This is a genomic window from Lysinibacillus sp. NPDC092081 (genome assembly GCF_044755845.1).
In the GTDB taxonomy this organism is placed as follows: domain Bacteria; phylum Bacillota; class Bacilli; order Bacillales_A; family Planococcaceae; genus Lysinibacillus.
Genome location: NZ_JBIVRU010000003.1, coordinates 1 through 57,671 on the forward strand (window position 1 = coordinate 1; position 57,671 = coordinate 57,671).

Consider the following 57,671-nt stretch of genomic DNA (forward strand, 5'->3'; position numbering starts at 1 on the left):
GCTTACCCTACTTCTGAATCAGTTAAAGAAGCAGGTGTAGAAGAGATCGCACAATTCATTGATACACATTGCAAAGCACGTTCGTTTAATTGGGCGCTTGAAAAATCGGAAAAATTGATCGGAGCCGCAGAACGCAATCCATTTCAATCAACTCTTTATCAAAGTCTTCTAGTCAGTTTGAATATGTATATTGATTTACTGCAAGTGTACCACCAACAACTTTCTACGTTGGAGCGTGAGATTGATGAGTTAGCGGCACAACTTGAAGAATATGAATTACTCCAATCAATTCCCGGTATTGGTGAAAAAATCGCTGCAACGATTATTTCAGAAATCGGAGAAATTGATCGGTTTAATCATCCGAAAAAGTTAGTAGCCTTTGCAGGACTAGATCCCAGTGTGTTTGAATCAGGTCGCTTTAAAGGCACGAAAAATCACATTACTAAACGTGGCTCGGCTAGGCTTCGCCACATGCTTTATACAGCTGTTCGTTGTTCTATTCGAGATAGTCGGAAAAAGAAAACAACACCTGAAACTATCGCACGAAATAAGCGATTACGAGCCTTCTACGATTTAAAACGTGAGGAAGGAAAGCCATATAAAGTAGCCATTATTGCTTGTGCAAATAAGCTTTTACATTGGATTTATGCGATTTTAAAAACGAAAACACCATTCCAAGAAACCATATAGTGACAGCATTTTCAAATACAACAAAAACCTTCCAAATTGAATTCGGAGGGTTATTTGGGTTGCGCTTTTTAGTATAGCATGAAGTGTTTTTTAATTTAAAAGATTTTTATTGACAATCTATTAGCTGGTTTAAATCAACATGGACTACCTCAATTTCATAACTTTCCATACCAAGAGAATCTAAAATGTCTCTAAAGTATTCCTCTGTTTGTTCATTGTATTGTGTTTTTCCAATTCTAACTGTAAGGACTTTTTCTTCTGGGCTTAATCCCATAGAGTGTACAGTAAATTTCGCTTGTGCAACATCGAAAATTTTACCAGAAAACATTTCTTCAATACTATTTGCAGTATCGTTCTCTTTAAATTCATCTTGTGCGATAAAGAGGATAAATCCAGTTACAACTATACATAGTCCAATAATAACCTTCTTCAAAAAAATCACCTCCAACTTCTCAATTACAGATTCCTTATTTGGTAATATATTCTATTGTAACAATTCGTCATTCACTTGAAAATGTCTTTCTTTAACTAATCTGCCCCGTTAGCTCAATAAAAAAATGTTGCCGCAGCAACATCTTGATTAACTCTTGCACCCGTTAGTTTAGTTCAATAGTAAAGTTCTATTCAAACAATGGAACTTTTGGGTCTATTCCATAACAATGAATAAGCATAGAGTGTAATTGCCCTCTGTGATGATAAATATGAGCTACAATCTCTAACAACCATTCATATCGTGAGTATGTAACACCCCAAAAAGAAGTAACTTCCTCTTGAAGTTCGACTTCTGTGAAATTCATAAATTTATCTTCTAAAAATTGATGATTTTTTATCAATGCTTCTTTAATCTCATTTAGACTTTTATATGAAACACTTGAATAAAATTTGTTCATCTTGTCTTGAGATGCCCCGTCCGAAATAAGCGAATCAGCTTCACAAATAATAGCAATATGTTCTAACAGCTCTCCTATGGACTGCTTATTAGGTGTTGGCCTTTTGTGCAAGTCATTTTCTGTTAACTTTTCTATCATTTCAACAATTGTCGTTACAGCGACTTTAATTTGATGTAATGCACTCTTACAATATATATTCATTTTATCCTCCTTTACATCAATCCTCTATTCAACTAACCTGCAACGTTAGTTTAAGTACATTTTTTCACAATCTTTACCATTACTTTAACATAAATATCCAATTAAAATCATCTAACCTCTAAGAAATATACAGAGGAGAGATGATTTTAATCAATCTTTATTACAAATTATCGATCTTTATTATAAATAATCAATCTTTATTACAAAGCTACAGTCGGCAGAAAACTTAACAATTAAATATCCTAATTTTAATTTTTATTCATAAATAAAAGCTGAACTAAATTGTTGAGTTAGTTCAGCTTAAAAATACCTTGTTATATTGTTACACATTTTATAAATGATATTGATGTATTAATGATATTACTTTAACTCTTGACTTTTAATAAAACAAAATGGACGTTTTCTTTTTTGGGTAGAATCCTTGTTTCCTTTCCGAAAAAAGTCGTCATATTCCTAAGCGCTACATATTATAGCGAGAAGGTGTTGAATATTTTGTAATTGTATCAATGTTTAAGGATGCTTCATTAAGACTAGGGAGGGGGCTGGGGAAATGAATAATGAGAACAAAGGAAACCATTTTCTATGTGAAGCGCTCTACGACATAAAAGCACTCCAGGATATGATAAAGGAATTTCATTCTAAATATTTTGGTCAGCTGCTTGTAAAAATAGTGGGAAGTGATACGATTCCCTTTTTTTTAATAACACACAACGGTACTCATTTAAGGTTAATGGATACGGTAAAACAATTTGAAACAGAGTTTTTTCGCATAGAGGCAATTGATAGAGAAAGTTGTCGAGGAACTGTTTCACTTTTGCGTGCATATGATTATGAAGGACAGGATACGAATATGATTGCAGAAGTTGTCCGTTTAGAGCGAACATCTACAGAAAAATCCATTGAATTAAGTGGTATATCTGCGATTCAGTTATTAAAGCCTGACATGTTAAAAGGGAAATTTATCATTGAGCCCAAATGGTGATGAAATTTTTAACGGACGCAATTATGCCGAGGAATAATTGAAACTATTTAAATAACATAATAATTAGAGCATTTGTCTAGGTGCACGTTGTATTCATTGAATTTATTAGAGAGAGAATCCTATGAAGGGAAGAGATTAATGAATGACAATTATCGGAATGCTGCATCATCGGTTAGATCCTAGAACTGTTCTTAAGTCATATGCATATGCGGCCGTTGCACAAGCAGAAGGGGCTCAATTTTTTTACTTTACACCAAAAAGCGTTGACTTTGATACACGTTCCATTAGAGGAAAGGTATATGAAAATGGTGATTGGCATGAAAAAATGATGCCTTTCCCAGATGTTATATATAATGCTGGAAGTCCAGAAAAATTATCGGTATCAAAGGACATTATTGAGAAATTGAAAAAAGAAATACCTGTTACAACTTATTCTATAGGGAATAAATGGAATGTTATGAAACGACTTAAAGAAGCAAAGGAATTTGATAAGTATTTAATTCCATCTGAGGTTGTGGAAAATGTTGATTTACTCCATAAATTTATGGCCTTTTATAAAAAAGTCGTATTTAAACCGATAGATGGCCGGAAGGGAAAAGGGATTTATTTTATTTCGAAAGTTGGAAGAACTAACTTTGAGGTAAAAAAAGATAGGGAAACTACTTTTTGTACACAGTCACAGCTAGATGAATTAATTAGAAGGCAACTTTCTACAGGCACCTTTATCGTGCAGCCCTATATTCAATCAAAAACAAAATCAGGTCAAATTTATGATTTTCGTCTTCATGTTCAAAAAAATGGCGAAGGTAAATGGGTTATAACGACGGTTTATCCTCGAATTGCACCAAATGGCTCGATTATACCGAATATTAACAATGGTGGTTTTACGAATTATTTAGATCCTTTTCTAGAGCAGGAATTTAAAGAAGATGCTTATGATATTCGGCGTATGTTAGAGCATTTTTCCTTGTCACTGGCTCGCCATTTAGATGAAATCCAGATGGAACAATTTGGAGAGGTTATTGATGAAATTGGCATTGATATAGGCTTAGATGAGCAAAGAAAAATTTGGATGTATGAAGTAAACTGGCGACCAGGTTGCCCTCCTGCTTTTTATTTAGAATTAGATGTGGTCATCAATACTATAAGGTATGCAATGTACCTTGCTAAGAACCAGAAGCAAATCAAAAGGGAAATTAGACAATATAGGAAAAATAAGGATTCATCCGAAGTGAAGGCTTTAGAAGAAACTTTAGAAGAGGTTTTAGTAGAAGAAAAAGCTTTACCAGAAGAAAAGATTTTAGCTGAAGAAAAGGCTTTACCGATTATCGCGATTACCGGCAGTGCTGGGAAAACGACATCAAAAGCATTCCTAGCCTCCATTTTATCGGAAAAATGGAATATCTTTGAGTCAAAAGATTATTGGAATACAACAGAGCATACGAAAAAACATAAAGAAGAAATTAATGCTTCGCATGAGGCTGTTGTGCTTGAGTACGGGATGGCTTATCCAGGTATCATTACAAATCACTGTAGCATTATCCAACCAAATATTAGTATTATCACCAATATTGGTTTAGCTCATGTGGGCAACTTTGATGGAGATATTAAAGGAGTGGCCAAGGCAAAGTCGGAATTAATACATGGAATGGACCAAACCGGTTTATTAATATTGAATAAGGACGATGATAATTCTAAGTATTTAGAGACACAGCAATTTAAAGGGAAAATTTTAACTGTTGGTATTCATAATACAGCGGACTATCAAGCTTATGATATTCAATATAAAGACATCGGTATGACCTTTAAAATAATCCTGCATGGACAGGAAATTGTAATGTATATCCCAATATTAGGAGAGCATCATGTTTTTAATGCGCTTAATGCCGTTGCGGTTGCAGATTATTTAGGGTTTAGTCCAGAAGATATTAAAGCAGGGCTAAATTTCAAAAAACCACCTAGAAGATTAACAATTTATAACTGTCGCGATGACATTACATTAATTGACGATACTGTTCACTCTCACCCTCAGGGCGTACGTGCTGCTATAGATGTTCTTACAAATATAGCGAAGAAACGTAAAGTTGCTATTATTGGTCAAATGCGAGAATTAGGGGATTTGAGGGAAGAGGAATATCGTAAAGTGGGCGAATACATTTACGAGCAAGATATAGATTTATTCATCACTTATGGTTTCAGAACAGAGGAAATGGGAGCAGCAGCGAAGGCAGAAGGAATGGATCCTTCTAAAATTTATCATTTCCTTGATAAGGAAAAATTGCATGAACTCTTAGAGAAAGTGATACAACCTCACGACACCATTTTAGTAAAGGGTGCTAGTAAAACGAATATGTTTGATACGGTTAAATTTTTAGATCAAAAATATCAAGAATAAATAAAAAAGCCCGAGTAATTGACCTTTTAAAGGAAACAATTATTCGGGATATTTTTTTTCAGAAAGTATTTTAAATCTAAGATACTTTTAGAATGAACTTTATTTCTTTTGCGGCGTTAATGGCTTTATTTTTAGCTTCCGCTAATGTTGTGCCTTCCGCAATTACATATGCATAACGATGTCCCATCGATAAAGGAGGGGTCAGCAATGTCCCTCTTTTCGGCTTCACATATACATCCACAACTCCTGGTGTATTAGTTGCTTTATTTCTTCCAATAACTTTTTCTAAAATACCCTTACTTTCAACAATGACGTATTTAGTATAGACAAACTTTCTATGCTTTGGATTGATATCGGGGCGTTCACCTAAAAATAATTTAAGTGTTTCTTCCACTAAATTAAATCCAAAAGCGGCGTGAAGCATAGTATTCATTGCTCCCCCTGAGATTCGTGGATTAATCTCAATAAGCTTCCAGCCATCCTTTGTTAAACGAAGCTCTAAATGCAGAGCACCATTTTCGATGTTAAATGCTTTAACAATAGATTGGAGAACTTCCTCAAGACCAGTTTGAATTTCTTTAGGAGCTTTAACGAGAACACCATAACCAGTAATGATAAAACGTTTACCTTGAGTAATTTCTTGTTCAATAATACCGATGACATGAGCTTGCCGTTTATAGACAAGTGCTTCTACTAAATATTGCGGACCTTCGATATATTCTTCAATCATTATTGTTTCACGAGGATTTTTGCTTCTCAGATGGCTCAGGTGTTTCTTCAGTTGGTCTGAGTCGTTTGCTAACAAAACATCTTTGGAGCCTGTTGATTTTGGAGATTTCACAATAAGTGGAAATGCCATGTTATTTGAGAAGGACTCATTTGGCTTGAGAAGAAAAAACTTAGGAGAATAAGGTTGGTTCTTTAAAAAGTTTCTAGTTTTTTCTTTATCCTCCATCATTTCAATAGCTGTTGAAGATGTATAGTTGTCACAAAATTCATCACATAAAATTGAGGCAATATGGACAAAAGGATCGACAAAACTAACAATAGATTTTATTTCTAACCCAGTTTTAGTTAAATTATAAATTTCATCTTTCATGTCTTCTATATTCGAAGTATCAATAAGAATCATTTTATGAATATCTGGGTAGGCTTTTCTCTGTTGTAACTGCTTTTCGTTGTTTGTAAAAAGGACTGTAAAATAACCTAATTTTTCTGCTGCTCTTGTTGCTTCACGACTTGACCCGGATTTGTTAGTGCCGATAAATATAATCGTTTTCAGGTATATCACTCCTTCTATTGTTACTTAGATGCTTAATCAACTATATATATATGCGAAGAAATAGTTTTCCTCTAGTTATGTATCTCGCATACATCCAAGCAACTTTTAAGAAGCTACATATACTAGAGTGGAAAGGAGGGAAAAATAATATGAAGCCTCTTACGGTGCAGAATTTAACAGTCATTACTGCAGGTCATTTAGTGCAAGGGTCGGAGGAAGTGTTAATTCAACATGGCGCTTATCGACTGAAGCAAGTGAAAAGACCAAATACCGCCCTTTTTACAAGTAAGCCTATTGTCAACTGGGAAATACTTGAGCCATTTTATCCTTTAGTGCTTGTAACGGATAGACTATATAGAAAAAATGAAATACCTGAGCAAATAATCATCATTAGAGTAGAAGATACAGATGAGGCCTATTGGAAGTTTATAAATTTTTATCGCAATCAATTTAATATCCCTGTCGTAGCCATTACTGGTACTTCTGGTAAATCGACGACGAAGGAAATGATCAAACATATACTTTCTGCAGAAAAAAAAGTAGCATCCACACCACTTAGTAGTAATTCTAGAACTGCTTCTTTGCAATATTTACTGAATATTGATGATCATACCGACGCAGCCGTTTTTGAAACTGCTGTTGGTTCACCGGGGGACATCCGACTTGCGGGGGAATATTTCAAGCCGACTATTGGGATTATTACAAATATAGGAGCACATCATTTAAATTATTGTAAAACTTTAGAGGGGTATATCCAAGCAAAGGGTGAAATGTTGGACATTATTAGTCCTACAGGCTCCTTAATCCTTAATGATGATGATATCAACACAAGTAAAATAGATTTATCGAAGTTTAAAGGACGCATTATTAAAGTAGGCAAGCATCCATCCTGTGATTTTAGAGCAAGTAATATTCGCTATCACGAAAATGGTATGCTGTTCAACGTTCATCACAAAAAGAAACTCTATGAAATTTTTGTGCCAGGTTTTGGCGAACACCAAGTGTATAATGCGCTTGCTGCGATAGCAGCTATTTATGAAATGGGATTGCCAATTTCTTTAGCAGCAGAACAACTGCAATCATACCGAAAATTGAATAAGCAGCTTCAGGTGTTTAAGGGTATTAATAATTCCATATTACTAGATGATACATGGAATATTACGACTACTTCTTTGGAAGCAGGATTAAAGGTTTTGAAAGCGCTCGGAGAAGGCAAGAAAACGATTGCCATTATTGGGACGATAACAGATTTAGGGTCTTGGGGATATATCATTCACGAGCAAGCGGGAGAATTAATTAGTCAAATTGGGGTCGATGTACTCATTACGATAGGGGAACATGCAAGCATTATGGCGCTTCATGCCATTGAGGAAGGGCTGAGTTCACCTGTGTATATTTTTAAAAATAGTACGCGCGTCTATAAATTGTTAGAAGAAATTGTAGATGAAAATACGATTCTTTTCATTAAAGGAGATATGTATAGTAAAGAAATTTCTAAGTTGGCAGATGATTTAAAAATAAAAAAATCATCTACTTCCGAATAGATTTCACCTAGATAATTGTTATTTTTCATCATTTACTAGAATGAGCATATCTATAGTCAATTGCTAGAAATGCATAAACTATGTTACTCATTTATTTAGAAATATACTTTATAGAAAGGGGGCGTAGTTAACTTGCAACATATAAGTGTGAGCGATATAAGAAAATTATTGCAAGGAGAATTATTAAGTGGTTCGGAACGCTGGTCTGTAAAACATGCAATTTACTATAACCGACATGAACTGACTCAAAATCATACACTTATGTTTGTTAGTAAAAGTGATAAAATCAACTGGCAAGAAATAGATCAAAAGGGACCATCTCTAGTCATTTCTGATAAATCATCAGAGGAATTGAAAAATGCGCTGAAGAATACGACCGTTATACGCGTCAAAAGTATTTTGCACGCCTATTGGAAATTTATGGGTTATTACAGAGATCTATTTCAAATACCAGTCGTTGCTTTGACTGGAACATGTGGTAAAACGACAACAAAAGAAATGATTAAACACATAGCTAGTAAGGAATGGAATGTTCAAGCATCTGTCAGCAGTAAAAATGAACCTCGACAATCCTTACCGTACTTGACTGGCATCGATCAGAAAACAAAAGCAGCTATCTTTGAATTAGGACTGGGGAATATAGGGAATATTAAACACCAATGTATGATCTATCAACCTACGATTGGTATTATTACGAATATTGGTGTCCATCATTTAGATGGATGCAATAATCTTGATGGCTATATCAAAGCAAAGGCTGAAATTGTAGAAGGCATTAGAAAAGATGGCACGTTAATCATTAATGGTGATGATGCAAACATTAAAAAAATCCCCCTAAATAAATTTAAAGGAAAAATTATTACCTTTGGCGTCAACGAAAAGGCAGATTATCAAGCTACGAATATACAATTCACAAAAGGCGGCATGAAATTTGTACTAAAAGTGTCAAATGACAAATACAATTTATTTGTTCCAGGATACGGAGAACACCAAGTATATAATGCATTAGCGGCTATAGCTGCGGTAAAGGAAATGGGACTTTCCATTGCTGTCGCAATTTCGCAATTAAAAACATTCAAAGCAATGGCAAGACACTTAGAATTTTCAACAGGCATCGGTGAATGTACTATAGTAGATGATACTTGGACAAATAACCCGACTTCTGTTGAAGCGGCACTAAAGGTTTTAGATACGATAGGAAAAGGGAAGAAAGTAATTCTTATTTTAGGTGACATTAAGAGGTTAGGAAATTTCGAAGAAAAATATCATCGAGAGATTGGCACAATGGTCGCGAAAAGAAATGTTGATACGCTTATTACTATTGGCAATAGAGCAGAAAATATTGCGAACCAAGCGTTGAAGGAAGGCACCAAGGCAGATGTTCATATGTTTAAAGATGTTACAGGCGTTTTAGATGTACTAAAGCATAAGCTAGATAGTGAAACCATTGTACTTATTAAAGGCCCGATGTCCAGTAAATCTATGATAGAATTTGCGAATCAATTAAAAAATAAAAAATAAGCTAGAAAAAGAAGTATTCCCAATAGAGGAATACTTCTTTTTTTTTATTATAAAACACGACGGGCTGTTACATAGTTTTGATTTGCCCATGTTGAAGTTAAGCTTTGTTTTACAACATTATTAGTTGTCATACTAATAAATTGATTATTACCAAGATAAATGCCTGTTTGTGTAATATCTTTTCCACCATTGTTAGTAGAGAAGAAAATAAGATCTCCTTTTTGTAACTGTGCTTTTTCCACTTTAGTCCCAACTAATGCTTGTCTGCTTGCTAATTTATCTTTTAAATCAATCCCTTGCTGTTTAAAAACATAGTAGGTAAATCCTGCGCTCGTAAACGTAAGTGAGCTTTCATCATACGAATAGCCAAACTTTGCTTTACTACTCAAATTTGAGGCAGCAGAGATGATTTTATCAGCAGTAGTAGAAGGCGTGCTAGGGCCTGGATTTGGAGCTGGAGCTGTAGTTGAGTTATCTGACGTAACACGTTTTGCAGTAATATAATGCTGATTATAATAGTCAACGAACAATACTCTTGTCGTAATACCACTTGAACTTGGAATCATTATACGTTGGTCCCCAGCATAAATGGCTACAAGTGAAGGTGTTTGAGAGCCTGCGACACTATTAAAGAAAATTAAATCACCTTTCTTTAAATTAGCACGTGAAACTGTCGTTCCTAGATTCATTTGTTCCTTTAAATTTGTAGTACCAAGGTTTACGCCACTTTTACGATAAACATACTCTACAAACCCAGGCCCTGTAAAACGTAGACTCTGTTCACTATTCGTTGTACCCATAGTTACTTTATCCTTATAGCTATAAGCGCTTTCAACGATTTTATCGCCTTTTGTTGCAGGATTAGCTGAAAGTAATGTAGGTAAAACTCTGCGGGCACCTACATAATTATCCGTATAATATGGCTTACTATTTAAATCTGAAATAACAATATTTTGTTGGGAATCAGCCATGTGAATCATTTTATTGTCCCCGATATACATACCAACATGGTCAGGGTCTGTCCCAGTTTTTTTACTCTTAAAGAATAGTAAATCACCTTTTTGTAATTGATTTCTGTTAACAGATGTTCCTTGCTGTAACATATAATCTTCATTATAGGTCGCAAGGTCTACACCATTTTTCTCGAAAATGTACATGAGAAATGAAGCACAAGAAAATTTATAAGGATATGTAGCCTTGTATTCGGAATTGCTGTATGTCGCCTTACCAATTAAGCTTTTTCCAGTTTGAATTAGTTGATCCGCTTTCGCATTAACTGCTTGTGCGTTATTCAGGGCATTTGTTGTTGCAGCTTCAACTTCTATAGGGTGAACAGTTGGCTGTACCATCCCTACTGTGCTAAAACCGATTGTCAATGCTAATGTTGTTGTTAAAAATCGTTTATTCATGTTGTTAATTTCCTCCTGAAGCTATTGTTAGGATTAATCCTGATTTGGTTTGTCACTGGAATTAATCGTAGCATGAAAAAGTAGGGCTTCTTTGAGGTAATTGTTACCACGGTGGATAGGAGTTGGCTGCAAACATCTGATATAAAAGGCTTCATCGCCTTAATTTACAGTTTTATTACAAATGTTTCAGTTGGGTGAAGTGTTTGTAGAAACGAAAGAAGGAGGATGTCGATAAAATTCAGAAGTTGGGTGATAATACGCGAAAGTTAATCGATAAAACTAAAAAGTTGGGCGAAAAAACATAAAAGTGTTCCGATAAAATTAAAAAGTTGGATGACATTTTGTTAAAACGTCAACTGTCATGTTTTTAATAGCATGTCAGTTGAATAGAAATTAACTTCTATTCAACTGTGTTCTTATCAATTATGCCTCGGCATAATTGCGTCCGGAGTCGGCTTTGTGCTTAGGCCTGCGTGATGCAGGTCAGTTAGCCGTTATCGCAAGGATGCGATGATTTTAGGCTAACATCCTATGTGAACTCCTTTCCGATTACGTGACATCCGCCGGAGGCTTTGGGCCAACGTGATGTTGGTCACTCAGTCTTTGCCGCAGGACGTGGCGTTCTTAGACTGAGTTCATCTATTTCAGCGGATGTTTGGACATTTGCTGAAAGGAGTTAGATTTCCTGAATCATCTCCACTCTATTACCGAATGGATCTCTAAATTCAAAGCGTTCAAAATGAGGAATAGGAACTGAATCGAAAATTTCTACATGTTGTTCGGTTAATACCTTCTTCCAATGTTCTATATTTTCTACTTGATAGGCAATATGAGCCTTTGTCGTTAATCTATCAAAGCCGTCCTCTGTCCCTACATGGACCTCTTTATTGCCGATCTGTAACCAAAATCCACCTCGTCCTTTCAGCGAATCAGGCTTTTCTATTTCTTTTAGTCCTAATACTTGACAGTAAAAATGTTTCCCTTTTTCTTCTTCACCTTTTGGAATTGTTATTTGAACGTGATGTAAGCCTATAACCATTTTTTCTCCTCCTATAATTCATATCGATATATACTTCTAGAATAATTTTGCTAAATCCTTTAATTTGACGAATGAATAGTATTTTCCTTCATGAATGGAGTCTTTATAAAACCAGTAAGAAGTATAAGGGAATAGGCCAATAGGAGCCATGAGGCGAAATAACGATCTAAATCAGGCGATATATTCGGAAAAACATTGTCGAAAACTAATAATACGACTGCATCGATGAGCATTCCAGGTAATGCGATGCAGATTGCAGCCAGTAGTCGCTGTGTACCTTTTATTTTTTTCATAGAATAAATAGGTATTGTCGATATCCAAATAAGCGGAATAACTAAAATATAAGCACCAATCATGAGGAAAGGTTCTTCAAGGGTAAAAAAGTAATGCCCTACTAATCGAAACGCAGCACTTGCTATAAACCAAATCCCAAAACCCCAGCATAAAAAGAATCGCATATTTTCCTCCTCTAATTATTTTCCTAGACGATGCAATGTCTGAAAGATTTTTGCTAATTGCTGATAGAATACATCTACATTGAAATCGTCCCGCATCATCACTTGTAAGGCTAAACCATCAATAAGGGCGTTGAAAAAAATGCTCCAAGTTTCCATCGACACGCCATCAATTGGTGATGTACCCCATAATTTAACTAAAACTTTGCATAAATGTTCATTTTCAGCCGCTAAAATTTGTCCAATTTGCTGTCTAATAGTCGGGTTAGTAAAGCCATAAACGATTAAAGTGAAAAATAATTTATGATAAAAGGCATCGTTTTCATATCGACTTTTTGCAGAGAGAAGTGCAGATTGAATCATTTCTTGATCAGTCATCAGAATCTCATTCCAAGAATTTCGACAGATGTCTTGAACAATTTCGAGAATGATTTGCTCTTTCGATTTGAAATGATAATAAATAGTTCCTTGTGTTACACTAGCTTGCTCAGCAACGGCCTTTAAGGTAAATTTTTCAATCCCTTTTTCTACTAAACTTTGCTTGGCAGCCATTAATAAATCTGACTTTTCGACACCAGTAGGTTTTGCCATTCATCTATACCTCCGTTATTATTAGTTAGTCGAATAACTAACTCTAAAATAACAGAATATTCCACTATTTACAAGTTTGTTTTAGTAACGGGGGATCATGCTGCTAGTCTTCGATGATTTCATATGTTCGGGATAGTAGCAGCATGAGGAATCGAATAAAGCTGAAAATAAATCTACTTTTCAGAAAAATATATGTTATAGTAAAACATAATTAAATATTGTGTAAGAGTTGGTGCCGAATGAAAGTTTGGCTTAAAAGGGAAGTCGGTGCAAATCCGACGCTGTCCCGCAACTGTAAATCGGAGCAAATCACAATTGCCACTGGGAAACTGGGAAGGCTGTGATGCGTGTTGATGAGAAGCCAGGAGACCTGCCAATATCTAGTACACACCAAATACCTACGTGGAAATAGGTGGTGAGATGTGACCGTATCGGCCCTGTGCGACAATGAATCATGCGATATTTCGAAAGAATTTCGTATTGTTTCTTGATAGCTAATTTTGATATGCAATGACAGCCATTTTCCGAAAGAGGAGAATGGCTTTTTTTTATTTTGAATGATAGGAGAGAATAACATGGCGTATACAAGTACTACAGTTGGTTATCCGTATATCGGAGAAGATCGTGAATGGAAAAAGGCTCTAGAGGCTTTTTGGAAAAATGAGCTTTCAGAAGATGAATTATTGCAGAACTTAAAGGATATTCGCCTAGCACGAATAAATAAGCAGCTCCGCCTCGGCATAGACATGATTACTGTTGGAGATTTCACACTCTATGACAGAATGTTGGATACAGCAATGATGTTTGGCTTAGTTCCAAAGCGCTTTGAGTGGCAAGGAGACAGAGTTGATTTACAAACATACTACGGGGTAGCTCGCGGTAGCCAAAAAGCCGTAGCCAGTGAAATGACGAAATGGTTTAATACAAACTATCATTATATTGTGCCAGAATATGAAGGACAATCTTTGCAATTAACAGAAAATAAAATATTGGCAGACTTTTTAGAGGCTAAAGAAGCGTTTGGTATCACAGCAAAGCCTACATTAATTGGCCCATATACTTTTTGTAAATTAACAAAAGGCTATGACAAACTATCGCAGGTTACATTTATTTTAGCATTACTACCACTTTATACGCAGGTCTTAAAGGAGCTAGTGGATGCTGGTGCAGAGTGGATTCAATTAGAGGAGCCTGTTCTTGTCACAACACTAGACGAAGCGGAGGTTAAACTTGTTCAAGAGATATATACACAATTAGCTGCATCAGTACCCGAGGCTAAAATTATGCTACAAACATATTTCGAATCATTATCGGCATACGAGTCAATTGTGGAACTTCCTGTTCAAGGAATTGGTTTAGACTTTGCACATGGCTATGGCAAAAATATGGAGGCATTACGTCAATTTGGCTTCCCACAAGATAAAGTATTAGCGGTTGGTATTATAAATGGACGAGATATTTGGCGCTCCAATCTAGCAGAGGTTAGCTCAACTATTAAAGCTATTGAACAGTTGAGTGGTGCTAAAGAAATATGGATTCAATCTTCGTGTAATTTACAGCATGTTCCAATTACAACTGCTCTTGAAACAAAGATCGATCCAGTTCTTAAGAATGCTCTTTCTTTTGCAGATGAAAAATTAGTTGAAATCTTTGAAGTAACAAAATATTTACAAGACACAGGCAGTCCTTCAAATCAGAAAATATCTGAAAGTATGAAGGCGATTGAAGCGTTGAAAAATCACCCAACTCGTCAAAATAGAGATGTTCAACAAGCGATTCGAACAGTGGCAGCACAAGATTTTGAACGCCAGAGTGATTTTAAAACACGTCAAAAGATTCAGCTACAAGCCTTACAATTACCGCTGTTTCCAACGACAACAATTGGGAGCTTTCCGCAATCAGACGAAGTTAAACGTACACGAAGTGCATGGCGAAAAAAACAACTTTCTAATGAGGATTATGCAGCGTTTGTAGAACAAGAGACAAAGCGTTGGATTACTATTCAAGAGGAATTAGATATCGACGTTTTTGTACACGGTGAATTTGAGCGCACAGATATGGTTGAATATTTCGGGGAAAAACTTACTGGTTTTGCATTTACGGAGAAAGCATGGGTTGCATCATATGGCTCTCGCTGTGTGAAGCCACCGATTATTTACGGTGACGTTGCATGGGAAGTACCGATGACTGTCAAAGAAACAGCCTATGCCCAAAGCCAAACGAATCGCTATGTAAAGGGGATGCTCACAGGCCCTGTGACAATTTTAAATTGGTCCTTTGTACGAGATGATATTTCACGAAAGGATGTATCATATCAGATTGCTTTGGCACTTCGAAAAGAGGTGGAAGCACTAGAAGCTGCGGATATTTCTATTATTCAGGTTGATGAACCAGCATTACGAGAGGGCTTGCCACTTCGTAAAAAAAATTGGGGATCTTACTTAGAGTGGACGGTGAATGCTTTTAAACTTGCTACATCTAGTGTAAAGGATGAAACACAAATTCATACACATATGTGCTATTGTGAATTTAATGATTTTATTGAGCCAATTAGTGCATTGGATGCTGATGTAATTTCAATCGAAACGTCACGTAGCCATGGCGAGCTGATTTCTTCTCTGCAAGTAAATCCGTATGAAAAAGGGATTGGGCTAGGCGTTTATGACATCCATAGTCCACGTGTACCGAGTGAAGAAGAAATGCTGAGTATAATGCAGGATAGCTTACAGGTTTTATCAAAAAATCAATTTTGGGTGAATCCTGACTGTGGTTTAAAAACAAGGAAGGAAACAGAAACAGTTGCAGCACTGGCGCATATGGTAGCTGCGGCAAAAACTCTCCGTCAACAAGTCCAACAATCCATACTTTAAGTAGAAACTTGACTTCTTAATAAGAGGTCAGGTTTTCTTTATATTCGGCAGAAATTTTTATAGTAAAAGTGAAGTGACAACTACAGAAGAAATTTTACCGAAGATAGCTACGTCGAGGCAGTGCAAAGACCAATCAAACAGACGGTTAGATGGTAGAAATACTCGATTATACCATTTTCTAGCTTAAGTATTGCTCAACACCGTCATAATCCATTAACTCACGATATTCACGTAATGTAAAAGCTTTACTATTCCGTTTTAACTTCTTTCAGCGGGTGTCCAAACACCCGCTGAAATAGAGGAACTCAGTCTAATAACGCCACGTCATGTGGCAACGACTGTGTGACAAACATCGTGTTAGCCAATGTCAAGGAATCGGAAAGGATTTAGTAAAGGATGTTAGCCTAAAATCATTGCATCCATGCGATAACGGCTAACTGACCTGCAACATGTTGTTGCCGCTGCCGCTTCGCTTTCGCACAGACAAAACACGTTGTTGCTGCCGCTTCGCTTTCGCACAGACAAAACATGTTGTTGCTGTCGCTTCGCTTTCGCACAGACAAAACACGTTGTTGCTGTCGCTTCGCTTTCGCACAGACAAAACATGTTGTTGCTGTCGCTTCGCTTTCGCGCAAATAATATCTGCAGGCTTAAGCGCAAAGCCGATTCCGGACGCAATTATGCCGAGACATAATTGATTTCATGCTCATTGTAACATTGGTTATAAAATAGAAAATGAGGATTGATTTTTTAAGTGGATGGTTAAAATAAAGATGAAGTGGATGGTTAATCACAATTGATATAATATTAAGATATAATCTTTTACCTGGAATAACACTGCTAAAAAAGCAAGATTTTAACCATGTTTGAAGGAAGTAATGAGGTGAGTATATATGGATTGGAAACCTGATAGAAAAGCGAAAAAAGCTATCTATAAACAACTTGCAGAATATATTGAAAAGGGAATTGCAGATGGTACATTTCCACCGGATAAACCATTGCCATCAGAGAGATATTTAGCTGGTGCTCTAAATTTAAACAGAAGTACTGTCGTTCATGCATATGACGAATTAGAATCGATTGGGCTGATTGAAAGAAATAGAGGAAGTGGTACGACCATTAGTAAAGATATATGGGGTATAACAAAAAAACGGATTCCTAGCTGGAATAGGTATATTGAGGCGGGTTCTTTTTTACCTAGTCAACCTGTAACGCAAAAAATAAGAAAAGAAGCTGTTGAACATAAATTAATAAATTTAGCTTCCGGTGAATTGTCAGAAGAACTTTTCCCAAAAAGATTTTTAAGCGAGATAACTTCAACACGTTCTTTTATTGGAAGCCTAGGATACGATCATCCACAAGGGAATGAAATCCTTAGAAATACCATTACAAAACACGTAAAAAAAGGTCGGGGAATCGAAACTAATCCTTCTTCAATACTGATAACATCAGGAGCGCAACAAGCATTACATTTAATTGTACAATGTTTGTTAAAGCCTGGAGATGCAATAGCAATAGAAGATCCTTCCTACAATTATAATCTTCCGATTTTCAAATCGGTAGGTATACAAATACATTATCTACCTGTCGATAAGGATGGAATAAACCCAGAAGATTTGCAGTCCTTATATAAAAAACACAGAATTAAAATGATTTTTTTAAATCCATATTTTCAAAATCCAACGGGTTCCTTATTGAATAAAAAGAAAAAAGAAGCGATTTTAGACATATCCTCAAAGCTTGGAATTCCAGTAGTAGAAGATGATCCTTATAGTTTAACAGCTTTTTCAGGAGATAAAATCGCTACCCTTAAATCAATGGATAGGAATGGAAACGTATTATACATTAGTTCTTTGTCCAAAATTGTTGCTTCAGGATTAAGAATAGGGTGGATTATTGGCCCAACATCGGTGATTGAAAGATTATCCGATGCGAAACAACAAATCGACTTCGGTCATTCTAGCTATACACAATGGATAGCGAATGATTTTTTAGAATCAGAAAATTTTCATATTCATATAAAAAGTTTAATTAAGGAATTAGAAAAAAGGAGAGATAAAATTATAAAAAGCCTGGATACTTATTTAAAAGATCTGGTGGAATATTCTATTCCTCAAGGTGGTATTCATATCTGGTGTAAAATACTTAAGAATTATAATGAAATCCAATTGCTTGAAGAATCCATTAAAAGAGGCGTCATGTATGTTCCTGGTTCTACACTGGGATCCAAAGATGGTTTTGTTCGTTTTACTTTCGCAAAGGAAGATGAAGATTCAATAGATGAAGGAATCAAAAGGTTTGCAGAAGCTCTTAATAGTTTATAGATAATTGGATGACTAAAAATGTGTTAATGTGTTAGATTGGATGGTTTAAAATATTTATATATTTATCCCTAAGATAAATGGATGGTCAAAAAAGCATTGAATTGGATGGTTATAAAAAATATAAATCCCTTATCATGGAGAGGTGGATGAAAAAACATCGATATAGCCTAATTACTAATTATTTTTTATGAGACAATGTGCAATGAAGATAATAATATAGTAATTGCTATTAAAATGATAAAATTTTTGAAAGAGTTGGTATGGTATGACATCAGGTTTGATTATTACGCTAGTGATTGGATCTATTATTAAATTGTTAATGAGCCCTCCCAGTGCAGCTGTGGCATGGGGATTAAGTAAAATTGAACTTCATAAAAAACTTGATGCAAAAGATGTTACGGTAACATTTAACGGAAAGAATTTAGATGAGGAAGAAAAAAATAGATTTACAGACAATTTTAATAAAGCTTCCTTTTTAAAAAAATATTATATATTTCCAGGCAATGAAAAATTATTTTTACAGCCAGAGACTAATGTTACTCCATATGTCATCAACGTAAAAAGAGGCAAAAAAGATGTTAATTTCTTTGTTTTTAGTTACGATAATCACGTTGATGTAGTCAAGAAGTGCAAGGAGAAAGTTATTTCATATAGTATTAGTTCTGAATATCTACAAAAATTTACTATTTCAACTACAACTGCAAATCATTGATAAAAGGGCTTCGAAAAATTAGGGATACGGTCAGGGCTTCGATCACTGATACAGAGTCCCTTTTTTAGTACCCTAAGAAATTACGTGAATAGCGTACCGAAATTATCTTCCAATTCAATTGAATGGAGGATTTTTTTTATGCCCAAAAAGACTGGATTATTTGATGTTGACTTCTCACACAGTCTTGTTGAACTTTGTAAAGCGTACAGAAATTACCTTTCTAATGGAAATAACAGAAGCTAGTAGAGTAGAGGAAGCATAACAAAAGGACTTGTGTGTAATTTTACGCACAAGCCTCTAGATTGATTTGTGATGGGTTATTGTTAAAAGGCTACTGATAGTTTCCTTATTGATGCCATTCATATTTATATAACTGAAGTAAATCGGCTTTATATAATAAGATAATGAAATCATCTCCATTATTGTGTTCATCATAGTAATAGTAGTCGCCAACCTCTGCTTCAACATCATATTGATTAAAAATATCAACAATCTCTTTAGAATTTTGACGAATATCAATTGTTCTTTTTTTGAATTGCGCTATTCTGTTATTTGCATCAGATATTTCATTGGAAGTAAGTTTTATAAAGCTTGTATTACTAAAATCAATCGGTTTTGAATAATCGAACAATGCAAACCATTCTCCATCACCGTGAAAATTAGCTTCTGTTGTTAGTAAATTTTTTTTCTCATCTGCTTTAGGTAAATAAATGTTCCAATTACTTTCGAGTACTTCATATTCATTTGGGAGTAGACTATTCATTAGTAAAGTACATCCTGAAATCAATAATATAATTGCTACAAATAACGCAATTAACCATTTTTTCACAAAATCACCTCGATTTAGAGACGAATGTCTTTTACTATGGTTGCATAGTGTCTATTTTTTTACTGACTGAAAATTTTTCTGTATAGAAATCATAATATGGCAAAGTATGAGTTGGTAGATAAATGGTAAGTGTGCAGCGGATGAGATTGACTGATATCCAAAACGACTCGACAAGGATAAATACCCAAGAAATCTATCCAACAATAAAGCGCAATTCTATGCAGAAAAATCCCTGTATAATGCTCAAATTGAATAACAAGCCAAATTGTAGTGGTATATAAGGATAAATGTTTTGTAAAAAAATAATAAAAAATGTATAACAAGTTTACTAAAATGGCTGAATTGACTTTAAAAATTGACTCCATTACAACAAATATTAGTAATCTATTAGGATAGTGTCAATGTACACAAACCACTATGGTATAATAATAAAAACGGAATAATAAGATAGAGGTACAAATCGGAATTTCGATTTGTTTAAAAGGGAAGATCGGTGCAAATCCGACGCTGTCCCGCAACTGTAAATGGGAGCACGTTTCAAAAGACCACTGTTACGCATTGTAATGGGAAGGTGAAAGGTGTGATGAACATAAGCCAGGAGACCTGCCTTTATCTAGTACAACCAAAAAACCTACGAGGATAGGGGGTGTTGAGTGTGACTAGAGAAATTCTCCTGCATGCTCATAGTACGATGATTGCTAAAAAGGTAGCTTCTATTACGAATAGACAGCTGTATTCGCCATATCAATCACCGTATTATGTCGTGTATTTGTCATAGTAGACATCTTTCTGATGAAGGAAAGATGTTTTTTTATGCTAAAATTGAAGGAGTGTTACACATGAATCCACAAGTAATCGAGTATTATGAAAGTCTGTTAAAATTTGAAATCATGGAAACGCAGTATACAAGTACTTCTCAAACATTAAGAGAACTAGTTGAACAGTATGTAGGGCAGGATGCTGTTCATAAAAATGATATTTTAAGAGCCTATACGAATGTAATGAAAGAACTAATTGGATAAAGTTAATCAGTGGGGACGCATTATCCCCACCGATTATTAGTCTTCACCAAAGTTAAAAGGCTACTTAATGTTCATCCTTTATGGGACATTAAGTAGCTTTTTTTAATGAAAACAATCTATTTTGTTTTCTATAATCTAATTATATCAATAGGAATACATATATTTGTCATAAAAAAACCTCTAGGACTTCATACTTATTTCACTTTTAAACTATATAATAATTTTGCGCTTATTATTATAGATTGGAGAATTAGACATGAAGAACACGCTTTATCAGAGCTTTTGGCGAACGCACTTTTATGCCGCATTATTTATTACTCCACTTCTTATTTCACTAACACTAAGTGGTATCGGTTATTTATTTTATACTGATGTTGAAAATCAGTTATATGATAAATACTTTTTTGGTGAAAGTGGAAAGACCGAGGTACAATCTATTGACGATGCTGTTAAACTTGCAGAAGAATCATATGCTGGCTATAAAACAAATAAAATTATCGAGTTAGAAGAGCCTTACAATACTCGTTTATCGATGAAGAATGCAGATGGCAAAGAGAAATATGTGTTCCTAGATGATCATAACCAAATTATCGGTGGTCAGGATGCTGATTACACATTTTCTAATATTATGAGAAATGCCCATAGTTCCTTATTTATTGGGGGGACTGTTGTCAATTATTTAGTAGAATTAGCTGCGTGCTGGGCCGTTTTTTTACTGCTTTCAGGCATTTACATGACGTTTAAAGCAAAAATACTAAAGAGAACAAAGCAGACAAACAAACGTCAAAAGAGTAGAAAATTCCATGCACTTATTGGAACAATAATAACGATTCCAATGCTTGTTATTATTTTCACAGGCTTACCATGGTCTGCGCTGATGGGGAAATATATTTACCAAGCTTCACAAGATCATCCTTCTTTCGGCACGCCATTATTGCAGCAGCAGCCACCTACATCTAATGTCAGTGAGATTCCTTGGGCTACTCGTCAAGAAACACCTCCAACATCAGATTCAGGACATGCAGCACATCATGGTATGGGAGCTAATATGGGCTATGTTGCTAACCCTAACCAACTAAGTGTGGAAAAGCTACAACATGAAATTGATGCAATGAATATTTCAAAACCTTATGCGATTATTTATCCTACTAGTGAAGACGGTGTCTATACAGTAGCAAAATCTAGTAACACAGGTGTAACAGGTCTTGATGTTAGTCCGTATGATGAAACGACAATGTATTTTGATCAATATAGCGGAAAATATATAGACAAGGTTGGATATGAGGACTATGGCATTCTTGCCAAATGGTTCACTTGGGGAATTCCTTTGCATGAAGGTCATTTGTTTGGCTGGCCAAATAAATTAATCAATTTACTAGTATGTCTAGCATTTTTAGTAGTTATTGTTTGGGGATTCAGAACATGGCTACTACGAAAGAAACAAGGTATGCTATCTGCACCACCTAAAATTTCTCAAAAGGTATCCATTCCTTTTATCATTTTCATGATTATTTTAGGTATACTGATGCCACTTTTTGGACTTTCCTTAATTGCTGTCGTACTCGTTGAATTAATTATAAATTTGGTGTCTAAAAATAAATTAGCAAAAAAAGAAGTTAATTAAAATCTTAAGCGATACTGCATCCTTTATAAATGAGGGATAAAGTATCGCTTTTCTTTTTCTAGAGCCATCCTTTATCACTGGCGACTTGAGCAGCTTGTTGTCTAGATTCGACATGGAGTTTTTGAATAGAGGTTGATAAATAGTTTCGAATAGTGCCTTTCGTTAAAAATAACTTTTTACTAATCTCATTTGTTGTGAGTCCTTCTTTTACAAGCTGTAGAACAGCAATTTCACGTTCATTTAGTGGATTCTGTTCTTTCATAAACAACGTAGCAGCTAAATCTCTACTAACTACTTTTTCACCATTCATCACTTTTCTTATTGTTTCAATTAAATAGTCGATCGGTTCATCTTTTAATAAATAACCATGTACCTCACAATCCATCGCCTTCTGTAAATAACCAGGACGTGCAAAAGTAGTGACAATCATCACCTTGCACGGTAAATTTGCCTCTCTAATTTTTTCAGCAAGTTCAAGACCAGTAAGATTCGGCATTTCGATGTCCAATACACAAACATCGGGTAGCTCTTGTTGAATATATTCCCACGCCGTTTGACCATCTGAAACTTCTGCAATCACTTCTATATCTGGCTCAAACGACAATAAGGAATTTAAGGCGCCACGTAACATTTGTTGATCCTCTGCTAATAGTACTCTTATCATGTAGTTGGCTCCTTTCTATAGTGTTGGATAGGCATTGTTAACGTCACAATCGTTCCGCCTGTCGGGAAATTGTCAATGGAAGCATTTCCTTGAAGGGCATTCATTCGTTCTTTCATCGATGATAGTCCATTTCCATGCCCTTGGTTATGTAAGCCGATACCATCGTCCACAACGTTTATCTTTAAAATTCCATTAATATAGTTGATATCTATTTGGCATTTTTTTGCTTGACTATGTTTAATAATATTAGTAGTTGTTTCACGAAGACATAAGGACAGCATAGTCTCCTCCACACTAGCTAGTAGCAGCTTTGGACAGTTATTTTTTACTTTTATGGAGATATCCGCTGTTTGTAAATGCTGCTTACAATGTATAAGCTCACTTTCTAACGAAATAAAATTCATATCGGAGACTAATTCTCTTACTTGCTTTAATGCTGTTCGTGTTGTTGCTAAAATATCATTTAGTTCATCTTTAACACGCATTGTATCTTTATCGACTAATTTTGTGGTTAGTTCGGTTTTTATTTTAATCATTGTCAATGTATGACCAAGCGTATCGTGGAGGTCTCTTGCAATACGCTGTCTTTCTTCTTGCTGAACAAGCTGGGTATTTACCTCCGTTAATTCCGATTGTAATTTTTTGGACTTTTCTACGTAGTAAATTAGCATTGGAAATAGTAGCTGAATGATCATAATGGGTATTAATGCTTGGAATTGTAATTTGTAAGATGTTTCTGATTCAAACCATATTACTATAAAAAACATAAAGGCAATGGCAATCATTCCTATAGCAATATGCCTTTTCTTTTTAGCTCTTCCAATTAAATCAGCAAATGTAAATCCAAATAGTAACATAGAAGATCCTTCATAAATACCCAGTATGATTATAAGCGTAAAGCCTAGTAAAGAAGCTAACAGTAAACGCCAATCTTTAAACCATAAAGCAATATAGAAGGCTACTAAAAATAACATAAGGATAATTATTTTGGGTATTAATGGTAATGTAGAATTCGAACTAAATACCATGGTAAATAAAAAAACTAGTGATACAACATCGATAATTAAATAGCGTTTTGCCTGATCTCTTGGATATATCTTTATAGTTCACACCAACCCTTGACGATTATTTCTGTGTGACACTTTGAATGGCGTGTTTTCGAATCCATTCCATTGGCCCAACATGAAAATGCTTGATACAAATATGTGCAATGCAAAGTTGTAGAAGGGAAAGGGTTACCCAAATGCTGATAACTTCAATACTATTCAATTTTCCACCTAAACCTAAGCCCCAACCATAGAAAATAATAGATGCAATAATATTTTGCAGTACATAGCAACTTAAAGACATTTTCCCAATCTCGCCAAATCTCTTCCATAACCAATCAAGCTTCTTATATTCTATCATTTTACCTAAAATACCAATATAACCAATAGATAGGATTGGTGCAAATAAATAACGAACAGGTAAATCAAATGTTCCACCAGGAATAAAGATAAGGAGGTTTAAAGGTATCCCAATAAAAATACCGATATTGAATAGCTTTCGACGCGCCTGACGTCCTTTGTCATCTTGTAAAAATACACCATTCCTCATCAACTTAACACCAAGTAAAAATAAAAAGATATTCATTGGGATAATAAAAATAGCTTCCGTTCTATAATAAAGAAAATGTGTTAAACGATATTGTATTTGCTCAAACCAAGTGCCATTCTCATAAAGATTAACAACAGGATCTATTCCAGCAAAGGAAGCGTTGGCACCCAACAATGCACTGACTAAAATTAGCAAAATCATTAGTGCATGAAAACTACCAAAAACGTATAACGCACGTTTAATCGCTTTATCACCAAATTTAACGATAAAGGCGACGATAACGGCTGTCACAGCATAGCTCATTAAAATATCGTATTCCATGACTAAAGTGAAGTGGATCATACCTTCCATAAATAAAAAGACTATCGTCCAAATATACATTCCTGGCCAAGCATTTCCTTTTCGCATGGCTTGCTGATATTTTAATTCCAGACCTACACCAAACATGATTGTTAATAAACCAAGGAGTTTACCGTTTACTAAAAATAGGACTGCCATTCGTAAAAAATCGTTCAATGACCACCAACCTGAATAACTACTCGTAGTGATATACGAAATATCTCCAAGATAAGCAAAAATCCATATATTCGTACCAAGTGTCCCTAATACAGCAAAGCCTCGTAACATATCGATTAGGGGTAATCTTTGTTGAACTTTCATCATGAAATCACTCTTTCTTTGTTTTCTTATAATAATGATAAGAAAACGAAAGGAAAAAACATATTCACACCAGTCAAAGGTTCTTTATGACAGGTGTCATTTTTTGGTGTTTCAAGAACTTAGGAAACAAAAAAACAGCTATGCTTTGGCTGTTGGTTTTGTATATTTATCTATTAAGACTATGTTATTTTGGCTAGGGAACATAGGAAGCAACGGCGTCATTGTTAGAACAACTTGTTCTTTTGTTTTCGGAATATCAATGGTATACGGCAACCATTTTCATAATCCGCAAGTTAGCAGGGAATTTTCCTTCCAAGGCACGAGAATTTTAGTCGAATTCTAAATATTTTTAATTTAAATATTGCGAAAACTAATTAAATTAGTTAAAATGGAAATATAATTAGTTTATAAAAGGGGATTTGATTTAGAATGAAAATTACGAAGATTGGTACTGTGTTTCAATTGTCATTTTTGCCAAGAATTTTCCCTGTTAATTGTTATTTTGTAGAAGAAGAAAGCGAGCTCACACTTATCGATGCAGCACTACCATATAGTGCAAAAAGTATAATAAAAGCGGCTGAAAGTATTGGTAAACCGATTACAAGAATCATCATTACTCACGCACATAATGATCATATAGGCGCATTAGACACTTTAAAAGAATTATTGCCAGATTGTCAGGTGAGCATTTCTTCAAGAGATGCCCTTTTATTGGAAGGAAATAGTAGCTTGCTGCCCAATGAAGAAAACACACCAATTCGGGGAGGTCTTCCAAAGAATATTAAAACCAAACCGGACTTATTACTTGAAGAAGGTGATCGTGTTGGTTCATTAGAGGTGATTGCAACTCCAGGTCATACACCTGGTTCCATTACTCTTTTTGACACGCGCAATAGAAGTTTAATCGCTGGTGATGCCCTCGTAACTAGAGGGAAACTAGTAGTATCGGGAATGATGAATCGCTTGTTCCCATTTCCTGCTCTAGCTACATGGGATAAAAGCACAGCTCTAAAAAGCGCAAAAAAATTAAGGGATTTAAATCCAAGCTTACTTGCAGTGGGGCACGGAAAGATGTTGAAGCATCCACAGGAACTTTTGGACATGGCATTAGCAGAAGCAGAAAAAAACTTTAGACAATCAAAATAGGAAGTGAAAAAAATGTCCCGTCGTATGAAATTAGATTTACCGATTATTTTACAAAAGGCAACAGAGATAGTTGATGAACAAGGATTGGACCAACTTTCAATTGGACTATTAGCCGAAAAATTGGAAGTACGTCCACCTTCCTTGTATAACCATTTTGATGGGTTAACTGAATTGAAGCAGAGGTTAGCCATTCAAGGAGTAAAGAAACTAAATGAATATATGCTTCATGCTGCGGTGGGCCGTTCAGGTGATGATGCCATTCGTGCAATTAGTCAAGCATATATTCAATTTGTGAGAGAGCATCCAGGTTTGTATGATGCTAGCACTCGCTTTCCAGATGCTAATGATCAAGAACTAAAGCAAGCCCAAGAAGCTGTAGTGCAACTTGTACTTCAAGTGCTAGATGCCTATAATTTGCAAGAAGAAATTGCGATTCATATAGTCAGAGGGTTACGAAGCATTTTACATGGATTCACTTCTATTGAACAGATGGGGGGCTTTGGGATGCCCCTTGACATCAATAAAAGCTTTTCAATCTTAATCAATACATTTATTGAGGGCATTCATACAGTTACGAACAATGAAGATAAATATATGCAAATGAAAGACTAAGGGAGTTTTTTCAGCTGGGTGTCTTAAAAATCTTGCTCCATTTATAAAAGGAATGCTCTGAATGGGGGCTAGAAAAAAAGAAAGAAGCGAGAAATGACACAGAGGATTAATTTCCCGCTATAAGTCGTTGAACAGAATTGATGTTGGAGTAGGAGATTTGTCGTTGAACGAGTCTGCTGCTCTTTTTCTTGTGCATAGCAGTTAAGAAGTATGCTTCAAGTTGAATAACATCCTTACACTATTTAGTACATGAATAAATTCTATAGTCTAAAATCCCTTCATACTTCACGTTCATATCAAAATGTTTATCCATTACCTCATAAAGTTCTGGTGCAATATCCTTCGAGTGTTGAAGTTCAGGAATTGAGAAGATCGATTTGTTTTTTTGTATACGAATATTTTTAAAACCAGCCTTGTTCAACAAAGCGACCCAATCCTTTTTCATTGAACAAGAATCAAATCCATAAAACTCTTTGATTTCCTTTTCAATTTTTTCTTCAAGTGGTTGATGAATAGTAAATTCAATGGCAATAAACCGACCGCCATTCTTTAATAAACGAAAGATTTCTTTAAGGGCATTCTGTTTATTGACAAAAGAAAGCACAGATTCAGAAATAATAAAATCAAATGTATGATCGGGTAACGGTACTTGTTCTATAGAGCATTGAATTATTTTTACGGGTAAACGAATTTTTTTCATTCTCATTTTAGCCTTTGCGACCATTTCAGGATTGATATCAATACCTGTTACTTTTGCTTCATATGTCTCCGCCAAATAGGCAGCGGTTTGGCCTGTACCACACCCTACATCCAAAATATAGGAATTTTTGCTAATACTCTCTGCCTTGAATATTTCCTTTGTTAGATTAATACCACCAGGATGCGCACCACCCACACCAAATTTGGACAGAAAATCTAGATATTTTGAATTTTGAATCGGAATCCCTTCTTTATTCGTATTTTTGTATAATATGAAATTAAAAATAGTATGGTTCCTGAGCTGTCATGACGAACCTTTACAGAAAGGACAGGGAGAATAATAAATAATTGGGCTTCAACATTTTTACAATACATATGTATATATTTTTTTAGCAACTTCTCCGATAGTCTAAACAATAAAAAAATACAGACGTATACTAGTAAAAAGATATTTGATAGGGGGTGAATTGATGCCATTTTATCCGCCTAATTCTAGAATGAGACCATTCCCACCAAGACATAGACAAGGTTTTGGCCCTCCTATTCAAGGTAGAAGGGAGCAACCTTTCTTTTACCCTAATCAACAGCCCCAACCTTCTAGATTTGGAAGATTACCACAGCATTTAAATACAATTATGGGCCACGCGGGAACAATCACAAACGGAGTGGGAATGCTAAGACAAATGGGAGCATTTTTAAATTTCTTTAGGTAGTTTATCTCGATGGAATGTACTAGGACTTTGTAAAGTTCGCCTTTATAAAAATTAACAAAAAAACTTGGGGAAATGTTAATGTTTGAGCTTAATTAAAATCCCTCTTAAGAGTAAATTCTTAAGAGGGTTTATTGTGATCATGACATTTAATGCTTATTTTGTATAAGGTGCTTTTCAATAATAGAGCGATTTTTCTCTTTAAACACTTCATTATGTGATGACACGACCCCATGGCGGTAGGCAGTAGGCTCTAAATACGTTTTAATAGAGTTCACGGCATTGGCTGCATCCTGGAAGGTCCCTAGAAGGAGATGAATTTTTCCTTCAAACGCTAAAATATCACCAGCTGCAAAAATACCAGGCTGCTCAGTTTCACCCGTTGCTTTCCCATCGAAATAGTAATCATCTTTTTTAGGAGGGGTGATACTTTGATCCAATTCTAATGATGCTTCGCGGTTATAGCCATGACTAACAATGACTTCATCGATTTGACGCGTATAGCTTTGCTTTGTTTTTGAATTCTCACATGTCACTAATTGGATGGCTGTTTTTTCAGCATTAGCAGTTAATTTTGTAATAGTTGTATTGCATTCAATCTTTACTCCGGCATCTAAAGCCTCTTGAATTGTTGCTTCATGGGCAGATAACTTATCTTTACGATAAACAACAGTTACATTTTTAGCGATAGGACTTAGTTCAACTGCCCAGTCAATTGCCGCATTTCCGCCTCCTGAAATAATAATTTCCTTGTCCACAAAATGTCGATAAGACTGCACGGTATAGTGTAAATTAGTCATTTCATATTTTTCTGCACCTTCTAGTGAAAGCTTTTGAGGGTTAATAATACCACCACCAACTGCTAAAAGAACGGTTTTAGAATAATGTTTATCTCCATGCGCAGTATGTAGAACAAAAATATCATCTTGGCGCTCGATGAAATCTACTTTTGTGCCTGTTAAAACGGTTGGTTCAAAAGTTTTTGCCTGTGTAATTAACTGTTTTACAAATTGTTCGCCTAATACAGGAGGGTGACCACCAATATCCCAAATTAGCTTTTCAGGATAAAGTAAAACTTTACCACCAAGCTGTGGTTGACTCTCAATTAACTTCGTCTTCAATCCTCGTAAACCACTATAAAAGGCACTATATAGACCTGCAGGGCCACCGCCAATAATTGTTACATCGTATATATGTTGCATTTATATCGCCACATCCTTAAAAAATTAATAAAAAAGTGTTTGACAAAACTTTATAGGAAAACTAGACTTACTTTAGTGATAATGATTATCATTATCGGTTAGTCGTTATCATAGCATGGAAAGAAGAAAAAGGAAAGAGAGGCTACGTTGTGCGTTTACAAGTTGAATCGATTCGTATCGGTTATGAGGATAAAACGATTGTGCATGATTTATCGCTACAAATTCCAGACGGTAAAATAACGACCATTATTGGTTCTAATGGCTGTGGTAAATCTACACTTTTAAAGGCTATTACAAGGATTTTGAAGCATAAGAGTGGGCAAGTCATATTAGACGGTCAAAATATTTCCGAGATGAATACAAAAGAATTGGCGAAAGAACTAGCCATATTGCCACAAAGTCCGGAAAGTGCACATGGTTTAACAGTGGAAGAGCTTGTATCCTACGGTCGATTTCCATATCAAAAGGGCTTCGGTAATTTATCGCAAAAGGATAAAGAAATGATTGACTGGGCCTTAAAGGTGACGAAAACGGATGACTTTCGTCAGGACACAGTTGATGCCTTATCAGGTGGACAGCGTCAACGAGTGTGGATTGCAATGGCGTTAGCGCAAGAGACCGATATTATTTTTTTAGATGAGCCAACAACTTATTTAGATATGGCCCATCAATTAGAAGTTTTAGAATTACTTTACAAGCTTAACGAAGAAGAAGGACGCACAATTGTCATGGTGCTACATGATTTAAATCAGGCAGCACGTTTTTCAGATTTTATTGTTGCGCTGTCAAAAGGAGAGCTTGTGAAATTTGGTACTGCGGAGGAAGTCATGGTACCTGAAGTATTAGAAAAAGTGTTTCATATTGATGCAGTCATTGGTAAGGATCCACGTACAGATAAGCCAATGTGCATTACATATAACTTACTAGAAACAGTAAAAAAGGAGATATATTCATGAAAAAGTGGTTATTACCTATGTTTATGATGGTCGTACTAGTGCTTGCAGCGTGCGGCAATAAAGAAGAGAAGACGGAAGAGGGCTCTAAAGATAAAGCATCTGCAGAAACGATTACGTATCAATCAGAATCAGGTCCTATTGAAGTACCGGCTCATCCAAAACGTGTAGTTGTGTTATCTTCATTTGTTGGAGATTTACTACAGCTTGGCGTTAATGTTGTAGGTGTTGATTCATGGGCTAAAGATAATCCAAACTTCCAAAATGATATTAAAAATGCAATAGTTGTTGAGAACACGGATATCGAAAAAATTATCGAGCTTGAGCCAGATTTGATTATTGGTTTAAATGGTATTGAAAATGCGGATAAATTAGCGGAAATCGCACCAACTGTTTTATTTACTTATGGTAAGGTTGATTATTTACAGCAATTTATCGAAATTGGTAAAGCGGTTAACAAAGAAAAAGAAGCAACTGAATGGGTAAAAGACTTTAAAGCGCGTGCTGCAGAAGCAGGAATGAAAATTAAAGAAAAAATCGGTGAGAATGCAACCGTTACTGTCGCAGAAATGTTCAATAAACAATTGTATGTTTATGGAGATAACTGGGGCCGTGGAACTGAAATTTTATATCAAGAAATGGGCTTAAAAATGCCTAAAAAAGTAAAGGAAGGTGCTTTAAAACCAGGCTATTTAGCAATTTCTCAAGAGGTATTAGGGGATTATGCGGGGGACTATGTGATTTTTAGTATGTTTAAAGGTCAAGATAGTTCCATTAAAAATGCAGCATGGTTTAAAGATTTAGAGGCTGAGAAAAATGGTCATTTATTTGAAGTGAATGCCAACGAATTTTACTTTAATGACCCAATCACTTTAGATTATCAATTAGATTTCTTTGAAAAGAAATTTTTACAATAATTTCAGTAGAGAGTAGCGGAGGCAAATGACAAAGTTTCGACATTTCCCATTTTGGCTTCAGGTGTTGCTTGCACTGATCTTATTAGCAGTGACAGTTACGATTTCGCTTTGTGTAGGAGCGGCAAATACGAGCATTCAAGATGTCTTTCAAGCAATTGTTGGACAAGACGGCGGTAAGCATTATGCTATTTTACGAGAAATTCGATTTCCTCGTATTATTGCCGCTATTTTTGTAGGTAGTGCACTCGCAGTTGCTGGGGCAATTATGCAAGGAGTGACAAGAAATCCATTAGCGGATCCTGGGCTTCTTGGTCTCACAGCAGGTGCGAATGCGGCACTTGCATTGACGATGGCATTTATCCCAAATACCTCGTATTATACGCTTATATTTGCATGTTTCGTAGGTGCAGGCGTAGGGATGATTGTTGTCTATGGTATTGGTGCTTCAACAAAAAATGGCTTTTCTCCATTAAAGTTAATCTTAGCTGGGGCAGCTGTATCTGCTTTATTACAAGCAATAGCAGATGGTACGGGAATATTATTTCAAATTTCAAAAGATGTTTCGATGTGGACGAGTGGTGGTTTAATAGGTACTACATGGCAAGCTTTAATGATTGCGCCTGTTATTGTGGTCGGATTAATTGTTGCGTTTGCATTTAGTCGTCAGCTAACCATTTTAAGTTTAAATGAAGAAGTAGCTGTTGGGTTAGGGCAAAATACAGCAGTCATTAAAGGAATTATGATGTTTGTCGTTGTAATTCTTGCAGGCTCCGCAGTTGCGCTAGTAGGTAATTTAGCATTTGTTGGGTTAATGGTGCCGCATATTGTCCGTGCAATTGTAGGGACAGACTATCGATTTGTTTTACCGATGAGTGCCCTTATCGGTGGATGGTTTATGGTGATAGCGGATTTTGCAGGTAGAATGATTAATGCTCCATATGAAACACCGGTAGTTGCAATTATTTCAATTATCGGCCTTCCGTTCTTCTTACTTCTTGTTCGGAAGGGAGGTCGTCAGATTGTTTAATGTCGGACGAAAAAAACAACGTAGATGGTTAATGTTTTGGATACTATTAACAGTAGTTATTTTTGTTATGGGTATTTCAATGGGCGCAGCATCGGTTTCGATTGATCGCATAATCCCGATTTTACTGGGAGACGGTAGCTTCAAAGAATCATTCGTCTTGTTCTCTGTTCGTTTGCCGAGGTTGTTTGTGCTGGCAGCAGCAGGGATGGCATTAGCATTAGCCGGTGCTGTTTTGCAGGGGGTGACACGCAATGATTTAGCGGACCCTGGTATTATTGGGATTAATGCAGGTGCAGGTGTTGGAATTACGCTTTTTTATCTCTTTGTCAAGGGAGATCTGCCTAATTTTGCGTATGTGTTACCACTTGTAGGATTTGGTAGCGCTTTATTAACGGCATTGTGCATTTACTTTTTCTCGTATAAGCGCCATGAGGGGGTGCAGCCTGTCCAACTGATTTTAGTCGGAGTAGGTGTAGCATCCGCCTTATCTGGTGTAATGATGATCTTAATTTCCTCAGCTGAGCGTAGTGATGTGCAATTTATCGCACAATGGCTTGCGGGCAATATTTGGGGGACAGATTGGCCATTTTTCTGGGCTTTATTGCCTTGGCTTGTGCTAGGCATTCCATTTATTTTGTATAAGGCAAATGTGTTAAATGTGCTTGCGATGACCGAACAAACGGCGGTTGGTTTAGGCTTGCATATCGGCCGAGAGCGTTTGCAATTATTAATTGTCTCTGTAGCATTAGCTGCGGCAGCTGTATCGGTCACAGGAGGCATTGCCTTTATCGGTCTCATGGCTCCACATATTGCAAAGCAGCTTGTCGGACCGCGCTTCCAGTTCTTTTTACCGCTCACACTGTTTATCGGTGCTAGTTTACTAATGCTAGCGGATACAATTGGCCGCGTAGCTATTTCAAGTGCGACAGTGCCAGCAGGTATTGTTGTAGCATGTATCGGCGCACCGTATTTTTTATATTTACTACGAAAAAACGACTGAATGGCTTTGGCTGTTCAGTCGTTTTTTTTATGTTGAAAGGCTCTTTGGAAAATTTGTTGAATATGCAATACTAATATAAATGGGGGGATGGTATGTGAGGAAATTATTAATTGTCTTATTCTGTTCCATAATTGCATTGTCAGCATGTAATTCACCATTATCAATTACTGAAGTAAAAACTGCACCAAAGGACCTGCAAAAAGTTTTAAATGTTCTTGGAATGGAAGATTATGTACAAATGTTCAATAATGGTGAAAAACGCTCATATATTGTGATTAATACAAAGGGGACTGTTGCGGTCAGTGCGAAAAGTAAGGACGATACGCTTGTAATAAACATTGATGAAGTTGAAAATCAAAACAACGAAGTTATTACGCAGCATATTTTTAAACTTACGAAAGATGTTAATTATGAATATATTTATTTATATAAAAATGGTGAACAGATTCCGTTTAATACAGTGGGGTCTTTTTAGTTGAAAGGAATCTGGGGGCTTATTAAATGCAACATCGACGGAAAGCCAGGCCCCACTGACGGATAGAAGTCTCAGAACGACGGAAAGAACCTCGGCAACGACGGATATCAATCCCAAGGCGACAGATAGAAATATCGGTGACGGAAAGTTAGGCCCCAACGACGGATAGAAGTCTCAGAACGACGGAAAGAACCACGGCAACGATGGATAGCGAGCAAAAAAATACAAGCAAGAGCTGAATCGTTGGAATATTTCCGTTCTTTCTATCTAAAGAAGTTGGTAAAAAATTTAATTTCAACTATATGTATTTCAAGTTTTTTGGAACCTCTTTTTATGAGGTTCTTTTTTAATACAATAGTTATAGGAGGTGAAGAAACAATGATTTTATTAGATCGTCAGGAATCGGAGCAACACAAAATTTTAGAAGCTTTAGTTCGAAGATTACCTAGTACACATACTGAATACATGTATTATTTTGAAAGGTTGAGGCGAATACATGCAGGCTTTGCTGGGGAGCAAAGAGTAGATGCCGAAAGGCTTGAAATTATTTTACCTCATTCGCATTATTTTCTTCATGATTTACAAATACTTAATCACTTTGGAACTACTCATCAAATAGACACTGTTTTACTATGTCCTCAATTTATATTGATTCTCGAAATTAAAAATGTAACAGGCTTTCTAGATTTCGATGAATCTTTTAATCAATTTACACGAACTACAGCAGAAGGCGATGTCGAGGGAATGACGAATCCACTTCATCAAAGTAGGCGACATATGGAGTGGATGAAGGGGATGTTACAAGCGTCACGGCTTGAGATTCCCGTTCATTGTGCAGTCGTTTTGGCAACGAAAAATGCAATTTTATCGAAGAGTTTAAGGGGACAACCAATTTTTCATGTTTCAGGTTTACGTTATTACGTGCGAGAATTGCTTCAACAGCATAAGGAGACAGTGATGGATGAGGAAAAGCTTTTTCAATTTGCTTCTAAATTATTGTCCATGCATAGGCCGATTAAAAGAGAAATAGAAGTGCCTGTCCGGGATTTAGTAAAAGGTGTGCTATGCGAAAGTTGTTTAAATGGACAACCTATGAATTATCGATACCCAAAATGGTACTGTCAACGCTGTGGAGCTGTTGATAACGAGGCTATTTTTAGGACACTTGAAGATTATCGATTGCTAGTAGGCGAAACGTTAACAAATAAAAGCTTTTGTGTTTTTTTAAAAATAGATTCGCCGAATATAGCTTATAAATTACTACAAAAGTTACCTTTGAAAGCTAAGGGAACAAAAAGAAACAGGAAGTATTGGATTGTTAATTAAAGAGCAAAAATTCAAGCGGTCTGAATTTTTGCTAGAAAGGATGTAGAAGGATAGAAGTCTCAAAGCGACGGAAGGAACCAAGACACCGACGGATAGAAACCTTAAGGTGACGGATAGAACTAGCATCGACGGAAAGAAGTCTCGAAGCGACGGAAGGAACCAAGACACCGACGGAAAGAAGCCTTAAGGTGACGGATAGAACTAGCATCGACGGAAAGCCCGCTCAAAATGCCGAACTCCCCGCTAATTTCCTACTAGACAAATAAAAAATTAAGGTATATAGTTAGCTAGGCTAACTAATTTAAAAGGAGTGGTATTTTTGACGATCGAACAAGAATTTTTTAATCAGTACCGCTTAATGTACAGACCGTTTATCAATCTAGTGAATATGCAGCTAGAGAAATATCAGTTGTTTAGCTCTCAATGGGCACTACTTCGGTTATTGATGGATAAAGGGCCACATACATTTGTTGATATTGCGAATTTTATGTTTATTGAAAAGCCGAGTGTGACAAGGCTTGTGCAAAAGCTTGTGGAGCTTGGCTACGTGGAAACGGTAGCGGGTAGGGATAAGCGTGAGAAGCTTGTACAATTAACGGCTAATGGTGAGGAGATTGTGCAGGAAATTAAGGTACAGTTAAAACCATTTTTTGAACAGGCACTCGCAGGGGTATCAGAGAAGGATATTGAAATTGCGACACAAGTGTTAGCGAACATTTGTGCAAACATCAATCGGTAGGAGAGAAGAAAGTGGAAGCAACTAGACATAAACTTTGGACGAAGGACTTTTTAATCGTCTCACTTATTAACTTTACCATTACATTAATTTTTTATTTATTAATGGTAACAATTGCAGGCTATGCGGTTGAGCATTTTGGGGCATCAACTAGTACGGCAGGGCTTGTATCGAGTATTTTTATTATTGGTACTTTATTTGGTCGTCTCGGGACAGGGCGTATCATTGGGGATTGGGGTAGCAAAAAAACATTATTTTATGGATTATTATTGTTTATGCTATCAACGATGTCTTATTTTATTGCGACGAATTTGCCGCTTCTAATGTTCAATCGTTTAGTACAAGGGATTGCACTTGGGATGGCTAGTACGGCGACAGGAACAATTATTGCACAAATTTTACCACCTGAGCGACGAGGGGAAGGTATTGGTTATTACAGCTTAAGTGCTATTTTAGCCACTGCTATCGGACCTTTTGTAGGTATTCTTTTAACGCAGCTGTTTGAAGATTATCGGATGATTTTTGCTGTCGATTCTGTATTAGCCGTTATTTGCTTTTTGATGTATTTTATCGTAACCGTTCCAGATGCACCGAAGAAGGTCAAAGAAATGGCTGAGAAAACAGGCTTTAAGCTATCCAATTTTATCGAAATGCGTGCTGTGCCAATTGCTTTTGTGGCGCTCGTTATTGGCTTTGCCTATTCAGGGGTTATGTCATTTATGACGTTTTATGCGAAAGAGCTTGATTTGGTAACAGCGGGAAGTTATTTCTTTATCATTTATGCAATTGTTATTTTAGCGACACGTCCATTTACAGGGAAATTGCTAGATACTAGAGGTGCGAACATTATTATTTATCCATGTCTAGTCATTTTTGCAGTCGGAATGTATGCCTTTAGTTCGGCAACAAGTGGTGTTGCATTTTTACTAGCTGCTGCTTGCATAGGGATTGGTTATGGCAATTTCAATTCAGTAGCGCAAGCAATAGCTATTAAAGTTACACCAAATGAGCGTTTAGGACTTGCGACATCGACATACTTTATATTATATGATTTAGGTTTAGGGGTTGGTCCTTATTTCTTAGGATTCTTCGTCCCTACGTCGGGATACAGTGCTATTTTCTTCGCGATGGTATTCGTTATTTTAGTGTCAATTGTCCTTTATTATTTCTTATATGGAAAATATGAGAATTTAAAACAAGCGTAAATTTAATAGTTTAGAATCTTTATAGAAAATACGTCATTTCCTAGTTGTCTGAACTAGAAAATGGCGTATTTTTCTTTAAATAAAAATACTTCTTGCAATCGAGGTTGATAATCATTATCATTCTCAATATAAACTATTTCGGAAGTAGGTACTTAGCATGAAAAAAACATCATTATTGTCAGTATTAGTTGCAGGGGGCATTCTTATGACTGGCTGTGGCAATACAGATGAAGCTAAAAAAGAAGATAAGCCTGCAACAGAGCAAGCAGAAAAAGCAACAAAAGTTGATTTATCTACTGAACTAGCAGCCTATCAACAATTTGCCTTAGAGCAAATGGATCAATTTTTAATAGCAACAGAAAAATTTGTGAACGAATTTAAAGCTGGTAACATCGAAGGAGCAAAAGCAGCCTATGCACCAGCACGTATGTATTTCGAGCGTTCGGAGCCAATTGCAGAGAGTTTTGGTGACCTTGACCCACGTATCGACGGTCGTTTAGCTGATATCCAAGAAGAAGGTAAGGGCGAGGAAGAATGGACGGGCTATCATAAACTTGAGCATGCGCTTTGGGTAGAAAATAAAACAGCAGGCTACGAGAAAGTAGCAGACCAGCTTTTAGCAGACGCAAAAGAATTACACGCTTTAGTTCAAACTGTAGAAGTAACACCAGATTTAATGATTACAGGTGCTGTTGATTTATTAAATGAAGTATCGACATCTAAAATCACTGGTGAAGAAGAAATCTATTCTCACACAGACCTTTATGACTTTAAAGCTAACATCGAAGGCGCAGAAAAAATCTTTGAAATCCTTCGTCCAAAATTAGAAGCGAAAGACAAAGACTTAGTAGCAACATTAGATGAAAAATTCAAAGCAGTAGATGATTTATTGGCACAGCATGCAAAAGCTGATGGTGGGTATGTTTCTTACAAAGAGTTAACGGAAGAAAATACAAAAGCACTTGCAGCAGCAGTTAATCAACTTGGAGAACCATTAAGTCAAATGGGTATTATTTTGGAGTGATAATGAATGACAGCGTCAAATGATGAAAAATGGATGAATAAAAAAATATCTAGACGTGACATGTTAAAGCTATCAGGTATCGGAGTAGCTGGTGTTGCTATCGGTGCTTCTGGCTTAGGTGGTATTATGAAAGTAATGGGCTATGATGTGTTTGAGCCTGTTGCAGACAGCACGACTGCACGTAATAAAGTTGATTTCTATGGAAAACATCAATCTGGCATTATTACACCAGTTCAGACCAATATTTATTTTGCTGCTTTAGATGTTTTATTTACATCAAAGAAAGAGTTACAAGAGTTGTTCAAACAATGGACACCTCTTGTTGTACGCTTAATGAACGGTGAATTAATGGTAGATTTAACAACAAATACTAGGGTTCCTACAGGAGATACGGGCGAAGCAGCAGGATTGGATGCATCAAACTTATCGATCACAATAGGTGTTGGACCATCTTTGTTTGAGAAGCTTGGTATCCAGCATTTGAAGCCTGAGGAATTAAAAGACTTACCTCATTTCCCAAAAGATCAGCTACAAAAAGAATTTACTGGTGGAGATCTTTGTATTCAAGCTTGTGCAGATGATCCACAGGTAGCATTCCACGCAGTGCGTAATTTAGTTCGAGCAGCTTCAGGCAAGGTAGAGATTAAATGGTCACAGGCAGGCTTCAACTCATTCCCAGCTGGTGGAGGAACACCTAGAAATTTATTTGCGTTCAAGGATGGTACTGGAAATCCATCGATTACTGATGACAAAGATTTAAATAAAGTGGTATGGGTCGATAAAGGATGGCTAAAAGGCGGCTCTTATTTAGTCGCGCGTAAAGTTCAAATGCATCTTGAAACATGGGATCGCACTTCTTATAAGGAGCAGGAGGCAACATTTGGTCGATATCGCGATAGTGGTGCACCTTTCGGTAAAAAGAAAGAGTTCGATGATTTCGATGTAGAGGCGAAGGATAGCAACGGTGAGTATATTATGCCAGATACTTCACATGTGCATTTGGCACGTAAATCTGGTGCGCATATTTTACGTCGCTCTTACTCTTATGCATCAGGTGTTATGACGAATACAGGAGCGCATGATGCGGGACTTATGTTTATTTCTTTTCAAAAAGACCCAGCCCAATTTATAACGATTCAAAATAGCTTAGGGCGTATAGATAAAATGAATGAGTATATTACCCATCGAGGCAGTGCAGTATTTGCTTGCTTCCCTGGAGTATCAAAGGGGAGTTATATAGGTGAAGCACTTTTTAACGCGCTGTAGTTTAGTACTTTGCTTGTTATTGGCACTTGCTGTACCAGTACAAGCAGCGCAATCATATAGTCACTTGTACATTTCTATCAGTGATGCGTTAATGAATACGAAGCAGGACAAAGAAGCTGAGGCAGAAAACGCCCTTGAACAGTTTGCCACAGACTGGGCGTCGGTCACATCTGAGCATAAGAAAGCAAAAGAAAAAGTGGATGAAATTCTTGCGCAAGCAGTTAAAGCTACTTCCAAGGATGAACGTTTAAAGGCACTATCTGACTTGTCAAATGCCTTACGTGCATTAGAAAAGCTTGAGAATCCTGTAGATGAAGCGGCGCAGCGAGCAGAATTTGGTACGAAATTTAAACCGATCATGAAAGCATTTGAAGATGCCTTAGCAAGTGGTGATTTAACTACAATCGACGCAGCGTATAAGGATTTTAATGCAAAATGGAAGAAAATTGAACGCCCTGTACGTGAGCAAAGCATTGCTATGTACGGCCAAATTGAAACACAGATGGCCTTTATACGGATTTCAATTGCTTCCGAAAAGCCTGATATAGCCTCAATGCAATCACAATATGCAGAATTAAAACAAACAATCGAGGATTTTGTAGCAGGTAATGATACGGCGAAGGTTGTTGAAGGTGAGTATTCTTTAGCAACATTAGTCGCGTATATTGATGAGGCCAATGATTTTATCGATGCAGGTGACTACAAGGCTGCATCCGATAAAATTCGAGAGTTCATTAAAATATGGCCAAGTGTAGAGATAGATATTTCAACACGTAACGGTAGCCTTTATACAAAAATAGAAAGTGATATGCCAATCCTCGTTAGTGACTTATTAAAGTCTAACATCGATGTCAAAGCAATAAAAAGTAAGCTTCATACTTTCCGCACTGAAATTGAGCTGATTCAAGGTGATTCAGATTATTCGCTGTGGGATGCAGCATTAATCTTATTGCGAGAAGGCTTAGAGGCACTGCTTATTATTATGGCATTAGTATCGTTCTTAGAGAAATCGGGACAAAAAACAATGCGCAAATGGATATATGCTGGTGCATTTGTTGGGATCTTACTATCAGCGGTAGCGGCTATTTTAATGTCGACGATTTTCCAATCTGCGACAGTTGATACAAGTCGAGAGCTGATGGAAGGTTATATTGGTTTACTAGCTGCTGCAATGATGGTTGGAGTTGGTATTTGGCTCCATAGTAAATCGAGTGTAGTAAGCTGGAACCGCTATATTTCCAAACAAATGGGCAATGCCATCTCAACTGGCTCGGTGTTTGCAATGGCATCGATTAGCTTCTTATCAGTTTTTCGTGAAGGGGCAGAAACACTTGTCTTCTATGCAGGAATTGCTCCTAAAATGGAGACATCTCAATTTGTGCTAGGTATCATAGTAGCACTTATAGTATTAGCTATTTTTGCATTTGTGTTATTGAAAGCAAGTGGAAAAATTCCAATTCATAGATTTTTCGCAGTGGCAACGGTGTTAATCTATGTATTGGCATTTAAAATTATTGGTGTCAGTCTGCATACTTTGCAGCTAAGAGATACAGTTTCAACAACAATTGTAGATGGCTTGCCAGTTATCAGCATCATTGGTTTCTATCCAACAGTAGAAACAATGCTTGGACAAGCGATTTTACTTTTACTTGTTGTAGCTACGATTATTTATAAAAAGAGACAAAAATAAGTAGAGGGCGGATGAATATACTTTCATCTGCCTTTTTGCTTGTCGATAAAAAATGAATTTAAATTATGGTGAATCAATAAACAAAGGTTGAATTTCACTCCGAGATGGCGCTTTCCACGGACTTGGCCTTAGTTGTAGATTTCTTTAATAAGTAGAAATGGTGTATTATTGTATAGGGAGGTTGAATATAGTGAAAATTATAAAGAAAAATATACAATATTCGCTAATTTTTTTCATTCTATTTATTATATTTCAATGGTTATTTTATGATGACATTCAATTGGGGCGTATTATTGGAATTTCAATTTTAATTTTCCTTTTTAATATATTTTACGATTGGGCAAATATCCCCTATAAATGGAAGAAGGAATAAGCTTATTTTGAGTTATTATAGGCTTATTAATCTTAAAATTGCTACGGTAGCTAACTTAAAGTTGGATCTGTTTAGATCTCATCGTAAAGTTGCTTGTAACAGTTAGTCCCTCTATTACATATTTCCATTTCTCTACTCCCTATTTCTCTTCCGTGCTACAGTTGTTTTAACTTCTTTCAGCGGCTGTCCAAACATCCTCTGAAATAGAGGAACATAGTCTTAGAACACCATGCACTGTGGCAATTTATCTGTACGAAAGAAAAGCAACCAACCCATGACTGAGTGACCAACATCAAGTTTGCCAAAAGCCAATTCCAGACGCAATTATGCCGAGGTATAGTTGATTAGAAAGATTATTCGATTAGTTAAGAAAAAGGTAAGATGGGGGGATGAAGATGGATAGTGACAAAAACGGTTATGAAAGTAACGAAATCTACAGTTATAAAACCTACAATATTTTTGCGTATATTATCGGTATTCTATTTTCACCAGTATTAGGGGTGATTATGGGGATTGTAGGTGTAACACAGCGTAAGAAAAATGCTTGGAGTATTATTATCATTTCAATTCTTAGTTGGGTTCTGAATTTATTCGTAATTAATAATCTATAAATGTAACTTTACTGAAGAATTGTATAATCATTGGGTGCAATTTTCATAATAAATTTTTAAATAGAGTTTATCTACAGTCTGAAGGGCAGATGAATAATTATATTCATCTGCCCTTTTTTCAAATTATTCATCCCAATGAGACGGACGTTTCAGGTGAGAGGGTAATTTTGTTTGAAGATTGCCTTGTGCTGAATTAATTTGCATTTGGGTTAAAAACATACTTGTTGAAAGGTCTGCACCGCGTAAATTGGCATCACGTAGATCCGCGCCAATAAAATCAACACCTCTTAAATCAGCATTTTGTAGATTGGCGGCAATTAAATAAGATCCTCGAAGATCGGTTGCTCTTAAATCCTTACCCTTTAAATTTTTCCCCATCCAATCAACCCCTCGATTGTTATACTTTCGAGCGTTTTTTCCAATCTTTACGATAAGGCTTTGGCGAATTTGCTCACTTGTTTCTAACAGTAAAATATTCACTGGCAGTCGGAAATTAGGAATATCTATTGCTAGTAATGCATTAGCTTCTAGCTCTGTTGCACGCTGAAGTTGTTCTAATAGTATATGTAGTTTGTTATATAGGGATGAATCAACCTTATACGATAAAGCCTCTGCTATGTAGGCAATCATTTCATAAAGTTGTTCCATAATAGGAAAGACACGAAACATTTTCTCGGAAACTTCAGGGTATTGTCGCCAGTCTTGTCCTTGGAAGGTTGTTTGTGAAACCTTTTGACCAGCTCCTAAACAGTCAAAAACTGTACATCCTTTAAACCCTTGATCTCTAAGTTTACTATGAATTTGACAGCTAAAATTCGATTGTAGATTTGGGCAAGGTGTCCCAGCTGCTTTATGAATAGCAAAGTCGCTAGAAGCAGCAATATTTAAAGCCGTGCAGCATAGACCAAAACAACTTTGGCAATCTGCCTGTAAGCCTTCACGTATCTTTTTTCCAATTGTATAATCGATTTTTTTTACTTCAGACATTATTGTTTACCTCTCTCTAACACATAAACTTCTTACATTTAATTCTATCACTTATTATGATTAAAAGGATATTTTTGTATGGATGAATTCCACATACTGAGAAGACTTCATTAGTCGTTTATCGTTTACCTCTAGATGATTAGGAAAATAAATTGATATTTTTTACAAAATCGGAACTTCGTATTGACAATTTATTGTGAAATGCTATAATTTTTATAGACAGACAGTCGGTCTATTGAGGAGGAGTAAAAATGAGAAAAGAAGCGATAGAGCGCAGAAACGAAATACTTGATGCGGCTGATGAGCTTTTCGGTCAGAAGGGTTTTGATGGCACAAGTACTAACGAAATTTTAGAGAAGGTCGGAATAGCACGGGGAACGCTGTATTATCACTTCAAGTCGAAGGAGGATATTATGGACGCGCTAATTGAGCGGTATAATGCCCAAATTTTAGGTGCTGCAAAGGAAATTGCCTCAAATAAAAGCATACCCGTTCACGAGCGTATAATCCGTGTTGTAATGGCTATAAACATAAGTGGTGGAAATGGCAAGGAAATTATTGATCACATACATAAGCCTCAGAATGCGCTTATGCATCAGAAAATCCAAAAGGTTATTATGAACGGCCTTCCCCCAATACTGACGGAAATAATCCGTGAGGGTATTGAACAAGGACTATTCAATACGCCTTTTCCGTATGAATGTATGGAAATGATTGTGGCCTATACGAATACTGTTTTTGATGATGATATGGTTAATATGACAGATGAAGAACGTGCTGCACGAATACCAGCTTTTGTCTTCAACGTAGAAAGACTGCTCGGTGTCGAAAGTGGAAGCCTTATGTACATGATGAAGATGTTTAGCAATGGGGGTTAAGAAAATGGAAACAACGATGGTTGATTCCAAGGGTTTATTCAAAAAATTCCTTCTGCTTTGGTCAGGACAGCTAATTTCAGCAATAGGAAACGGGCTTACAGCGTTTGGGCTTGGGATTTATGTTTTCCAGCAGACGGGAAAGGCATCGGCAATGGCACTTGTAACCTTACTTGCATTTATGCCTTCACTTCTATTAAGTCCCGTGGCAGGAGTGCTTGCGGATCGTTATGACCGAAGACTTTTAATGGTGTTAGGCGACAGTCTTTCTGCGATTGGACTGGTATTTATTCTGATTTGTATGCTGAGCGGAGAAGCACAGCTATGGCAAATTTGTGTGGGAGTTACAATAAGCTCGGTGTTTTCATCGTTGCTTGATCCTGCATACAAGGCTACGGTTACAGATTTACTTACCGAGGAACAGTACACGAAGGCAAGCGGTTTTGTCCAGGTGGCGGGTTCTGCAAAATTTTTGATTTCTCCCATCATTGCGGGATTTTTGCTTACCGTTTCGGATATAAAGCTTTTGCTTGTCATCGACATCTGTACATTTTTTGTAACCGTTATATCGGCCCTTGCTGTACGTAGAGGTCTTGTTTCAAAGAAATACGAACAGACAAAATCATTTTTCCATGAATTAAAAGATGGTTGGCGTGCAGTTTCTGAAAACCGAGGTGTCCTCGTTCTTGTCATCGTGACATCGGTGCTGACATTTTATCTTGGAATTATTGAAACACTTTCCATACCGATGTTGCTTACTTTTACGAACAGCTCCGTAATAGGAACGGTGGAAAGTATTGTCGCTACAGGGATGCTCGTATCCAGCGTGATCATCGGATTTCTTCCAATCAAAAAAGGGTATGTGAAAATTCTTTCGTTTTCGCTGTTTTTTGAAGGAATATTTATGGCGGTATTCGGTCTTCGCGAAAATATAGTTCTTATCTGCTTATCAGGTTTTTTCTTTTTTGCAATGATGCCATTTGCAAACTCAACCTTGGATTTTCTTGTTCGTACTAACATTGATAATTCCGTTCAGGGCAGGGCATGGTCACTTATTGGGGTAATTTCACAGCTTGGATTTGTTGTCGCCTATGCGCTTTCAGGTATACTTGCAGATTATGTATTCACTCCTTTGCTAGTTGATGGCGGATTGCTTGCTGACACTGTAGGGAAAATTACCGGTACAGGTCAAGGCAGAGGAACGGGCTTCCTCATCGTAATCGCTGGAATTTTATTATGTGTTACTTCATTTATTCTGTTCAACTTGAAGTCAGTTAAAAAGCTTGAAAACAGAGGTGACGTATGTATTTCAGATTAATCCGTAATGACATTTCTAAAAGCAAACTGATAACGCTGACAACAACGCTATTTGTCGCTGCCGCGGCTATGCTCGTTTCTTTGTCGGCAATACTTATGGTTAATCTTTCTGGTGCGATCGATTCACTTATGAATCAGGCGAAAACGCCGCATTTTATGCAAATGCACTCTGGGGATATCAATACTGTCCGGCTTACAAATTTCGCGGAGCAAAACAGCAATGTCGATGAATTTCAAGTACTTGAGTTTCTCAACATGGATAACAGTCAAATTATTTTAGGTGATCGTTCACTTGCGAATAATGTGCAAGACAATGGTTTTAGCATACAGAGTGAAAAATTTGATTATCTTCTTGATCTTGACGGGAACATTATAAACGTATCCGATGGCGAGCTTTATGTTCCAATTAACTATATGAAGGACAACACCACAAGAGTTGGTGATACAGCAATAATAGGCGGAAAGGAATTTACTGTTGCGGGCTTCCTTCGCGATTCACAGATGAATTCTATGCTGTCTTCCTCAAAAAGATTTCTTGTCAGTCAAAATGATTATGCGGAAATAAAAAGCCATGGGAGTATGGAGTATTTGATAGAGTTTAGACTAAAGGATTTATCGGCGCTCGGTGAATTTGAAACTGCTTATGCTTCCGCAGGTCTTGAAGCGAACGGACCAACGATTACATATCCACTTTTCAAAACACTTAACGCACTTTCTGACGGGATGATGATAGGAGTTATACTTCTTATAAGCGTTCTTGTCGTTGCCATCGCATTTATGTGCATACGCTTTACACTCCTAGCGAAAATAGAGGACGATTACCGTGAAATTGGTGTTATGAAGGCGATAGGGCTGCGTCTTTCCGACATTAAGAAAATTTACCTTGCGAAATACACAGCAATTGCAGCAGGGGGGAGTATTCTAGGTTTTGTACTTTCGTTGATGTTCAAAGACATGCTACTTGAAAATATCCGGCTTTATATGGGGGAAAGCGAAGACGCTTCTTTTGCTGCGGCTTTAGGAATAATCGGGATTCTGCTTATATTCCTAGCAATAATTGCCTATGTAAGCGGAGTGCTGAGACGCTTTCGTAAAATATCTGCTGCAGAAGCAATACGCTTTGGCACTTCACAGGAAAAAAACGCAGGCGCAAAGCGTTTTTGCCTGAACAAAAATAAGCTGCTTAATACGAATATTTTCCTTGGTATTAAAGATGTTCTTGCAAGGAAAAGACTTTATGCCACAATGCTTGCAGTACTTGTCATTTCAGCATTTATCATTATTGTTCCACAAAACCTTTACAACACGATCTCCTCAACAAGTTTCATTAAATATATGGGTATTGGAAACTACGATATTCGTATTGATATTCAGCAAACTGATCATATTTCTAAAAAATCTGTCGAAGTTTTAAAATCTATGAACAGCGACAGTTCCATTTCAAAATACACCATCCTAACAACAAAGACATTTAAAACAAAAAAGGAAGACGGTTCGGAAGAAAATATTAAAATCGAACTTGGCGACCATTCAATATTCCCAATTGAGTACACCGAGGGCAGGGCACCCACCGTAGAAAACGAAATTGCACTTTCAGCTTTGAACGCTGATGAAATGAGCAAAAAGGTTGGCGATGTCATAACGGTCGTGATGAAGGGGAAGGAGATAAAGCTTACGGTAAGTGGCATTTATTCCGACATTACTAACGGCGGAAAAACGGCAAAGGCTGTTTTTACCGACAATTCGGAAGATATCATGTGGAGCGTTATCTGTGCGAAGCTTTCAGATAAATCTCATGTCAATGAAAAAATTTCAGAGTATGCGGACAAATATACTTTCGCTAAGATTTCCAATATAGATGAATTTGTGACTCAAACATTCGGCTCGACCATAAAATCGGTCGGAAAGGCATCCATTGCCGCAATAGCGATAGCGGTCTTAATAACGATACTAGTTACACTATTGTTTATGAAAATGCTTGTCACAAAGGATAGATATTCGATTGCTGTAATGAAAGCACTAGGTTTTACAAACTCCGATATGACAGTACAGTATGGTTCGCGAGCGGTATTCGTATCAATTATCGGTATTGTTCTTGGCACTTTACTGGCAAATACTCTTGGAGAGGTGCTTGCAGGCGCGGTTATCACCTCGTTCGGGGCGTCATCGTTTAGTTTTTCAATCAATCCACTTTCGGCGTATGTACTTTGTCCGTTATTGATGATTTGCTCGGTACTTATCACAACAATAATTGGCACATGGGGCGCGGGGAAAATAAAAATATCCGAAAATATAAAGGAGTAGCTTATGAAGAAGATTATTATCGGTGAACATATTGTAAAATCTTTCGGCGAGGGCGATGAAAACCGCAATGTTCTCGACGGAGCTTCGGTTGACATAAACGAGGGTGAGTTTGTTGCAATCATGGGACCCTCGGGCTCGGGAAAATCAACGCTCATGTTTGCACTAAGCGGCATGGACAGCGTTGATGGTGGAAGGGTTAATTTTGATGGTAGTGATTTATCGGCAGTTGGGGAGGTTGAGCTTTCAGATATACGTAGAACTAAAATGGGCTTTGTATTTCAGCAACCAACGATGCTCAAAAATCTAAATATTCTTGATAATATCATTCTACCATCAATGCGTGATAACAAAAAAAACGTTGCAAAAATTTTGGAGAAGGCAAGAGCACTTATGAAGAGGGTAGGCATCGAGGAGCTTGAAATGCGCGGCATTACACAAGTTTCGGGAGGTCAGCTTCAGAGAGCAGGAATATGTCGAGCGCTTTTGAACAGCCCGAAAATCATTTTCGGCGATGAGCCTACAGGTGCACTTAATTCAAAATCAGCACAAGAGATCATGGACATTTTTACCGAAATCAACGCTGGCGGTACTACGATTATGCTCGTCACTCACGATGCAAAGGTTGCGGCGCGGACGGAACGCATAATGTTTATGCTTGACGGAAAAATCGTCAGTGAGCTGAAGCTTCCGAAGTTTGACGGTACAGATATTGATGGCAGAATAGGGAAAGTAACGGAGAAAATGTGGGAAATAGGAATATAAGTTGTTGTGAATCTCATATTGAAAATGTAAGATTTCTACCGAGTTAAATGATTGTTTATAGAGAAAAGCAGGGGAATTGGTACAAACAAACCTCTAGGTGGAGGTAGTATTGTCCGAGTAAATAACGAGAAAATTACGGTTGGACCTGATGGCGTTGGCTACAAAATTGCTGAAGAAGCACTTGTTTTTGGAGGGAATACTCTTACGACAACAGACATTGCTGTTCGTCTTGGGTTAGCTGATGTTGGTGATCGTCGTTTAGTTTGTCGTTACTTCCTTTTCACTCTCCTAGTCGGAATGGAAATCAATCCCCTCATTATGCCTACGAATAAACGGAAGACGGATGTCGATAAAATTCAGAAGTTGGGTGATAAAACGCAAAAGTTAATCGATAAAACTAAAAAGTGTTCCGATAAAATAAAAAAGTTGGATGACATTTTGTTAAAATGTCAAAATCACCTTCAAATTGCCGAAGATACATTCTTTATTAACCTTAATTTCATTGCAAAATGAAGGAAGAAGCCTATATTTTAAAGGTTCTTCCTTTTTTTGCATTTAATACTTGCAAACTTAAAAGTCATAGTGTACTATTTGACTAGTACACTATAACACGAGGTGTTTATGTTGAAAAAATTTGCAGGGTTATTGAAAAAGGAATGGGTGCTTTATAGGGCATGGCTATTTGTTGGAATTTTTATAGGAATCATGCTGTCAATGGTAGCTCCATATTTAATCATGCGGTTTAGTGAAGAATTTACGATGGAAAAGCAGCTGCCATTTTTATTCTCGATATTAGTAGTTATGTTAGGTGGATTTTTTTCAGTATTACAATTCCTAGCTAGTATTCGTCATGACTTAAGGACCAAGGAGATCTGGCTGCATTCAACTAGTTCCATTGCACAGCTTGTAGGTGTGAAAATCGTATTTTCCTTAATAGGATACGCTATCTTCAATTTTATCTTTGTGAGTGTAGCTATTTACAATGTCAAAGATGAAATTATAGGCAACTTCGCTCAAATACTTTTATGGCTATTATTTTTTGTAGCAATTATTGTTATGTTCCAATTGATGATATTTGTGATAGTGATACTATTTTTGACATTTTATTTCCAAGTGAAATGCTTTATTGGTAGCTTTTCCATTGTTATCACTATGCTTGCCTTTTTCATCAGTATGGATTTATGGTTTAAATTTACAGATAGTAAATTATATGATAATATTTTCCATCATATAGGGATTCGTTTAACGGATTTGGAACGATTTTTCCCAAAGACACCAACAATGAAGCTCAGCTTGGGTACAATGTATGTTGTTGAAGAGGTAGCTACTATCATTTTGGTCGCCTTCCTATTTTTCATAGCGACTAAGTGGCTTGAAAAGGTGGTTTTACGATGACAATCGACTTTTCACGTGATAAGCCCATATATAGTCAGCTCGTAGATCGGATATGTGGAGACATTTTGAAAGGGAATCTAGTGCTTGGGGATCGACTTCCTTCAGTTCGAGAATATGCAGTGGAAATAGGTGTCAATGTAAATACTGTGCAGCGGGTGTATAAGGAGTTAGAAGCAATGAATATAACGGAAACCAAACGAGGTCAAGGTACATTTATTACAACCGATGAAGGGCGAATTGCTCTTTTACGGGAAGATATGAAAAATCAACTGGCAGATCATTTTTTAACTTCCATTGAAGCACTTGGATTTTCAAAGGAAGAGATGCTCGTTGTTTTACAAAATAAATCGTGAGGTGAAATAAATGCTACAGCTATCAAACGTTTCTTTTCGTTATATGAAAAAGCCTATTCTACAAGATGTGTCTTTTTCCTTTCCTGTTGGACAAATCATAGGGCTTGTTGGTGAAAATGGTAGTGGCAAGTCGACACTATTAAAAGTGTTGGCAGGCTTATTACGTCCATCAAGTGGTGAGGTATTGCTAAATGGAACGCCTGTTACACGCAGAAGTGCTGATAAAATTGCTTATTTACCAGATATTGATTTATTTTTTGACTTTTACACAGGTGAGCAGCTTTTTCAGCACTATGCCTCTCAATTCGAAGATTTTTCATATGATAAGGCATGTATTGTTGCGGAGTTTTTACAGGTTGATCAAACTATAAAGCTTCGGCAATTATCAAAAGGGAACCGTGGTCGAATGAAAATGGCCGCAACTCTTGGGCGAGAAGTACCCTTTTATCTAATGGATGAGCCATTTTCTGGCCTTGATCCAATTGTTCGCGAGCAGCTCATTAAAGGGTTAATTCAATTTACAGATATTGAACACCAAACAATATTATTATCAACGCATGAGTTATATGAGGTAGAGCCTATTTTAGATCAAATCATTTTATTGCAAAATGGTTCGATCATTGCACATGAGGAAGTAGAGACGATTCGAGATGTGTCGAACAAGGATGCTGTGCAATGGATGAAGGCTTATTATAAGAAAGGGTGAAATTAATGACAACACAACCAATTGTTCAATTGCAAAATATATCAAAAACCATTGGTGGTAAGCAATTGATTCAGAAATTGAATATCGATTTATATCCAGGTCAAATCACTGGATTTTTAGGACCGAATGGCGCAGGGAAAACGACGACAATTCGTATGATGACAGGGCTTATGCGTCCAACTGAGGGGAAAGTCATTATTGATGGTCTTTCCTTACAGGACAATTATGAGGAAGCGATTAGTAAGGTCGGCGTAATTGTAGAAAATCCGGAAATGTATAAATATATGACGGGCTATAAAAACTTACTGCACTTTGCGCGTATGCATAAAAACGTTACAAAAGAACGTATTGAAGAGGTCGTTAAACAAGTTGGTCTTGAGAAACGCATTCATGAAAAGGTATCAACTTATTCGTTAGGGATGCGTCAGCGTTTAGGACTCGCACAGGCACTACTTCATCGACCAAAATTTTTAATTTTAGATGAACCAACAAATGGTTTAGATCCAGCAGGTATCCGCGAGTTTCGTATGTATTTGCGTAAAATTGCGGCGGAGGATGGGGTATCTGTTTTTGTCTCCAGTCATTTATTATCCGAAATTGAGTTAATGTGTGATCGAGTGGCTGTCATACAAAATGGCAAACTCATCGATATTCGTGATATCAACGTTGAAACTTCTTCGTTTTATTATATTGAAGCTACACCAAGTAATCAGGCTGCAGATCTTCTACAAAAGCTCGATTACAACTATGTGGTGGAAAATAACGGTTATGTGGTGGAAATAAAGAAAGAGGATATACCGAAACTCATTACGCAATTTGTTAATGAAGGAATTCAAATATTTGCCGTTCAACCGCATCACAAAACGTTAGAGGATCAATTCCTAGAAATGACAGGAGGTGGCCAAATTGCTGAAGCTAATTCAAAATGAATGGATGAAATTATGGCATAAAAAAGGAACTTGGGTAATGGTTACGCTATTAATCCTCTTTATTATTGGTCCTGGTATTATGATGAAATACTATGAAACAAAAACGACAGAGGATATAACGTGGCAGGAAAGTGAACAGAAGGCTATTAATAATAATAAAGAGATGATGAAAGAAGACGGATTATCGGCAGAGGATAAAAAACGCTTCGAGGAGCAAATTGCTATTTCTGAGTATCGATTAGCAAAAGATGTGCCGTCTCAAGAAGATCTAAGCGTAGCAAGCTTTATGTCATTTTCAGGTGGCATGCTGACTTTAATTACATTATTTACGGTTATTACTGCAGCAAGTATTGTATCTAGTGAATTCTCTACTGGTACGATTAAAATGCTATTAACGCGTCCGGTTTCGCGAGCAAAAATATTAACCTCAAAATTACTGACAACTTTCATATTTGGGCTCTTGTTATTTGTTGTCAATGTAGTAGTAAGTGCTCTTGTTGGACTGATACTATTTGGTGGTACAACAGGTGTTGAGCTAGAAATGGTCAATGGTCAGGTTGTTGAAAAAGCAGTATGGAATGATTTAGCATACCACTATTTACTTTCTGGCGGAAACTTTGTCATGTCAATATTGTTTGCTTTCTTAGTGGGCTCCGTTTTCCGTTCAAGCTCTTTAGCGATTGGCTTAACGATGTTCTTATCCTTTACAGGTGGAATGATTGTGATGTTCTTAAGCAGATTTAAAATTGTTAAATATATTTGGCTAACACATTCAGATTTAACACAGTATGAACATAATCAATTTATAATAGATGGTATGACAATGCCATTCTCACTCACAATCCTTGCGATTTATGCTGTTCTTTTCCTTGTAATCAGCTATATGTCCTTTATGAAACGCGATGTCACAGCATAAATAAAAAAATTATGAACTGCAGCCCAATTGGTTAAAGAGAAGCTTCCAATTGGGCTGCAGTTTGTTACAATGCTTAGACTAGTTACATCTTTGTAAATAAGATCATGTTTTTTGCCTTGCGATGGCTTCATGGAATTTATAATATTAAGGACCTTCATTTCAAAAATAGTGTTTATTTTTTGTACGAGTGGTAATATAATTGATAGCAACAACTTAATGAAAACGCTTTTTTTTCAATTAAGTGGTCTAGACAACTATACCAAAGGGGGAGAATAAATGTTAGCTTTCTTACAAAAAATCGGTAAATCGTTAATGTTTCCAATCGCTACATTACCAGCAGCCGCAATATTGTTACGCTTAGGGTCTGATGACATGCTTGGTGCAGTGTCAAATGACGTTATTCATTATATTGCAAGTATTATGGCAGCATCTGGTGATGCGATTTTGGGTAATTTACCTATTATATTTGCGATTGGTATTGCGATGGGCCTAGCACATGATAATAGTGGTGGTGCAGCATTAGCGGGCGCCATTGCGCAGCTAGTGTTAGTCGCAGTGTTAAAATCTGTAAATCCAGAACTGAATATGGGTGTATTTGGTGGTATTCTTTCAGGTATTACAGCAGGCTTACTTTATAACAAGTTTTATAATGTGAAATTTCCAGAATGGCTATCGTTCTTTGGAGGACGACGTTTTGTACCCATTATAACGTCCCTTACTATGACGATTTTAGCTGGTACTATTTTAGCTGTTGTGTGGGGACCTATCCAAGGTGGAATCGATGCGGTAGGGAACTGGTTAATCGATGCAGGAGCACTTGGTGTTGGAATGTATGGTTTCTTAAATCGGCTATTAATTCCAGTCGGTCTACATCATGTTATTAATACAATCATTTGGTTTGACTTTGGTGAATTTACAAATGCTGCAGGCGAGCTTGTTAAAGGAGATATTCATCGATTTTTAGCAGGAGACCCAACAGCAGGACATTTCCAAGCAGGTTTCTTCCCAATTATGATGTTTGGATTACCAGCAGCGTGTCTTGCGATGTACTTTGCAGCGAAAAAGAAAAATCGTGCAGTAGTCGGTGGTATGTTCGTCTCCATCGGCTTGACAGCATTTTTAACAGGTGTAACAGAGCCTATTGAATTTACATTTATGTTCTTATCTCCAGTACTTTATGGGATCCATGCAGTCTTAACAGGTATTTCGCTTGCCGTTGCCTATTTGATTGGATTCCGTGATGGTTTCGCTTTTTCCGCAGGTTTAATTGACTATCTTTTAAACTTTGGTTTAGCAGATAGTCCATGGCTATTACTTCCTTTGGGATTAGGTTTCGGAGCTATTTACTTTGTCGTTTTCTATTTCTTAATCAAGAAGTTAGATTTAAAAACACCTGGTCGTGAAGATGAAGATGAAGAAGGTGTAGATGTTGCTTCAGCTGTTTCTGATGATTTAGATGTACGTGCTTTCCATACAATTGAAGCATTAGGTGGACAAGAAAATATTAAGCAAATTGATTACTGTACAACACGTCTTCGTATGACTGTTGGTGATGCGGATCAGGTGGATGAAAAAACATTAAAACAAACGGGCGCACGTGGTGTTATGCGTCTAAGTAAGACAAATGTGCAAGTAATTATCGGTACATCTGTAGAGTTTTTGGCAGAAGCTATGAAGGATCGCCTGAAAAAGGGGAATCCAGCACCTTCAAATGTAGATGTACAAAAAGAAGCGCCTGTTGAAGAGGCAACAACAGCAGAAGGAACAAATCCTTCCAATGATTTTGAAATGCCTATTACAGGAGATCTAATACCGTTATCTGACGTGCCAGATGAAGTGTTCTCGTCAGGTTTAATGGGGCCAGGTTTTGGTATTAGTCCAAAGGATGGTACAGTTCATGCGCCATTTGATGGTCAAGTAGTAATGCTTTTCCCAACGAAGCATGCGATCGGCTTAAAATCTAATACAGGTGTAGAAATATTAATTCATGTCGGTTTAGATACGGTCACTCTAAATGGTGAAGGTTTTGAAGCGATGGTTACAGAAGGTCAAGTAATTCAACGTGGCGATACATTATTAAAAGTTGATTTTGAAAGTATTAAAGACAAAGTACCGTCTATCGTTACACCAGTTGTTTTCACAAGTTTAATGGGGCAAGAAATTACACTTGAAAAAACTGGTTTCCAACGATCGGGTTCTCGTAACATTATTTCGATGAAGAAGTAACAAACACAAGATGCTTTCTAAAAAGGTCCATCTAATAAAATGAACATGCACTAATCGTAAATCCGCTTTATTTTCTGTGGGAAAGCATAGTCCCACAGAAATCTATGCGGGTCGTAGCGCTAAGTCAAAATATTAGCATTGATAGAATCGCTTCAAACATACTATTTTAGGACAGTATCTTCTATCAATCCTAGGAGATGTTTTTAATGAATTTATTAATCCGTAACATCACAGTCGTCAATGCAATAGGACGAAAAGAATGTGTTGATGTTTTCATGAAGGATGGAAAAATTGCACAAATTGCGCAACGAATTAACACAGATCACGTGCAACTAATAGATGGTACAGGGAAGTTTTTATTCCCTGGTTATATCGATATGCATATTCATGGTTCTGCTCAAATGGACACGATGGATGCATCGAATGAAGGTCTTCATACGATGGCGAAATCACTTGCAAAAGAAGGTACAATAGGCTTTTTAGCAACGACGATGACACAAAGCTTTCAAAACATTGAACGTGCCCTTGAAAATATTGCGCAGTTTACTTCAAATCCAGATGAGGCAGAACTTCTAGGTGTTCATGTAGAAGGTCCTTTTATATCAAAAAAGCGTGTGGGTGCACAGCCGCTTGAATATGTTGTACCACCAGATTTCGCTGTTTTTACAAAGTGGCAAAATATAAGCGCCAATAAAATTAAAGAAATTACAATGGCGCCAGAAGAACCAAATGGATTTGAGGTAGTTCAAGCAATTGCAGAAAGCGGTGTGGTCGTATCAATTGGTCATTCTGATGCAACATTTGAACAAATGAAAGAAGCGGTTCGTCATGGTGCAACACAAGGCACACATTTATACAACCAAATGCGCCCATTCCATCATCGAGATCCAGGTGTTGTCGGTGGCGTATTATTATTAGAGGAAATGAAGGCAGAAATCATTGTTGATTTTATCCATATGCACAAGGATGCCGTGACTATGGCTTATCGTTTAAAAGGAGCAGACGGTATTATTTTAATTACCGATGCAATGCGAGCAAAAGGAATGCCATATGGAGATTATGACTTAGGTGGTCAAATGGTTCACGTCTCCGAAAGTGGAGCTCATTTATCGAATGGTGCTCTTGCTGGTAGTGTATTAAAAATGGACCAAGCTGTACGTAATATGCGACTCATCACGAACTGCTCGTTAGAAGAACTTGTTAAAATGTCGAGTTACAATGCAGCAAAACAACTAAAATTGGTTAACAAAGGACAAATCGAACAAGGATTTGATGCCGATGTTGTGATTTTGGATGAACAGTTAATGTTGCAACAAACGATTAAGGCTGGCAAGGTAATCTACGAAGCCTAAGTGGCCGCTTCCTAGTCATTTAGTTTAAAAAATAAATAAGGGGGAATAGGAAATTGAGATTGGAACGCTTTGCTTCAAAAGAAGATTTATACGCTCGTGCAGTAGACATTATCGTGAATACTAAAAATGAGGGCGCTACAACGTTCGGTCTAGCTACAGGTGGTACAATGGAACCGTTATACAGTAAAATTTGTGAGACTGATATCGATTTTACGAATTGTATTAGCTTTAATCTAGATGAATACGTTGGACTAAGTGCTAAACATGAACAAAGTTACGCATATTATATGAACAAACATTTATTTCACAACAAACCATTTAAAGAATCATATTTACCAAATGGTTTAACTGATCATCCAACAGCGGAAACGGCAAACTATGAATCATTATTACAGCAGCATCCATTAGATTTTCAATTGCTTGGTATCGGACAAAACGGTCATATCGGTTTCAATGAACCAGGCACGTCATTTGATTCGTTGACACATCTTGTAACGCTTGAAGAATCAACACGTCAAGCGAATGCACGTTTCTTTGATTCGATTGATGACGTTCCAACCCAAGCATTTACGATGGGCATTCAATCGATCATGCGCGCTAAATGCATTTTGTTAATCGCTATTGGAGAAACAAAACGTGATGTAGTAGAACGTGTGCTTGCGTCTGAATATACAGAAGATGTCCCGGCAAGTGTATTAACAAAACATCCTAATGTCATTATATTAACAGATTTACAAAAAGAGGAGAATGAACAATGAAAACAAAACAATTTACAGTAATAGACCCATTAGGTATTCACGCACGTCCAGCTAGCCAGTTAGTAGCAGCAGCAACACCATTTGCTTCTTCTGTCGAGTTACAGACAGAACAAAGAACAGCCAATTTAAAATCAATTTTAGGCGTTATGGGATTAGCCCTAAAACAAGGTTCAATATTTACATTAAACATAGAGGGGGAGGATGAAGAACAAGCGTTTACTGCATTAACAAAATTAATTACAGAAACGGGGCTAGCACAATGATCCAACTCAAAGGTATTGCCGCATCTGACGGCATTGCCATTGCAAAAGCATATTGTTTAGTACAACCGGACTTATCGTTTGCGAAAACAACTATTCAGGATATTGATGCAGAGCAGCAACGTTTAGCGGCCGCGCTTGATAAAACAGCAGAAGAGTTAGCTGCTATTCAGCAGCTAACACATGAAAAGCTAGGTACAGAAGAAGCAGCCATTTTTGGTGCACATCTACTTGTCGTAAAAGATCCAGAATTAATTGG

The 57,671-nt window shown here is 36.7% G+C and carries 54 protein-coding genes and 2 riboswitches (1 of these 56 running past the window's edge); of the genes, 40 read left to right on the plus strand and 14 right to left on the minus strand.

Annotation, left to right across the window (positions count from 1 at the left end; all coding sequences use genetic code 11):
• A partial coding sequence (locus ACIQLB_RS07405; RefSeq protein WP_400723144.1) for an IS110 family RNA-guided transposase occupies nt 1-690 on the plus strand: 690 nt, incomplete at its 5' end.
• A 106-nt stretch (nt 691-796) separates the two neighbouring features.
• Here the strand turns inward: ACIQLB_RS07405 and ACIQLB_RS07410 are convergent.
• The gene (locus ACIQLB_RS07410; protein WP_400723147.1) at nt 797-1,123 is read right to left on the minus strand and encodes a YolC/YozM family protein; all 327 of its coding nucleotides are present in this window, start codon (nt 1,121-1,123) and stop codon (nt 797-799) included.
• Between the two features lie 187 nt (nt 1,124-1,310).
• A complete protein-coding gene (locus ACIQLB_RS07415; protein WP_400723150.1) occupies nt 1,311-1,781 on the minus strand; it encodes a DinB family protein in 471 nt (156 codons plus the stop codon).
• Between the two features lie 550 nt (nt 1,782-2,331).
• On the opposite strand from ACIQLB_RS07415, the gene ACIQLB_RS07420 reads away from it, so the two are divergent.
• Complete coding sequence (locus ACIQLB_RS07420; RefSeq protein ID WP_400723153.1) at nt 2,332-2,763, plus strand: hypothetical protein; 432 nt, start codon at nt 2,332-2,334, stop codon at nt 2,761-2,763.
• Between the two features lie 142 nt (nt 2,764-2,905).
• Nucleotides 2,906-5,158, plus strand: a complete 2,253-nt coding sequence (locus ACIQLB_RS07425; protein ID WP_400723156.1) for a YheC/YheD family protein — start codon at nt 2,906-2,908, stop codon at nt 5,156-5,158.
• 76 nt (nt 5,159-5,234) lie between these two features.
• Here ACIQLB_RS07425 and ACIQLB_RS07430 read toward each other — a convergent pair whose 3' ends face one another.
• Nucleotides 5,235-6,440, minus strand: a complete 1,206-nt coding sequence (locus ACIQLB_RS07430; RefSeq protein ID WP_400724035.1) for an ATP-grasp domain-containing protein — start codon at nt 6,438-6,440, stop codon at nt 5,235-5,237.
• 149 nt (nt 6,441-6,589) lie between these two features.
• Here ACIQLB_RS07430 and ACIQLB_RS07435 point away from each other — a divergent pair, with 149 nt between their 5' ends.
• On the plus strand, nt 6,590-7,984 hold the full coding sequence (locus ACIQLB_RS07435) for a UDP-N-acetylmuramoyl-tripeptide--D-alanyl-D-alanine ligase (protein WP_400723159.1): 1,395 nt from the start codon (nt 6,590-6,592) through the stop codon (nt 7,982-7,984).
• 132 nt (nt 7,985-8,116) lie between these two features.
• Complete coding sequence (locus tag ACIQLB_RS07440; RefSeq protein WP_400723162.1) at nt 8,117-9,505, plus strand: UDP-N-acetylmuramoyl-tripeptide--D-alanyl-D-alanine ligase; 1,389 nt, start codon at nt 8,117-8,119, stop codon at nt 9,503-9,505.
• A gap of 47 nt (nt 9,506-9,552) precedes the next feature.
• On the opposite strand, the gene ACIQLB_RS07445 is transcribed toward ACIQLB_RS07440, so the two are convergent.
• The 4 genes from ACIQLB_RS07445 to ACIQLB_RS07460 all read right to left on the minus strand — a co-directional run bounded on the left by ACIQLB_RS07445 (nt 9,553) and on the right by ACIQLB_RS07460 (nt 12,999).
• The gene (locus ACIQLB_RS07445) at nt 9,553-10,914 is read right to left on the minus strand and encodes a C40 family peptidase (RefSeq protein WP_400723165.1); all 1,362 of its coding nucleotides are present in this window, start codon (nt 10,912-10,914) and stop codon (nt 9,553-9,555) included.
• Between the two features lie 676 nt (nt 10,915-11,590).
• Nucleotides 11,591-11,953: a VOC family protein gene (locus ACIQLB_RS07450; protein WP_400723168.1), complete on the minus strand. Its 363-nt coding sequence runs from the start codon at nt 11,951-11,953 to the stop codon at nt 11,591-11,593.
• Nucleotides 11,954-12,012: 59 nt separating this feature from the next.
• Entirely contained in the window at nt 12,013-12,411 is a 399-nt protein-coding gene (locus ACIQLB_RS07455) for a DUF5367 domain-containing protein (protein WP_400723171.1), read from the minus strand.
• 15 nt (nt 12,412-12,426) lie between these two features.
• A complete protein-coding gene (locus ACIQLB_RS07460) occupies nt 12,427-12,999 on the minus strand; it encodes a TetR/AcrR family transcriptional regulator (protein WP_400723174.1) in 573 nt (190 codons plus the stop codon).
• Nucleotides 13,000-13,212: 213 nt separating this feature from the next.
• Nucleotides 13,213-13,391, plus strand: a riboswitch (cobalamin riboswitch).
• A 183-nt stretch (nt 13,392-13,574) separates the two neighbouring features.
• Here ACIQLB_RS07460 and metE point away from each other — a divergent pair.
• From metE to ACIQLB_RS07475, 3 genes are all read left to right on the plus strand, one after another.
• A complete protein-coding gene (metE, locus tag ACIQLB_RS07465) occupies nt 13,575-15,869 on the plus strand; it encodes a 5-methyltetrahydropteroyltriglutamate--homocysteine S-methyltransferase (RefSeq protein WP_400723176.1) in 2,295 nt (764 codons plus the stop codon).
• A gap of 893 nt (nt 15,870-16,762) precedes the next feature.
• The gene (gene pdxR, locus ACIQLB_RS07470) at nt 16,763-18,193 is read left to right on the plus strand and encodes a MocR-like pyridoxine biosynthesis transcription factor PdxR (protein ID WP_400723179.1); all 1,431 of its coding nucleotides are present in this window, start codon (nt 16,763-16,765) and stop codon (nt 18,191-18,193) included.
• A gap of 265 nt (nt 18,194-18,458) precedes the next feature.
• Entirely contained in the window at nt 18,459-18,905 is a 447-nt protein-coding gene (locus ACIQLB_RS07475) for a YfmQ family protein (RefSeq protein WP_400723182.1), read from the plus strand.
• Between the two features lie 346 nt (nt 18,906-19,251).
• On the opposite strand, the gene ACIQLB_RS07480 is transcribed toward ACIQLB_RS07475, so the two are convergent.
• Entirely contained in the window at nt 19,252-19,668 is a 417-nt protein-coding gene (locus ACIQLB_RS07480) for a hypothetical protein (protein ID WP_400723185.1), read from the minus strand.
• Between the two features lie 500 nt (nt 19,669-20,168).
• Nucleotides 20,169-20,359, plus strand: a riboswitch (cobalamin riboswitch).
• A 30-nt stretch (nt 20,360-20,389) separates the two neighbouring features.
• Here ACIQLB_RS07480 and ACIQLB_RS07485 point away from each other — a divergent pair.
• The 3 genes from ACIQLB_RS07485 (at nt 20,390) to ACIQLB_RS07495 (ending at nt 22,380) form a co-directional block, all read left to right on the plus strand.
• On the plus strand, nt 20,390-20,512 hold the full coding sequence (locus ACIQLB_RS07485; protein ID WP_400723188.1) for a hypothetical protein: 123 nt from the start codon (nt 20,390-20,392) through the stop codon (nt 20,510-20,512).
• 61 nt (nt 20,513-20,573) lie between these two features.
• Nucleotides 20,574-20,756 (plus strand): hypothetical protein, encoded by a 183-nt coding sequence (locus tag ACIQLB_RS07490; RefSeq protein WP_400723190.1) that lies wholly within the window; start codon nt 20,574-20,576, stop codon nt 20,754-20,756.
• 256 nt (nt 20,757-21,012) lie between these two features.
• Nucleotides 21,013-22,380 (plus strand): PepSY-associated TM helix domain-containing protein, encoded by a 1,368-nt coding sequence (locus tag ACIQLB_RS07495; protein WP_400723193.1) that lies wholly within the window; start codon nt 21,013-21,015, stop codon nt 22,378-22,380.
• Between the two features lie 58 nt (nt 22,381-22,438).
• Here the strand turns inward: ACIQLB_RS07495 and ACIQLB_RS07500 are convergent, their stop codons facing one another.
• The 3 genes from ACIQLB_RS07500 to ACIQLB_RS07510 form a co-directional block, all read right to left on the minus strand.
• The gene (locus ACIQLB_RS07500) at nt 22,439-23,044 is read right to left on the minus strand and encodes a response regulator transcription factor (protein WP_400723196.1); all 606 of its coding nucleotides are present in this window, start codon (nt 23,042-23,044) and stop codon (nt 22,439-22,441) included.
• Nucleotides 23,041-24,018: a sensor histidine kinase gene (locus ACIQLB_RS07505; RefSeq protein ID WP_400723199.1), complete on the minus strand. Its 978-nt coding sequence runs from the start codon at nt 24,016-24,018 to the stop codon at nt 23,041-23,043. The genes ACIQLB_RS07500 and ACIQLB_RS07505 overlap by 4 nt, the downstream gene beginning before the upstream one ends.
• 151 nt (nt 24,019-24,169) lie before the next feature.
• Complete coding sequence (locus ACIQLB_RS07510; RefSeq protein ID WP_400724038.1) at nt 24,170-25,300, minus strand: DUF418 domain-containing protein; 1,131 nt, start codon at nt 25,298-25,300, stop codon at nt 24,170-24,172.
• Nucleotides 25,301-25,729: 429 nt separating this feature from the next.
• Here ACIQLB_RS07510 and ACIQLB_RS07515 point away from each other — a divergent pair, with 429 nt between their 5' ends.
• A complete protein-coding gene (locus tag ACIQLB_RS07515) occupies nt 25,730-26,446 on the plus strand; it encodes an MBL fold metallo-hydrolase (RefSeq protein WP_400723202.1) in 717 nt (238 codons plus the stop codon).
• 12 nt (nt 26,447-26,458) lie between these two features.
• Nucleotides 26,459-27,058: a TetR/AcrR family transcriptional regulator gene (locus tag ACIQLB_RS07520; protein WP_400723204.1), complete on the plus strand. Its 600-nt coding sequence runs from the start codon at nt 26,459-26,461 to the stop codon at nt 27,056-27,058.
• 238 nt (nt 27,059-27,296) lie between these two features.
• Here ACIQLB_RS07520 and ACIQLB_RS07525 read toward each other — a convergent pair whose 3' ends face one another.
• Both ACIQLB_RS07525 and ACIQLB_RS07530 read right to left on the minus strand, forming a co-directional pair.
• Complete coding sequence (locus ACIQLB_RS07525; protein ID WP_400723207.1) at nt 27,297-27,953, minus strand: class I SAM-dependent methyltransferase; 657 nt, start codon at nt 27,951-27,953, stop codon at nt 27,297-27,299.
• A gap of 663 nt (nt 27,954-28,616) precedes the next feature.
• Nucleotides 28,617-29,669, minus strand: coding sequence for an NAD(P)/FAD-dependent oxidoreductase (locus ACIQLB_RS07530; RefSeq protein ID WP_400723210.1), 1,053 nt, complete (start codon nt 29,667-29,669; stop codon nt 28,617-28,619).
• Between the two features lie 149 nt (nt 29,670-29,818).
• Between ACIQLB_RS07530 and ACIQLB_RS07535 the strand changes: the two genes are divergently transcribed.
• From ACIQLB_RS07535 to ACIQLB_RS07590, 12 genes are all read left to right on the plus strand, one after another.
• Nucleotides 29,819-30,625, plus strand: a complete 807-nt coding sequence (locus ACIQLB_RS07535; RefSeq protein ID WP_400723213.1) for an ABC transporter ATP-binding protein — start codon at nt 29,819-29,821, stop codon at nt 30,623-30,625.
• Complete coding sequence (locus tag ACIQLB_RS07540) at nt 30,622-31,539, plus strand: iron-hydroxamate ABC transporter substrate-binding protein (RefSeq protein WP_400723216.1); 918 nt, start codon at nt 30,622-30,624, stop codon at nt 31,537-31,539. The genes ACIQLB_RS07535 and ACIQLB_RS07540 overlap by 4 nt, the downstream gene beginning before the upstream one ends.
• Before the next feature lie 25 nt (nt 31,540-31,564).
• A complete protein-coding gene (locus tag ACIQLB_RS07545; protein WP_400723219.1) occupies nt 31,565-32,566 on the plus strand; it encodes a FecCD family ABC transporter permease in 1,002 nt (333 codons plus the stop codon).
• Nucleotides 32,559-33,566, plus strand: coding sequence for a FecCD family ABC transporter permease (locus ACIQLB_RS07550; protein WP_400723222.1), 1,008 nt, complete (start codon nt 32,559-32,561; stop codon nt 33,564-33,566). Before ACIQLB_RS07545 ends, ACIQLB_RS07550 begins: the two co-directional genes overlap by 8 nt.
• Before the next feature lie 94 nt (nt 33,567-33,660).
• Nucleotides 33,661-34,041, plus strand: a complete 381-nt coding sequence (locus ACIQLB_RS07555; RefSeq protein WP_400723225.1) for a hypothetical protein — start codon at nt 33,661-33,663, stop codon at nt 34,039-34,041.
• Nucleotides 34,042-34,419: 378 nt separating this feature from the next.
• Complete coding sequence (locus tag ACIQLB_RS07560) at nt 34,420-35,367, plus strand: nuclease-related domain-containing protein (RefSeq protein WP_400723228.1); 948 nt, start codon at nt 34,420-34,422, stop codon at nt 35,365-35,367.
• A 310-nt stretch (nt 35,368-35,677) separates the two neighbouring features.
• The gene (locus ACIQLB_RS07565; RefSeq protein WP_400723231.1) at nt 35,678-36,106 is read left to right on the plus strand and encodes a MarR family winged helix-turn-helix transcriptional regulator; all 429 of its coding nucleotides are present in this window, start codon (nt 35,678-35,680) and stop codon (nt 36,104-36,106) included.
• A gap of 11 nt (nt 36,107-36,117) precedes the next feature.
• The gene (locus ACIQLB_RS07570) at nt 36,118-37,308 is read left to right on the plus strand and encodes an MFS transporter (RefSeq protein WP_400723234.1); all 1,191 of its coding nucleotides are present in this window, start codon (nt 36,118-36,120) and stop codon (nt 37,306-37,308) included.
• Nucleotides 37,309-37,465: 157 nt separating this feature from the next.
• A complete protein-coding gene (gene efeO / locus ACIQLB_RS07575; RefSeq protein WP_400723237.1) occupies nt 37,466-38,332 on the plus strand; it encodes an iron uptake system protein EfeO in 867 nt (288 codons plus the stop codon).
• A gap of 6 nt (nt 38,333-38,338) precedes the next feature.
• Nucleotides 38,339-39,598, plus strand: coding sequence for an iron uptake transporter deferrochelatase/peroxidase subunit (efeB, locus tag ACIQLB_RS07580; protein WP_400723240.1), 1,260 nt, complete (start codon nt 38,339-38,341; stop codon nt 39,596-39,598).
• Nucleotides 39,573-41,288, plus strand: coding sequence for an FTR1 family iron permease (locus tag ACIQLB_RS07585; protein ID WP_400723243.1), 1,716 nt, complete (start codon nt 39,573-39,575; stop codon nt 41,286-41,288). Before efeB ends, ACIQLB_RS07585 begins: the two co-directional genes overlap by 26 nt.
• Before the next feature lie 768 nt (nt 41,289-42,056).
• On the plus strand, nt 42,057-42,272 hold the full coding sequence (locus ACIQLB_RS07590; protein WP_400723246.1) for a hypothetical protein: 216 nt from the start codon (nt 42,057-42,059) through the stop codon (nt 42,270-42,272).
• A gap of 123 nt (nt 42,273-42,395) precedes the next feature.
• Here ACIQLB_RS07590 and ACIQLB_RS07595 read toward each other — a convergent pair whose 3' ends face one another.
• Nucleotides 42,396-43,259, minus strand: a complete 864-nt coding sequence (locus ACIQLB_RS07595) for a pentapeptide repeat-containing protein (RefSeq protein ID WP_400723249.1) — start codon at nt 43,257-43,259, stop codon at nt 42,396-42,398.
• A 251-nt stretch (nt 43,260-43,510) separates the two neighbouring features.
• Between ACIQLB_RS07595 and ACIQLB_RS07600 the strand changes: the two genes are divergently transcribed.
• The 15 genes from ACIQLB_RS07600 to ptsP form a co-directional block, all read left to right on the plus strand.
• Entirely contained in the window at nt 43,511-44,137 is a 627-nt protein-coding gene (locus tag ACIQLB_RS07600; protein ID WP_400723252.1) for a TetR/AcrR family transcriptional regulator, read from the plus strand.
• 4 nt (nt 44,138-44,141) lie between these two features.
• Complete coding sequence (locus tag ACIQLB_RS07605) at nt 44,142-45,452, plus strand: MFS transporter (protein WP_400723255.1); 1,311 nt, start codon at nt 44,142-44,144, stop codon at nt 45,450-45,452.
• Entirely contained in the window at nt 45,437-47,755 is a 2,319-nt protein-coding gene (locus ACIQLB_RS07610) for an ABC transporter permease (protein WP_400723258.1), read from the plus strand. Before ACIQLB_RS07605 ends, ACIQLB_RS07610 begins: the two co-directional genes overlap by 16 nt.
• Nucleotides 47,756-47,758: 3 nt before the next feature.
• On the plus strand, nt 47,759-48,517 hold the full coding sequence (locus tag ACIQLB_RS07615) for an ABC transporter ATP-binding protein (protein WP_400723261.1): 759 nt from the start codon (nt 47,759-47,761) through the stop codon (nt 48,515-48,517).
• A gap of 51 nt (nt 48,518-48,568) precedes the next feature.
• Nucleotides 48,569-49,030, plus strand: coding sequence for a hypothetical protein (locus tag ACIQLB_RS07620; RefSeq protein WP_400723264.1), 462 nt, complete (start codon nt 48,569-48,571; stop codon nt 49,028-49,030).
• A gap of 108 nt (nt 49,031-49,138) precedes the next feature.
• Nucleotides 49,139-49,912 (plus strand): hypothetical protein, encoded by a 774-nt coding sequence (locus tag ACIQLB_RS07625; protein WP_400723267.1) that lies wholly within the window; start codon nt 49,139-49,141, stop codon nt 49,910-49,912.
• Entirely contained in the window at nt 49,909-50,265 is a 357-nt protein-coding gene (locus ACIQLB_RS07630; RefSeq protein ID WP_400723270.1) for a GntR family transcriptional regulator, read from the plus strand. Before ACIQLB_RS07625 ends, ACIQLB_RS07630 begins: the two co-directional genes overlap by 4 nt.
• Before the next feature lie 10 nt (nt 50,266-50,275).
• Complete coding sequence (locus tag ACIQLB_RS07635; protein WP_400723273.1) at nt 50,276-50,971, plus strand: ABC transporter ATP-binding protein; 696 nt, start codon at nt 50,276-50,278, stop codon at nt 50,969-50,971.
• Between the two features lie 5 nt (nt 50,972-50,976).
• Nucleotides 50,977-51,900, plus strand: coding sequence for an ABC transporter ATP-binding protein (locus ACIQLB_RS07640; protein ID WP_400723276.1), 924 nt, complete (start codon nt 50,977-50,979; stop codon nt 51,898-51,900).
• A complete protein-coding gene (locus ACIQLB_RS07645; protein ID WP_400723279.1) occupies nt 51,869-52,816 on the plus strand; it encodes an ABC transporter permease in 948 nt (315 codons plus the stop codon). The genes ACIQLB_RS07640 and ACIQLB_RS07645 overlap by 32 nt, the downstream gene beginning before the upstream one ends.
• Before the next feature lie 276 nt (nt 52,817-53,092).
• Nucleotides 53,093-55,042 carry an N-acetylglucosamine-specific PTS transporter subunit IIBC gene (gene nagE, locus ACIQLB_RS07650; RefSeq protein WP_400723282.1) on the plus strand — a complete coding sequence of 650 codons (1,950 nt, stop codon included), beginning with the start codon at nt 53,093-53,095 and terminating at the stop codon, nt 55,040-55,042.
• 206 nt (nt 55,043-55,248) lie between these two features.
• Nucleotides 55,249-56,394 carry an N-acetylglucosamine-6-phosphate deacetylase gene (nagA, locus tag ACIQLB_RS07655; RefSeq protein WP_400723285.1) on the plus strand — a complete coding sequence of 382 codons (1,146 nt, stop codon included), beginning with the start codon at nt 55,249-55,251 and terminating at the stop codon, nt 56,392-56,394.
• Nucleotides 56,395-56,447: 53 nt separating this feature from the next.
• Nucleotides 56,448-57,152 (plus strand): glucosamine-6-phosphate deaminase, encoded by a 705-nt coding sequence (locus tag ACIQLB_RS07660; protein WP_400723288.1) that lies wholly within the window; start codon nt 56,448-56,450, stop codon nt 57,150-57,152.
• On the plus strand, nt 57,149-57,415 hold the full coding sequence (locus ACIQLB_RS07665; RefSeq protein WP_400723291.1) for an HPr family phosphocarrier protein: 267 nt from the start codon (nt 57,149-57,151) through the stop codon (nt 57,413-57,415). Before ACIQLB_RS07660 ends, ACIQLB_RS07665 begins: the two co-directional genes overlap by 4 nt.
• A protein-coding gene (gene ptsP / locus ACIQLB_RS07670; RefSeq protein WP_400723294.1) for a phosphoenolpyruvate--protein phosphotransferase crosses the window boundary here: on the plus strand, nt 57,412-57,671 show its 5' portion. 1,453 nt of this gene lie beyond the right edge of the window; 260 of the gene's 1,713 nt are visible here — the first part of the coding sequence; it begins with the start codon at nt 57,412-57,414; its stop codon lies off the right edge, out of view. Before ACIQLB_RS07665 ends, ptsP begins: the two co-directional genes overlap by 4 nt.

What these genes read in the sequence shown, in the direction of transcription:
- nagA (WP_400723285.1), top strand. Translation starts at nt 55,249, where the DNA reads ATGAATTTATTAATCCGTAACATCACAGTCGTCAATGCAATAGGACGA.
- ACIQLB_RS07515 (WP_400723202.1), top strand. Translation starts at nt 25,730, where the DNA reads ATGAAAATTACGAAGATTGGTACTGTGTTTCAATTGTCATTTTTGCCA.
- ACIQLB_RS07590 (WP_400723246.1), top strand. Translation starts at nt 42,057, where the DNA reads ATGGATAGTGACAAAAACGGTTATGAAAGTAACGAAATCTACAGTTAT.
- ACIQLB_RS07420 (WP_400723153.1), top strand. Translation starts at nt 2,332, where the DNA reads ATGAATAATGAGAACAAAGGAAACCATTTTCTATGTGAAGCGCTCTAC.
- ACIQLB_RS07625 (WP_400723267.1), top strand. Translation starts at nt 49,139, where the DNA reads ATGTTGAAAAAATTTGCAGGGTTATTGAAAAAGGAATGGGTGCTTTAT.
- ACIQLB_RS07480 (WP_400723185.1), bottom strand. Translation starts at nt 19,668, where the DNA reads ATGAATAGTCTACTCCCAAATGAATATGAAGTACTCGAAAGTAATTGG.
- ACIQLB_RS07475 (WP_400723182.1), top strand. Translation starts at nt 18,459, where the DNA reads ATGACATCAGGTTTGATTATTACGCTAGTGATTGGATCTATTATTAAA.
- ACIQLB_RS07615 (WP_400723261.1), top strand. Translation starts at nt 47,759, where the DNA reads ATGAAGAAGATTATTATCGGTGAACATATTGTAAAATCTTTCGGCGAG.
- ACIQLB_RS07520 (WP_400723204.1), top strand. Translation starts at nt 26,459, where the DNA reads ATGTCCCGTCGTATGAAATTAGATTTACCGATTATTTTACAAAAGGCA.
- ACIQLB_RS07560 (WP_400723228.1), top strand. Translation starts at nt 34,420, where the DNA reads ATGATTTTATTAGATCGTCAGGAATCGGAGCAACACAAAATTTTAGAA.
- ACIQLB_RS07425 (WP_400723156.1), top strand. Translation starts at nt 2,906, where the DNA reads ATGACAATTATCGGAATGCTGCATCATCGGTTAGATCCTAGAACTGTT.
- ACIQLB_RS07505 (WP_400723199.1), bottom strand. Translation starts at nt 24,018, where the DNA reads ATGTTATTTTTAGTAGCCTTCTATATTGCTTTATGGTTTAAAGATTGG.
- ACIQLB_RS07545 (WP_400723219.1), top strand. Translation starts at nt 31,565, where the DNA reads ATGACAAAGTTTCGACATTTCCCATTTTGGCTTCAGGTGTTGCTTGCA.
- ACIQLB_RS07460 (WP_400723174.1), bottom strand. Translation starts at nt 12,999, where the DNA reads ATGGCAAAACCTACTGGTGTCGAAAAGTCAGATTTATTAATGGCTGCC.
- ACIQLB_RS07610 (WP_400723258.1), top strand. Translation starts at nt 45,437, where the DNA reads ATGTATTTCAGATTAATCCGTAATGACATTTCTAAAAGCAAACTGATA.
- ACIQLB_RS07450 (WP_400723168.1), bottom strand. Translation starts at nt 11,953, where the DNA reads ATGGTTATAGGCTTACATCACGTTCAAATAACAATTCCAAAAGGTGAA.
- ACIQLB_RS07510 (WP_400724038.1), bottom strand. Translation starts at nt 25,300, where the DNA reads ATGAAAGTTCAACAAAGATTACCCCTAATCGATATGTTACGAGGCTTT.
- ACIQLB_RS07630 (WP_400723270.1), top strand. Translation starts at nt 49,909, where the DNA reads ATGACAATCGACTTTTCACGTGATAAGCCCATATATAGTCAGCTCGTA.
- ACIQLB_RS07635 (WP_400723273.1), top strand. Translation starts at nt 50,276, where the DNA reads ATGCTACAGCTATCAAACGTTTCTTTTCGTTATATGAAAAAGCCTATT.
- ACIQLB_RS07435 (WP_400723159.1), top strand. Translation starts at nt 6,590, where the DNA reads ATGAAGCCTCTTACGGTGCAGAATTTAACAGTCATTACTGCAGGTCAT.
- ACIQLB_RS07495 (WP_400723193.1), top strand. Translation starts at nt 21,013, where the DNA reads ATGAAGAACACGCTTTATCAGAGCTTTTGGCGAACGCACTTTTATGCC.
- ACIQLB_RS07595 (WP_400723249.1), bottom strand. Translation starts at nt 43,259, where the DNA reads ATGTCTGAAGTAAAAAAAATCGATTATACAATTGGAAAAAAGATACGT.
- ACIQLB_RS07540 (WP_400723216.1), top strand. Translation starts at nt 30,622, where the DNA reads ATGAAAAAGTGGTTATTACCTATGTTTATGATGGTCGTACTAGTGCTT.
- ACIQLB_RS07530 (WP_400723210.1), bottom strand. Translation starts at nt 29,669, where the DNA reads ATGCAACATATATACGATGTAACAATTATTGGCGGTGGCCCTGCAGGT.
- pdxR (WP_400723179.1), top strand. Translation starts at nt 16,763, where the DNA reads ATGGATTGGAAACCTGATAGAAAAGCGAAAAAAGCTATCTATAAACAA.
- ACIQLB_RS07600 (WP_400723252.1), top strand. Translation starts at nt 43,511, where the DNA reads ATGAGAAAAGAAGCGATAGAGCGCAGAAACGAAATACTTGATGCGGCT.
- efeO (WP_400723237.1), top strand. Translation starts at nt 37,466, where the DNA reads ATGAAAAAAACATCATTATTGTCAGTATTAGTTGCAGGGGGCATTCTT.
- ACIQLB_RS07490 (WP_400723190.1), top strand. Translation starts at nt 20,574, where the DNA reads ATGAATCCACAAGTAATCGAGTATTATGAAAGTCTGTTAAAATTTGAA.
- nagE (WP_400723282.1), top strand. Translation starts at nt 53,093, where the DNA reads ATGTTAGCTTTCTTACAAAAAATCGGTAAATCGTTAATGTTTCCAATC.
- ACIQLB_RS07665 (WP_400723291.1), top strand. Translation starts at nt 57,149, where the DNA reads ATGAAAACAAAACAATTTACAGTAATAGACCCATTAGGTATTCACGCA.
- ACIQLB_RS07605 (WP_400723255.1), top strand. Translation starts at nt 44,142, where the DNA reads ATGGAAACAACGATGGTTGATTCCAAGGGTTTATTCAAAAAATTCCTT.
- ACIQLB_RS07445 (WP_400723165.1), bottom strand. Translation starts at nt 10,914, where the DNA reads ATGAATAAACGATTTTTAACAACAACATTAGCATTGACAATCGGTTTT.
- metE (WP_400723176.1), top strand. Translation starts at nt 13,575, where the DNA reads ATGGCGTATACAAGTACTACAGTTGGTTATCCGTATATCGGAGAAGAT.
- ACIQLB_RS07640 (WP_400723276.1), top strand. Translation starts at nt 50,977, where the DNA reads ATGACAACACAACCAATTGTTCAATTGCAAAATATATCAAAAACCATT.
- ACIQLB_RS07500 (WP_400723196.1), bottom strand. Translation starts at nt 23,044, where the DNA reads ATGATAAGAGTACTATTAGCAGAGGATCAACAAATGTTACGTGGCGCC.
- ACIQLB_RS07455 (WP_400723171.1), bottom strand. Translation starts at nt 12,411, where the DNA reads ATGCGATTCTTTTTATGCTGGGGTTTTGGGATTTGGTTTATAGCAAGT.
- ACIQLB_RS07415 (WP_400723150.1), bottom strand. Translation starts at nt 1,781, where the DNA reads ATGAATATATATTGTAAGAGTGCATTACATCAAATTAAAGTCGCTGTA.
- efeB (WP_400723240.1), top strand. Translation starts at nt 38,339, where the DNA reads ATGACAGCGTCAAATGATGAAAAATGGATGAATAAAAAAATATCTAGA.